This window comes from Enterobacter sp. HSTU-ASh6 (assembly GCF_026319105.1).
Lineage (GTDB): Bacteria > Pseudomonadota > Gammaproteobacteria > Enterobacterales > Enterobacteriaceae > Enterobacter > Enterobacter sichuanensis.
On the sequence record NZ_WSPD01000002.1, the window covers coordinates 1 to 56,161 of the forward strand.

Here is a 56,161-nt window from a genome sequence, read left to right on the forward strand (position 1 = left end):
TGCGATGGTGCGGGACAATAAAAAATGGGTGGCAGGTTAGTCGTCAGCCGTTGACTTTAAACACAGCTGCTCACCCCAACCCTCTCCCGTGGGAGAGGGTGCACACACTAAAAACGGCAACCGGGTTACCGTTTTGCATTTACCTTGCGTAGAAAAGCAAAAAGCCTGCTTTAAAAGCAGGCTTTTCAAATTTGGCTCCTCTGACTGGACTCGAACCAGTGACATACGGATTAACAGTCCGCCGTTCTACCGACTGAACTACAGAGGAATGGTGTGAACGAGGCGCATAGTAACGACCTCAGTACGCCTTGTCAAAGGGGGAAAACACCCTTTTTGATCGTTTGCCGACAATTTCAGCAAATCGCTGATTTTATAGCAAAATCGCGCTGAAATTACACAAGAAGTGCGCCGCCCGCAGGCAGGCGGCGCGATGACTTAGAACAGGACGGAGTAGTTCAGACCAAACGTACGCCCGCGGCCTTTATAGGTATACAGACCCGGTGCGCCATACGTTGGGCTGTACAGCCCCGGTGCACGTTGGCCCCAGGCGGTGGTGTAGTCCTTGTCCAGCAGGTTTTCCACGCTGAAGCTGACTTTACCCACCGGCAGGGCGTAGCTGCCAAGGAAGTCGACGGTGTTATAGCCGTCGATCTTCTTACCATCGGCATCAGAGACGTCAAAGGTCTGCGTACTCTGCACGCGCAGGGTCCAGTCGCCCGGTGCCCAGTTGACCCAGGCGCTGGCTTTCGACGGGCTGGCGCTGTCAACCGTCAGCTTCTCCCATTTGCCGTTTTCACGGGTTTCGGACTTAATGGCGTTGAAGTTTGCGCCCGTGCTCCAGTCGCTGTCGGTGAAGAAATAGTCCACCTGACCTTCCACCCCGTAGATACGACGCTTGTCGTCTTCGAGGTTAATCGTCATGTCCGTCTTGTTGATGGTGATGGTTTTATCCGAGAGCGAGTAATAGGCCGCGACCTGCGTGCGCAGGTTATCCCCGGTATAACGCCAGCCCAGCTCATACGCGTTGACCTTGATGCCATCCAGTTTCGAATCGTTCACGTTCACGCTGTTAACCAGACGATAGTGCCCGTCGACAAGCTGATAGGTGCCGGAACCGTAATATTTCGCCAGGTCAGGAATTTCGAAGCCCTGAGAGAAGTTAAACCACAGCTGCTGCTGTTCGGTCAGGCGGCCAAGGATCCCGGCGTTAAACAGGAAGTTGTTGTAATCCGTTTTCCCACCCGGTACCGCGTCTGCGGAGGTGGCTTTCCCGGTGGCGATGGCCTGCTGCTGGGCGTAACCAACAAAGTCGTCCACCTTGTTTTCGGTGTACTGGTAACGCACGCCGCCGCTCAGGGTAATGGCGTCAATGTCGTAGCTCGCCTGCAGGAACGGGGCGAGGTTGGTGATGCTGTAACCCGGATAACGGCCCACGTTGTAGGCGTTGTCCAGCTTCATGCCGCCGCTCGCCGCCGCTTTACTCAGGTCGAAGAACTGCTGGTTGGCATCAAAGGTTTCGTGATCGGCATCCACACCCCAGGTCAGCGTCAGGTCATCCACCGGTTTGCTGTTAAGCGTCAGCTTGCCGCCGTAAAAATCGGTTTTCTGCTGGGAGGCGCCAATGCTGGTCACCGCCCCTTTGCTCAGGGTCGGGAACGGGTAGTAGGTCAGGCTCTCGTCACGATAGTAGATCTGCGCAACCAGGTCCTGACCCCAGAAATCGGTATTGGAGTACTGCAGGTTAATCAGATGGCGCTCGGTACCAGGAATACGATCAGAGTCCAGGTTATTTTTGTTATACGCCGTGGCATCACCCGTTACCGCCGAGAAGTTTTTCCCGAGATAGAGGCCATGCTTGCCGTCGGATTCGCTCTTGTAGTACTGCGTGGTTAACTGCAACTGCTGGTGATCGTCAATGTTGATGGTGCCCGTGCCCATCACATCAATACGGTCGGAATACTGTAAGCCGGTCTGGGTGTTATCGATAATCACCTCGTCACCGTTGCCGTCATACCAGCCGCCGTAGCGCTGATAGGAGACCGACAGACGGCCGGACGCGTTATCATTCCCGCCGCTGACCGCCGCCGACACGTTCTCATCGTGATCGTTATGGCTGTTAAAGCCGCTTTTGGCACCGGTCTGGAACTCAACCTCAGTCTCCGGCTGGCCTTTTTTGGTGACGATGTTCACCAGACCCCCGGTACTGCCGCCGCCGTAGAGCGAGGTGGCGCCGGAGATCACTTCGATACGGTCGATGTTGAACGGATCGATCGAGTCAAGCTGACGGCTGTCGCTGCGGGACGAGTTCAGACGCACGCCGTCCACCATCACCATCATCGAACGACCGCGCAGGTTCATACCGTAGTTGGTACGCCCCTGGCTGCTGACGTCCATGCCCGGTATCAGCTGCGCCAGCACGTCTTTAATCTCTTTCCCCCCCTGAACCTGCTGCTCAATTTCAGCCCGCTCAATAACCCAGGTGGTCTGCGCCATCTCCGCCACGCTGCGGTGCGCGCGGCTGGCGGAGACAACGATATTTTCTTCCTTTTGTTCTTCTGCCCATGCAGAGGTAGAAAGCATTGCAAGCAAGCACGGATTTAAAACCCAAAGATGAGAACGTTTCATTGTTATGTTGATCCTGAATGTGTGTGTCAGTACTCAGTCGTTTTGGCTAACGATTTAAAAACCTGGCTGCTCTCCGGGCTGGCGGTGCTGCGCCAGTGGATCACGCCGGGGGTAGTGGCCAGCTCAAACGGCTCATCGCCGTGCGCGCGATTCAGAATTCGCGCTGCACGCCAGGCCATCAGGCTGAGCTGGGGTTCGGCAATGCCGAGACGGTGCATCCCGGCATTCACGGCAAACAGGCGATTGCTCTGCGGGCCGTCCCATTCAAGGGTGAAGTCGTTGTTGATACAGAAGGCGTCGTCCGTATCCAGATGGAGGCGGTGAGACAAAGGCGCGAGGAACGCCGGCTGTACGGCACGGTAGCCGGTGGCAAAAATCACTACGTCGCTCTCCAGCTGCTCGCTGCCGCCGTCGAGATGATGCTGTATGCTCAGGCGCTGCCCGTTTTGCAGCCGCGTCAGCGCGGTCACCGAGCGGGACGGCATCAGGTGCGCCCAGGGTTTTTCACGCAGCACTTCAAAGCGGTGGTACATGGCGCGGTAAATGGCCAGCAGGGACTCGGTGGTGATCCCGTCGGAGGTCATCTTCTGCTCGTGCAGCATCTGGCGACGGGCCTCTTCACCGAGCGTGGAGAAGCTGTCCACGTACTCCGGCGTGAAATACTCGTTGGCAAATGCGGCCTCATCCAGCGCGTTGTAATTGTTGCGGCGTGACACCCAGTTCAGGCTCAGCGGCTGTCCCCATTCCCCGCGGAAGATATTTAAAAACAGGTCGGCACCGCTCTGCCCGCCGCCGACGATAGTCACGCGCTTGCCCGCCAGATCCGGCGTGCGCAGCATCATCTCGCTGGCGTGGAAGCAGGTATCGTCCTGCACCGTGACGCAGTCGGGCAGATTGATCTGTTTGCCAATCCCTACGCAGACGTGGCGTGCCAGGAAGCGATCGCGCTGGGTTACCACCTCAAACAGGCCGCTGTTCTCATCAAAACTGACCTGCTGCACCTGCTGGCTGAAGGCGAGGTTGGTGAGGTTTTCCGCCGCCCAGCACAGGTAATCGGCAAACTCTTCGCGAGAGACGGTGCGCTGCTCGGTGGTCAGAAAGCGGTAGAACTTTTTACGCTGCACCAGGTAGTTGAGGAAGCTGTGGCGGTTGGTAGGCTCCACGGCGCTGACCAGATCCTTCAGGAAGCTGGTCTGCATGTGGCAGTCCGGCACCATCATTCCCGGGTGCCAGGAAAAATGCGGTTTACGCTCAAGGAACAGCGAGCTAAAGCCGTCCAGCCCCTCTGCGAGGGCGGCGATGCTGAGGTTAAACGGGCCAATACCAATGCCGATGAAATCATAGGTTTTCATTGCGCTGACTCCCGTGAGGCCAGAAAAAGGGGGTTATCGAGGTCGGAGACGTAGTTCGGCAGCATGCGGCTGCCGCCGTCGTGTTCGGAGAAGGTCAGTTTGACCGGGTTGAGGATCACGCGAATGATCTGCGGCCTGAAGAGATCGAATTTGGCAAAGCGCTCCGCCAGATCCGGGTGCGCAGCCATATAGCGCTGCAGCACGCCGGCGAGGATCTGGTAGAAACGCGTTTCGCTGACCCCGCTTTGCTGGGTAAGACGCGAGATAAACCGCAGCACCGTCACAAAGTTGCCGGTTTGCAGGTCGTGAATGATGTAATCCGCGCTCAGGCGCGCCGTGACGGTTTTCACCTGCTCCGGCAGGCTCTGCGCCTGCGGGAAATCCTCATCCACCAGGCGCATATCGCCCTGGAAATCCTTCAGCAGGATGCGCTGTGGGACGTAATCTTTCATCACCAGCGTCACGTTCTGCCCGTGGGCGATGAGCGCCACGCCGTAGCGACACAGCAGGTGATAGAACGGGATCACCGTCGCCTTAAACAGCTTTTCCAGCCACGCTTCGGCGCTTAACCCCGAGTGTGTGATCCACGCGTCAATCAGCGGACGCCCGGCGTTATCGGTCTCCATCAGCGCCGCCATCAGCACCGCCTGTTCACCGTCCTGCAGATAGCAGGAGGGGTTTTCCCGCCAGATCACGCCCAGCATCTCCTGGTAGCGATAGGGCGCTTTCGGCAATGCGGCATAACCCGGATGCGAGAGATACCCCGCCGCAGGTTCGCCAAGCACCTGCGCGCCAGAGCGGATAAGGGTGGCGTCACTGGTGAACTGCTGCTGTAACCAGCGCGACGCCAGCGGCCCGGCAGCAATGTACTTGCCCGGAATACCGCGATAGCAGGAGGTGTTGTAGATGGTCAGGGGCAGCTTGATATCATATTTCGTACGACGGCTGGCGTTGGTCAGCGTGCGCAGGGACTGCTGCGCCAGGTACTCATCGCCAAATTCGCCCAGCTCCACCATCTCACCGCGCGCCAGCTGGGCCAGGAAATGAATGGCGATCTTCTGCTGCCACTGCCACGGGTGCAGCGGCACCGGTAGCCAGCTGTCGTTGAGCCCCAGCGCCTGCCAGCAGGCGTCAAACCGGGTGCGCTCGGCGTTGTCCATCGCGCTGGCCAGCAGATTGTGAATGTCGCAATCGGCGTCGCTGCTCCAGACCAGTTGCTCGCGCTTAACGGCGACCCAGTGCAGGCGAAAACGCCCGCGGTATTCCGGCGCGTACTGGCGCAGCGCATCCAGCCCCCAGCCGCGGCGTCCCTTGTTAAAAATAAACTTCGGATGGCCGCTCATCAGACACTGCAGTTCGTCCGGGTCGAGGTGGATAAGCGCGTCGGCATCCAGCGCTTCACGCGCCTGCAGCAATTGAATATCGCCCCGCAGCGTGGCGTAGAGATCTTCCAGATGCTCAGCCGTTTGCGCATCGCTCATCTCCAGCACCGTGGCCAGCTGCAGCAGCGCGCTTTCGGCTTCAATGGCCGCGCCGCTCACGGCGGTCAGGCTGTTCGGGTCGATATGCAGCCAGCCCCAGATCCCGCGCGTGGCGTGAAACTGCCAGGTTTCGCTGCCCATGGTGATTTGCCAGCGGTCCGCGTCCAGGGACTCGGCGCGCAGGGTGCGTTCGTATTCCAGCTCGGCGAGGATCTTCGCCACCATCTCACGGTTCACTTTTTGCCAGAGTGCGTTCACAGGCCCACCTCGCTGAAGAAGCGGTGACGTTCGCTCATGATGAGGCGCGAACGCTTGTGCGGGAAATCGAACTCTTTGACGGTGTCGAAACCGGCGGTAGCCAGATGGCGGAACAGGCGCTGGTTGTCAAAACGTGGCTCGGCGACAATCCGCATGGTGCGCGGTTCATCCATAAACAGATAGTGGCTCAGGCCGCGCAGCCAGCTGCGGATATACTGCGCGCCGCGCCAGTTCTCTTCCCCGACCAGCATATGCAGCCCGCGGTCAAACGGCTGCCAGCGATAGTGTCGACCAATGCGATCTTCCGGCGCCCAGTAAAGCTCAAAATAGCCGAACGGCCGATCGTCAAAGCAGCCGATAACCGGATAGCAGTACGTCGAATCAAGCTGACGGCGCAGGTAGTTCTCCTGCTCGGCCTGCGGGCCGGCCATCTCCCAGAAGGCGTTGACGCGTGGATTGTTCATCCATTGGGTAAAACGTTCGCCGTCCAGCGCCACGTCCGCCACGCGGAAGCTCAGGGTGCGTTTAATCTGCGGATCGTAACGGCGATAGACTTCGCCCTGCGGACGGTGAGGGCGCAGCGGGAAGTAGAGCTGACGGCTCTCATCAAACTGCATGCCACCGCTGGCCTGCGGACGTTCGTCTTTAAGCCACAGCGGCAGCTGCCAGAAGGTCTCGCGGGCCAGATAATCCCCGTGAGCCTGGCGAAACAGCGCCTGCGCCTGGGGTTCATCCTGCCAGACCGCCCACGGCAGCGTGATGCCGGTCAGCGACGGTGCGGCGACGAACAGCTGATCCAGCGCCTCGACCAGCCAGCCGTCCGGGATGTCGTTCAGGCGCTCAAGTACCGCGCTGCCGTCGAGACCCAGGCTCAGCGGAAGAGATTTATCCGTTGTGGTGCAGCGAAAGCCGTAGCCGGAATGGACGATATTCGCGTTAGCCATCACGCCTTCTCCTTGTAAAACGGGTTGCTAAAGTCGAAATAGATCACCGCCGGGTCGGCAATGGTGTTTTCGTTGCGGTCGTGCAGGTAGCAGAAGAAATTGCCTTTGCAGTTCCAGGTCGGGCTGTCGAGCACGTAGTCAAGGCAGCGGGTCTGCTTCGCGGTCTGGCGCAGTCCGCCCAGCGCGTCACGCACCCGGGTCATCAGGCTCTCTTCGCTGTCGAAACCGGCAGCGGCGAGGGCGGCGGTGACGGCGAGTGTGGAGTTCAGCAGCAGGTAATAGGGGAAGTAGCGCAGCAGCTGGCTCTCGCCGAAGCGGTTTTCCACCTCGCTTTCGCCCGCCTCCTGCAGCCACGCGTCGGCCCCTTCGGTCCAGGCGCTGCCCTGGCAGTCACGGTAGATGAGCCCGACGGGGAAATCCTGCTGCATCTCAACGAGGATATTTTGCTGGTGTGCCAGCAGCACCAGACCGTAGTCCGCCTCGGCGCTGAACAGCGGGAGGAGCACGCGGTCGCAATAGGCGTCCAGCCAGCAGCGCGCGGCCTGGGCTAGCGGTAAATTCAGCCGCTGGCTAAGACGGCGCACCGCCGCAGCCAGCAGGCTATCACCGCCGTCCGGCGCGGCCTGCGTCAGGCTCACCAGCACGTTGGTTTGCGTAGCCGGGGTATCAAACAGCAGGTTGACGCGTAGCGCCATCAGGCTCTCTTCCTGAATGGTGCCGCTTTCGTCACGCAGACCCGCCCAGCCGTCTTCCTGCATGACGCGCATGGTGGGGTAGCGCGCCTGGAGTTCCTGCCAGCGCGCCGTCTTCGCCAGACGCGCCAGGCGCATCCCGCGTTTAACCTCTTTCACCGACAGCGTGCGCACCGAGTTGGTCAGGCGCACGCTGAGGGAAAACTTAATCATGTCGCTGTTGGTTTCGCTGTACAGCGAGCGGGAAGAGCTTGTCGGCAGCCATTGTGCGCCCGCTTCGCCCAGATCCTGCAGAGCACCCTTCGTCACCAGCCGCTGGCACCACGCCTGCTCCAGCAGATACTCCGCCTGCCACGGATGCATCGGCAGCAGCCAGCGGGTGTCGGTGAAGTGGCCGAGCAGCTCAGGCGCGCTCTGGGCGGCGAAGCGCAGCAGGCGTTCGCGCAGGGAGACGTTCAGGCTGTCGCCGGCAATCAGTTCGCTCTCAACGGCAAACCAGCGCAGCGGGAAGCGGGAGGCAAAATCGGGCAAATAGCGACGCGCTTCGGCTTCGTTAAACGGCTCGTGCGATTTCGGGGCCGGGTGAAACGCATGCCCCACCAGCAGCGCCTGTTCCGCCTCGGCGAACGTCAGCGGCGTGTCGCGCAGGGTTGCCCAGCGGTGACGCAGGTCGATCGCCTGCCAGGTGTGGGCATGGCTTTCAAGGACGCGCTGTTTAAAACGCGCCAGCGTATCGGCATCCAGTGAGCCTTTTACAGAGGGTTTTTCAAGAATTAAATCAACAAGTTGAGGGAAAGTGACGGCGTCACCATGGTCGCTGTCGCTCTGGATAAGCGTTGCCGGGAAACGGTACTGATGATGCTGGGTTGGGGAAAAATAGTGTACTGAAACCCGAATGGCCTGGGTTGGCGAGAGCGGGATATGGATCTGCGATAACGCATCCGCACAGGTCGCGGGGAGATAGCGCCAGTCCTTCGTTTCGCGCAACAGGGCGTTTAAAAAACATTGGGCCGCAACGTCTGTACCGGCAGAGCGGGGCAGAGTACGCATAGGTGTACCTCATTCCATGACTGATAATAATTCTCGTTATGATATTCATTCTGTTTACAGTCGCAACTATTTTTGCAATATTTGTTTTCATAAAGTTCATGATTTCCACACATTTATTGACACTATGTTCACAATTCTATGCGCTCACTTTCTGACACTCTGACGGACAATCTCACCCCGAAAGCGAACTGGCCCCTGGCATTGTGTGCAGGTTTATTAGGGATCGGACAAAACGGTTTGCTGGTGATGCTGCCGCAGCTGGTCACCCTGACCGGACTCTCGCTCTCCGTCTGGGCGGGTCTGTTGATGTTCGGATCGATGCTCTTTTTACCGGCTTCACCCTGGTGGGGACGCCAGAGCGAGCGGCACGGTTGTAAAAGCGTGATGCTGGCCGCGCTCAGCGGCTATCTGGCCAGTTTTGTCGTCATGGCGCTGGTGGTCTGGGCGATGGCCGACGGGAGGCTGGATACCGCCTGGGGGCTGGCGGGGCTGGTTCTCTCGCGAACGCTGTACGGCCTGACGGTCTCCGGGCTGGTGCCTGCGGCCCAGACGTGGGCGATTCAGCGTGCGGGGCTGGAGAAAAGAATGGCCGCGCTGGCGACAATCAGCTCCGGTCTCAGCTGCGGGCGTCTGCTCGGTCCGCCGCTGGCGGCGATGATGCTCAGCGTTAACCCGGTGGCGCCGCTGTGGCTGATGGCGATCGCGCCGTTAATCGCTCTGCTGCTGGTGCTGCGCGAAGTCGCCGATCCGCCGCTGCCGCCGGTGGCGCACCAGTCGACCCGGCTAACCGCAGCAATGCTGCCGTTCCTGCTGCTGGCGCTGCTGCTGGCGGCGCTGGTGAGTCTGATGCAGCTTGGCCTGTCACCGCATCTTAGCCCGTTGCTGAACGGTAACGCCCGGGAGATTAGTCATCATGTCGCGGTCCTGCTGAGCCTGGCCGCGCTGGCCACGCTCGCTGCGCAGTTTCTGGTGGTTCGCCCGCAGCATTTCAGCCCGGTCACCTTGCTCTGCCTGGCGGCGGGGCTGATGGTTGTCGGCCTTGGGGTGATGTGTATTGCGGGTGTCGCGCTGTTCTACGTGGGGATCGTCATCACCTCGCTGGGGGCGGCCATGGCGACGCCCGGCTATCAGCTGCTGCTGAACGACAGGTTGACGACAGGGAAAGGGGCGGGGGTGATTGCCACCAGCCATACGTTAGGCTACGGCGTCAGCGCGCTGCTGGTCCCGCTGGTAACGCGCGTATCCGGTGAGTCGTCGTTAATCGCGGCCGCCTGGGGAATGGCGCTGCTGTTTTTGGCCCTGAGCGTAGGGGTATGGTCAGCTGAGCGAACCCCGGCCGGCAGGCGCTAGTGGACCTGGCGGGCAGACGCGCCGCCAGACTCCTCATGCTGTCGCAGACGCTTAAGCGGATCCTGCTGATAAAAGTGGCAGAAACGCTGCCATAGCGCCGGGAAACGGGGCGCGAAGAGTTCGGGTGCGCTGAAGAAATACTCTGACAGCACCGCAAAACACTCGGCGGGATCGGTCGCCGCGTAGGCATCGATGCTGGCCGCGCTTTCCCCCACCAGGTCAATTTCGTCCTGGATGTTATCCATCGCCGCGTGCAGATCGTGCTCCCACCCCGCGACGTCGCGAAGTGGGATCAGCGGCACGCCGCTGGCGCGATCGCCGTTGCGGGTATCCAGCTTATGCGCCACCTCATGAATAATGAGATTAAAACCGGACGCGTCGAACGAGTCCTGAATATCGAGCCAGTTGAGGATAATCGGCCCTTGCTGCCAGCTTTGCCCGGACTGCACCACGCGCTGGTTATGCACCAGCCCGATATCATCTTCCCACTCGTCATCCACCACGAACGGCGCAGGGTAGATCAGCACCTCGTGGAAACCGTCCAGCCACTCAATACCGAGTTCAAGCACTGGCAGGCAGAACAGCAGGGCGATGCGCGCACTTTTATGGGCATCCAGCTCAAACCCCTGCAGCGGGACCAGCCGCTTTTGCTGCAAAAAGCGATCCGCCAGCTGAATCAGCTTTGACTGTTCATCCGGCTGGAGACTGGCCAGCACGGGGATCGCCAGCGCGTCATCCCACGGCAGCGCCGCATGTTGACCAGCATCATTTGATTTCCAGGGCCACTTAATCATCGCTTTGCTCGCAAACTCGTCACGTGAACAAAATTGAAAGGTCAGGTTAACATGCCAAAGAACCCGGCATGAAGGCAACTACAAAACGTTGAGATGTCGGAATGGCAGAAGAGGCCAGCCTCTCTGCCGTTATTCAACCACTTATCCCGTTTCCTTTCAGTGATAAAAATCCCACATGCGTGCAAAAGCAGATCAGGCAGAAGTCTTCATCACTTTGTTCAGAATCAGTCTGTCCAGGCGCTGCGATACCTGCGTACAGATCACCTCGACACTCTGATCCTGATGGTACAGGGCGTAGTGTAGCGCTTCAGGCGAAATATGCGCTGAGCTGGCTTGCGTGTCGGCTTTCGCTTTTATCGCCCTGGCGAGGGCATAACGTGCCGCGTTTGCCCGCTTCTTATCGTAGTGTTTAAGCGCATCAATTTTTTGATGACACGCTTTCAGTCTCTCCTCTGGTGAAACTGCGGTAACCGGGGTGACCTCTTCTGCAACCGGTGCTGGTGCTGCGGCGGCGGCTGGCGGTGCCACCTGAACCGGTAGCTCACGCTTTGTCTGGCACGCCGTCAGGCCCACTGCCGCAATCAACAAAATAACAGTTCTCATGATGACCCTTGTGAGTGTAATGGGGGCAATATTTTACGCGATGCCCCCCGGTTCCAAATGTGTAATAAACGAATAGAACTGCACAGGAAGATTATTTTTAGACAGCGGACAGACGACCAGTTTATTCGCGATAATTGCTGACAATAATCAGCGCTTATTGTCCGGTAGCCCGTATGGTTTGAAATAAAAAATGTTGCTACCGTTTAATTGTCAGCGCGGGAATATCTTGCTGACACGCTTATTTTTAAATGCATAACTCTGAATATCCAGTGTCTCACACACATTTATGGAGTGATTATGGTGTTAAAGAAATCCGCGTTTATTGCTATACCTCTGCTGTTTTCTGCCTCTGCCCTGGCCGATGTTGGCTCCAGATGCTGTCCTTTCAGCGATGAAAGCCTGAAAGAAGATATTCGTCCGCTCGAAGGCTCTCTGGACAAAATTCTCCAGCTGGAAGGGGTCTCTTATACCTGGAAAGAGAATAAAAGCCAGGATGTCGGCTTAATCGCGCAGAATGTGGAAAAGGTCTACCCGGAACTGGTCAAAACGCAAGACGGGAAAAAACAGGTCGACTATCAAAAGCTGGTGGCCCCGCTGATTGAAGCCGTACGCGAACAGCAGAATGAAATTAAGGCCTTAAAGGCTGATGTTGCACAATGTGCATTGAAAAATAAGTAATGAAACCCTGAGCCCGTCGACATCATGACGGGCTCAGGCAGATCGTTAGCGACGTTTAATCTTCCCGAGCGCGTCAATCAGTTGTGCCTTCTCCAGGTCAGAGAGCTGCTTATCGTCCAGCAACCGGGCCAGCGTGCGGTCCTGCTCTTCACCAAACCCACCCCCGCTCAGGATTTGACGGCTAATCAGATTCAGGATCGTATTATCCAGTTGCAGAATTTGTGCTCTGACTTCTTTCAGGGGACGGGGCTGCCACGCTTTTTCTGGCTGTAAACGCCAGCGGTCAAGGTAGCGATACTGGATATTTTTACTGACGGCCATCTGCGTCTGGACAAACGCGTCAATACTCTGCGGATCCAGCATGGCGTCACGGGCAGCGCTCTGCGCCTTCAGGAGCACATTTTTTTCTCGCGGGAGATCCTCAACGGGAAGATGGTTCGCCGCCTTATAGCCTGCCACATCCTTCATCACGTCGAACCGTGTATTTAAGGCCTCTGCCAGTTCAGGCAGGGTTGCGGCGTTTACGGACGTGGCCAGAGAAGAGCCACACATTACTATTGATGAAACCACGACAGCGAAATAGTGCACGGTTTTTCTCTCACAAATAATGGTTGGGGATCTATTATGGCAGCCTGTTTTTTACAGGCAATCCTTTATAACGTTAATAAGCGATGACAATTGTAAGCATTTCGGATGATAGGGGAATAAATAATTTATTCTATTCACTAAAGTTGTTAATAGTGGAAAGGTCTTTAAGGTTATTGCCAGATAAACAGATTGAACTTCCTGATAGCATAATAAAGAGCAATTTATACCACACGCAATGTGCGTTATCACGCACCACTCAATATGACTCTGGAAATAAAATGAAAACGAATATTATTATGCGCAGCCTGTTAATTGCAGGCTTTAGCGCAACAGTCCCGTTTGCCTCGGCATCTTATAACGGCTTTGATGCCCGCAGCACCGCTATGGGGGGCACTGGCGTGGCGTCGGCACACTTTGGCGTGGCGCCACTGGTGAACCCGGCCCTGCTGGCGACGTCGCGCTCGCAGGATAAAATCAGCCTGATTGCACCGTCCCTCGGCGCGCAGGTCAGCGATCCGGCCAACCTGATTGATGGTTTTGATGATGTCAAATCGGCCTGGGACAGGCTGGAAAGCGCCATTGGTACCGGCAATGAGGCGCAGGCCGCAGGCAAACTGGGGGAGATGGTTGCTGGTCTTTCCGGGGAAAATGCGTACGCGAATGTCGGGCTGGCGATGGTGCTGGCGGTGCCGGATGATTCACTGCCCATCGCGCTATCCATTAACAGCTGGGCGAAGGGCAATGCCCGTGCGCTGGTCAGTCAGAGCGACCTGGAGTACCTCGAAGGCGTTGCCAATGGCTCCATTATACCGGTGAAGGAAGATCTGGATAAGCTGACCTCCCGCGCCGAAGGGATGGCGGCACTGGTCACTGAATATGGCGTGTCGATTGCCCGTCCGTTTACCGTGGGGGATATCCCTGCAGGGGTTGGCATCACGCCGAAGATCCAGCGTATTGAAACGTGGAACTACAACGTTGCCATCAACAATTATGACAGCTCCGATCTGCGCGATGGCAACTGGCAGCACCAGACCATGAGCGCCAACATCGACGCCGGTCTCTTTGCCTCGCCGACGCCGGGCTGGATGGTGGCGCTTTCCGCGCAAAACCTGTTTGAAAACCGCGTGAAAACCCGAGAGGTGAACGGCTATCAGCCTGCTTTTGTGATCCGTCCACAACTTACCGCCGGTACCGCCTGGCAAACCGGGCCAGTCACGCTGGGGGCCGATATTGACCTGACGCCGGTCAGCAATTTCCAGTATATCGACAAAAATCAGTACGCGGCCTTTGGCGCGGAATGGCGCACCGCCGACTGGGTGCAGCTGCGGGCGGGCTATCGTCTGGATATGCGCGGCAACGACCGCCGCGTGGTGACGGGCGGTGTCGGGCTTTCCGCTGGTGACGCCATGCAGTTTGACGTAACCGCCATTGCCGGACGCGACCGCACAATTGGCGGTGTTGCGCAATTTACCTTCTATTTCTGACCGATCCCGGCCGGGTAAGCGCAGCGCACCCGGCAAACATGACGGCTACGTTGTTGAACCCGGGACCCGGGTTTGTAATACAGGAGACGCTATGGAGTGGCGGGTTACCGATGTTGTCGAGTTAGCGGCCGCGCAGCGCTACGCGCTTACCCTGTGTGCTGAGCAGTTAAAGCTGGTGGCGGTCATCACCTCTTCAGCACCTGTAACTGCGGGCGATAGGCTTTATCCCGTGCGGGATGCGAAATACCTGATTAATAAAGACGAACACAGGGTCGTTAAGGTAATCAGCGCCGCCGCATTTACCCCTTTGCGCTGGAAATCGTTACAGACACCATGCGGTTTAAAAAAGCAATAAATGGCACGTTTCATTGTAGGCCCGTGCAAGCGTAGCGCCGCCGGGCAAAACTCATTCACCTCAGGTTACGGTAACTCACCGTAACCTGATTACTCAGCACCGTTAACGGGGCGTCAAGACGCCCGCCTGCCGCGGAATAATACTCGAAACGAAACGGTCCGCCTGCCGGCATACCGGCAGGCAGAGGCTGCTCGCCGGAAAAACCGGACAGCGGCAGGCAGCGAGCCGCGCTGCACAGGCGAATGCGAAACCCTGGCGGGGTCAGCCCATGGGTCGCAATTTTCCAGTGTACGCGGGAGGCCACGGCCCCCGCGGGCAGGGGAGAGGGGCTTTGCACCGGTTTGCTCTTCAGCACCTGCTGGCCCCGCGTCATCGTGCCGCCAAAGCTGCTGCTGCTCCAGGAGCCGTCCGCTGCCATGACCAGCGGCGAGATCAGAAGCAGTCCAGGCACCCATCGCGTCATCCTTTACCCCCAATCAGATAGGTCATCCGCACGTTGCGCTGGGTATTAATCTCCTGGCTCGAAAGTACCGCCAGCTGCGGGAAGATGCGGCGCAGGTAGCGCGACAGCATCAGGCGCAGGGCCGGGTTCACCAGCAGCACCGGCGGCGCGCCTAAGCCTTCCTGATGCTGCAGCGCCTGTTCGGTCTGCTTCATCAGGTTTTCGGCAATGCCTGGCTCAATCGCGCTGCCGCTCTGGGTCGCCTGGACCAGCAACTGCTCCAGGGAGAGATCCAGACCAATCAGCTGAATATCGTCCTCACCCGGGAACCACTGCTGGGTGATCGCCCTGGAAAGACGCGCCCGCACGCGGGTGGTCAGCTCATCGGCATCGCTCTGGGCGGTAGCAAACTCCGCCAGCGTATCGATGATGGTGCGCATATCGCGGATCGGCACGCGCTCGGCCAGCAGGTTCTGCAGCACCTTGTGCAGCGTGGTCAGGCTGATGACCGCCGGAATGAGATCCTCCACCAGTTTCGGTGAATGTTTGGTGATCTGGTCGAGCAGTTGCTGCGCCTCCTGACGGCCAAACAGCTCCTCGGTATGGGTGGTAATCAGATGGTTGAGGTGCGTTGCCACCACCGAACTCGGGTCAACCACCGTGTAGCCCAGCGTCTGCGCCAGTTCGCGATGCACTTCGTCAATCCACAGGGCCGGCAGGCCAAAAGTCGGCTCGGTGCACGGGGTACCGGGAACTTCGCCCTCTGCGCAGCCAGGGTTGATCGCCATCCAGCGATCCGGCTGCACGTCGCCTGAACCAATGGTGACCCCTTTAAGCAGAATGCGGTAGTGCGTCGGAGCCAGATCCAGGTTGTCACGAATATGCACGGCAGGGGGGAGGAAGCCCATCTGTTGGGCGAACTTCTTGCGAATGCCGCGCACGCGGGTCAGCAGCTGGCCCTGCTGCTCGTGATCCACCATCGGGATCAGGCGATAGCCCACTTCCAGACCCAGGGTATCTTCCATTTGTACGTCAGACCATGTGGCTTCGTGCACCTGCGCCACCTCGGCTTCTGCCGCGTCGGCGTCAGCCTGCGCGCCAGCGGTTTTTTTCGCGTCGCCTTCACGGCCGCGCAGCCACCAGGCGACGCCCAGCAGCGTGGCGGTAAACAGCAGGAAGACGAAGTTCGGCATGCCAGGGATCAACCCCAGCAGACCAATCACGCCCGCCGCCAGCACAATCACGCGCGGAGAGGTGAACAGCTGGCCCACCATCTGCTCGCCCACATCCTGATCGTTGGCCACGCGGGTTACGACCACACCGGCCGCGGTGGAGATCACCAGGCCCGGGATCTGCGCCACCAGGCCATCACCGATGGTCAGCAGGGTGTAGGTTTCACCGGCCACGCTGGCGGACATGTCGTGCTGCATCACGCCGATCACCAGACCGCCAATAATGTTGATCGCCATAATCAGCAGCCCGGCGATGGCATCACCGCGCACAAACTTGCTCGCACCGTCCATCGAGCCGTAGAAGTCCGCCTCCTGCGTCACCTCTTTACGGCGGCGTTTGGCTTCCTCTTCGCCGATCAGGCCAGCATTCAGATCCGCGTCAATCGCCATCTGCTTGCCCGGCATCCCGTCGAGGGAGAAGCGTGCGCCCACTTCCGCAATACGTCCGGCACCCTTGGTGATCACCATAAAGTTAATGATGATCAGGATGATGAACACGATGATACCGATGGCGAAGTTGCCGCCCACCAGGAAGTGGCCGAACGCTTCCACCACCTGACCCGCCGCTTCAGAGCCGGTATGGCCATTCATCAGGATCACGCGCGTGGAGGCGACGTTAAGCGCCAGCCGCAGCAGGGTGGAGAACAGCAGCACCGTCGGGAACGCCGAAAACTCCAGCGTGTTCTGGGTAAACATGGCGACCAGCAGGATCATGATCGACAGCACGATGTTGAAGGTAAACAGCAGATCCAGCACGAAGGTCGGCAGCGGCAGGATCATCATCGCCAGGATGGTCATAATCAGTACCGGCCCGGCCAGCACCTGCCACTGGGTTTCCTTCATGTTGGGTAATCGTAATTTGGTGGCGATATTGGCCATCACTCTCTACTCTCTTGTGCAAAATCCATTCCCGCCGGAACGGGAAGATCTTTAGGTGTCAGCGGACGTAAGCCATAGCCCTTACGCCAGCGCTTCAGGCCATAAACCCAGGCCAGGACTTCCGCCACCGCGCTATAGAGCTCGGCGGGAACCGGTGTGCCGGGGTCACAATGGCGATACAGGGCACGCGCCAGCGGCGGCGCCTCAAGCATGGGAACCCGGTTCTCTTCGGCCAGTTCGCGGATGCGCAGGGCAATCAGCCCGCTACCGCTGGCCACCACCATCGGCGCCCCCATGGCGCCTTCCTGGTACTTCAGGGCCACCGAATAGTGGGTCGGGTTATTCACCACCACGTCGGCGGTGGGAACATCGGTCATCATTCGCTGCTGCGCCATCTGACGCTGCAGCTGGCGGATGCGACTTTTAATCAGCGGGTCGCCTTCCTGATTTTTGAATTCGTCTTTGATTTCCTTCAGGCTCATGCGCAGCTTCTTGAAGTTGCTCCAGAGCTGGTACACCACGTCGAACGCCACCATCGGGATCAGCGATAAGATAATGACCAGCATGCAGCCCATCAGCAGGGCGCTGATATCACCCAGCGCCAGGCGCAGTGGTTCATACATCAGGCTGATAAATTTCCCTTTGTTGAACCACAGGAACAGCCCGCCACCGATGCCCGCCAGCGTCACCTTGAGAAAGCTCTTGACCATTTCCGACACCATCTGCGCGGAAAACAGACGCTTGATGCCGCTGATCGGGTTAAGCTTTTTGACGTTGAATTTGAGGGCTTTGGCGCTCATATTCAGGCCGCCAATCAGCGACGGCGTGGCAACGGCGGTAAGAAACAGCCCGCCGACGAACGGCAGCAGGGCCAGAAACGCCATCCCCAGCAGCGATCCGGCGTGATGCAGCATCTGCTGCGGGTCGCTGACTAACAGCCGGTCAAACGTCAGACCGTTATGCAGCAGTTGCTGCAGCTGTTTTGCCAGCCAGCCGCCCGCCACCAGCAGTAACCCCCAGCCTGCCAGCAGCATCAGGAGGCTCGTCAGCTCGCGCGATCGGGGAACCTGTCCCTCCTCGCGCGCTTTTTGCTTTCGGTGGGGTGTGGGGTCTTCGGTTTTTTCGCTGTCGTTTTGTTCTGACATGACATTCGCCCGGCGGGATTAGAAGCCGAGTGACTCCAGCAGATCGTCCACCTGCTCCTGAGACGCCACTATGCCCTCGGCGCGGGTGTCGATCTGCGGACCGTTCTTCAGGTGCGCGTCACCGGTAGCGGCGCTGGCGTCGCGTTCACTCATGTTTTCCACCAGCACGCTGATCAGCTCCTTCTCCACGGTTTCGATAACGTGCATCAGGCTTTGCAGCACCTGGCCGGTGAGATCCTGGAAGTCCTGCGCCATCATGATTTCGGTCAGCTGGCGGTTGGTCTGCTGGGTCTTTTCCGGCACGTCGTGCAGGAAGGCGCGGGTGGCTTTGACCAGCTCGCGGGCATCGTCCAGCGGCTGCGGATTGGCAAACCACGCATCCCAGCGGGCGCTCAGCGCGGTGGCGCTATCGCTCAGCCCTTCCTGCAGCGGGCGCGCCACCTCGACGCTGGTCAGCGCCCGGTCGGCGGCCTGGGAGGTCTTACCCACCACATAATTCAGGCGGTCGCGGGTGTTCGGAAACGCGTCCGCGACTTCCATAATCGCCTGTTCCAGACCAAGGTTGGCCATGCTGTCGCGCAGCAGACGGGTCAACTGGCCGATGCGAACGAAAATCTCAGTGGCGTTATCCGCCTGCATGTTTAACGGGGAGTTCATAAGGGTTACCCGAGTTTTTCAAAGATTTTGCCGAGCTTCTCTTCCAGCGTGGCAGCGGTGAACGGTTTAACGATGTAACCATTGGCGCCCGCCTGAGCCGCGGCGATGATGTTCTCTTTCTTCGCTTCTGCGGTCACCATCAGGACCGGCAGTTTTGCCATCGCCGCATCGCTGCGGATGGTTTTCAGCAGTTCCAGTCCGTCGACATTCGGCATGTTCCAGTCGCTGACCACGAAATCGAAGTCGCTGGCGCGCAGCTTGTTGAGTGCGTCCTGGCCGTCTTCGGCCTCGTCAATGTGCTTGTAGCCCAGATCCTGCAGCAGGTTTCGTACGATGCGTCGCATGGTGGCGAAGTCGTCCACCACCAGAAAACGCAAATTTTTATCCGACATGGGGGGTATCTCCTGAACGTCGTGAGTCGGTATGGGATGATTTATGTTTATGGAAACTGTCCAGTAAGCACTGGCTGATATCGTCGAGGTCGACGACCTTTTTCGCCGCGCCCAGCGCAATCGCTTCCCGCGGCATGCCGAACACCACGCAGGTGGCTTCGCTCTGCGCGAGGGTAAAGGCGCCGGTCTGGCGCAGGTGCAGCAGGCCGCGCGCGCCGTCCGCGCCCATGCCGGTCAGCAGGGCGGCGCTGGCGTGTTTGCTGGCCTGACGCGCCACGGAGTCAAACAGCACATCCACCGACGGACGATGACGGTTCACCGGCGGGGCATCGCTGAGCCTGATCCGGTAGCCGTTGTCCTGGCAGATGACCTCCATATGACGATCGCCTGGGGCAATCAGGGCGGTACCTGGCCGCACCGGCTCGCCATCCTGCGCTTCACGCACGGCAATCTGGCACAGCGAGTCGAGTCGCTGGGCGAAAGAGTGGGTAAAACCGGCAGGCATATGCTGGGCAATCACAATCCCCGGCGTGCTGACCGGCAGCGGCATCAGCACCCGGCGCAGCGCCTCCGTGCCGCCCGTGGAGGCACCAATGGCGATAAGGCTCTGCTGACGTACGGGAATACCGGCGAGCACCGGCCTTGCCTCGGGGGCGTGCTGGGCCAGCTTCGCGCGGGCCGCGACGCGGATCTTCTCCACCACCAGCTGGCCCCAGCTGTCGATATTCTCTGCACCCCGGTGCTCGGGCTTGGGCAGAAAATCCACCGCGCCGCGCTCAAGCGCGGTCAGGGTGGCTGTCGACCCACGGGTGGTCAGGGAGGAGACCATAATCACCGGCATCGGGCGCAGGCGCATCAGGCGGGAGAGAAACTCCAGCCCGTCCATCCGCGGCATGTCGATATCCAGCGTCAGCACGTCCGGGTTGAGCTGTTTGATCAGCTCGCGGGCGATAAACGCGTCCGGTGCCGTACCGACCATTTCCATATCCGGCTGCTGATTGACCACCGCGCTGAGCATGTTTCGCATCAGCGCGGAATCATCGACCGCCAGCACACGAATCGCCTTCACCGTGTGGCCTCCGTCAGTTCATACACCGACTGCCCCCGCAGGCGCAGCGGAATATGTGCGTGGTTAAAGTGTTCCGAATGGCCGACAAACAGCAGGCCACCCGGCTTAAGCAGACGCGCAAAGCGCTGCAGCAGGCGCTGCTGCGTTGGCGCGTCGAAATAGATCATCACGTTGCGGCAGAAAATGGCGTCGAACGGCCCGGGAACGGGCCACTTTTCATCGAGTAAATTCAGCTGCTGATAGTGGATGGCCGACAGCAGTTCCCGTCTGGCTTTCACCCATTCGCTGTTATCGCCTGCGCCCCGCAGAAAGTAGTGGCGCTTCTGCGCCAGCGTCAGGGCGTCCAGATCGCTCAGTCGGTACACGCCCGCTTCCGCTTTTGCCAGCACCTCGGTGTCGATATCCGACGCCCAGATGCGCGGCCCGGCCACCGACGCGCCAAGCTGCTCATTCAGCGTCATGGCGATAGAGCAGGGCTCTTCCCCCGTTGAGGCGGCGGTACACCAGACGCGATAGCCATTCGCGCGCTGCCGGGCATGTTCCGCGAGGATCGGGAAGTGATAGGCCTCGCGGAAAAAGGAGGTCAGGTTGGTGGTCAGCGCGTTGATAAAGTTCTGCCATTCCGGGTGCTCTGCGTGCGACTCCAGAAGGGCGATATACTCGCTGAACGTGGCCAGTCCCAGCGTGCGCACGCGACGAGAGAGACGATTGAAAATCATCTCTCGCTTTTGCGCGTTGACGACAATGCCGGCGCGCTTATAGATTAATTTCCCGACACGCTGTAATTCGCTGTCAGTCAGAGAAAGCGTATTCAGGGATAAGCGTGCAGGCGTGCTGTTAATTTCACTCATAGAATGGGATCAGACCTTACACCGGGGTATTCATTATTTCCTGATACGCGCTGATCATCTTATTTCGCGCCTGCATACCGAAGCTGAATGAAATAGAGGATTTCTGCATCGCCAGCATCACGTCATTCAGGGCAATATCGCTACTGCCTGACATCCACTGCTCTGTTTTGCTCTTTGCCTCAACCTGCGTTTTATTTATTTCGTTAATGCTGTTAAATAAAACGTCAGAAAAAGAGGGCGCGTCGCCGCGCGAGGTCTGCAGCCGGTTAGAGGGGCCGCTGACCTGCTGCGCCTGGGTCTGAATTTGATCGAGTACGCCACGCATTAATGTCGCTGACATTTTTCAGTTCCTGATAAATGGGATAAAAACCACTGCTTATTGCACATCTTTTAAACGTCGACAGCTTAACACGCGTTTAAAAACCTCAGAAAATCCAATAAGCCGACAGAACTTTGAGCTTATTTATCCTTAAAAAAAACGCCTTTCAGACGATAATGCCCACCTGAAAAATTCTTATATTTTTGAAATCGTCGACATCACTCTCGCGAATTTCGTGAGCTGACGCGCATCGCTGATGCGTGCTATTTCATACAGGAATACGGCATGAGTGCCACACTAAATGAGTTAACCAACAATCCGGCAGAGCGAATTAAATCGATACTGTCCTCACTTCGCGGCAGCCCGAAGCTTTTGCTGGTGATATGCGGCGCTGCGGCGCTTTCCGTCATCATCGCGTTAATGTTCTGGGCAAAAGAGCCGGACTACCGGGTGTTGTTCAGCAATATCAGTGATGAAGAGGGGGGCGCGATTGTCGCCCAGCTGTCACAGCTCAATGTGCCTTACCGGATCGATACGCCGGGAGGCGTCATTATGGTGCCGGCATCCCAGGTGCATGAGGTGCGCATGAAGCTGGCCCAGCAGGGGCTGCCGAAGGGTGGCTCGGTGGGCTTTGAGCTGCTCGATCAGGAGAAGTTTGGCGTCAGCCAGTTCACCGAGCAGGTGAACTACCAGCGCGCACTCGAAGGCGAGCTGGCGCGCACCATCGAAAATCTCGGCCCGATCCAGAGCGCGCGCGTGCATCTGGCCACGCCGAAGCCGTCGATGTTTGTCCGCGAACAGAAAAAACCGACCGCTTCGGTCACCGTTAACCTGCTGCAGGGCCGGACCCTCGATGACAGCCAGGTGGTGGCGATCACCCATCTGATCTCCAGCGCGGTGACCGGGCTGGCCGCAGAGAGCGTGACCATTGTCGACCAGCGCGGCAATCTGCTGACCCAGAGCGGGCTGCGCGGCTTGCAGACGGCGCACCTGAAATACACCAATGAAATTGAGAGCGACTACCAGCAGCGCATTCAGCGCATTCTCGCCCCGCTGGTGGGGGATGAAAACATCCGCGCCCAGGTGACCGCGCAGATGGATTTCACCGAGCAGGAGCAGACCCTGGAGCAGTACCAGCCGAACAGCGACCCGGAAAAAATGGCGATCCGCAGCCGTCAGGCCAGCCTCTCGGAGCAGGGCAACCGCCGTGGCGCGAGCGGCGTACCCGGCGCGTTGAGCAACACGCCACCGGCACCGGCCACCGCGCCGCTGACCCAGCCGCTTAACACGCCGGCGGATGACAAAAAAGAGAAAACCACCGGCAGCAGCGCCAGCCGTGAAACGGCGCAGCCGTATAACAACCGCAGTGATGAGACCACCAACTTTGAGGTGGATCGCACCCTGACCCATACCAAATCCAATGCCGGACGCATTCAGCGTCTGTCGGTCGCGGTGGTGATTAACCACCTGCCGCAGGGGGAAGAGGGCAAGCCGGGCCCGATCGGCGAGGCGGAGCTGGCGCGCATTAACGCCCTCGTGAAAGAGGCCATCGGCTACAACGCCGCGCGCGGCGACAGCGTCAACATTCTGAATTCCGCCTTTAACGGCGTGGTGGAGACACCGGTACCGCCGTTCTGGAAGCAGGATCGCTTCTACGCGCTGCTGATGGCTATCGCCCGTTATCTGGTCATTGCCATTATCGCCTGGATCATGTGGCGCAAACTGGTGCAGCCGGCCTGGCTCCGCCACCAGGAGACCACGATCCGTCGCCTGGAGATGGAGAAAGAGGCCCGGGAAGAAGAGATTGCCGCGAAAAAACGCGCCGCCGAGAAGCACTCTCGCGAACGTGCGCAGCAGCGGGTGGATACGGAGCTTAACAGTCAGCAGCTGCGTGAGCTGGCAGAGCAGGAGCCGCGCGTTATCGCTCTGGTGATCCGCCAGTGGATGAGTAAGGAGCCAAAACAATGAATGCCTCAGAAAAAAGCGCCATCGTCATGCTGACGCTGGGAGATGTCCTGGCTGCCGAGGTGTTTAAACACCTCAATGCCCACGAGGTAAAGCAGATCAGTGGTTCGATGGTCAACATGGCGGGCTTTACCCACGATCAGATGGCGAGCGTACTGGAGGAGTTTAAGAAAGACTCCAGCGAATATGCGGCGCTCAGCCTCAACACCAACGATTATCTGCGTAGCGTGCTGGTCAAGGCGCTGGGCGAAGAGCGTGCCTCCTCGCTGCTGGAAGATCTGCTGGATACCCATCAGGGTACCAACGGTATCGAAACGCTCAACTTTATGGATCCGCAGGCGGTGTTCGATCTTATCCGCGAAGAGCACCCGCAGATCATCGCCACCATCCTGGTACACCTCAAGCGTAACCAGGCGGCGGACGTGCTGGGCAAATTCGACGATCGCGAACGTAACGACATTATGCTGCGTATCGCTACCTTTGGCGGCGTACAGCCTGCCGCGCTGCAGGAGCTGACGGAAGTGCTGAACAACCTGCTGCACGGTCAGAACCTCAAGCGCAGCAAGATGGGCGGCGTCCGTCCGGCGGCCGAGATCCTCAACCTGATGAAATCCCAGCAGGAGGAGGCGGCCATCGAGGCGGTGCGCGAGTTCGACGGCGAACTGGCGCAGAAGATCATCGACGAGATGTTCCTGTTCGAAAACCTGGTGGATGTGGAAGACAGAAGTATTCAGCGTCTGCTGCAGGAGATCGAGAGCGATACGCTGATTGTGGCACTGAAAGGGGCCGACGAGCCGCTGCGCATGAAGTTCTTCCGCAATATGTCGCGCCGTCAGGCCGAGCTGATGGCCGACGATCTGGCCTCCCGTGGCCCGGTGCGTCTGTCGCAGGTGGAAGCCGAACAGAAGACTATTCTCAACGTGGTGCGTCGCCTGGCCGAGTCTGGCGAGATCCTGATTGGAGGCAGCGACGATGCCTACATTTGATGAACACAACGCCACCGGGTGGCGGGCCTGGCAGCCTGAAAACCTGCTGGGCGAGCCGCTGGACACCCCGCTGCCAACGATGGACAACACCCAGTCTGAGGCGCAGCTGAAGGCCGAACTGGCGCGCCTGCGCAAGCAGGCGGAGCAGCAGGGATTTGCTCAGGGGCAGCAGCAGGGCCTGGAAGAGGGGCGCAAGCAGGGCTACGAGGCCGGGCTGAAAGAGGGCCACGACGCCGGGTTTGCCCAGGGCGTAGAGCAGGCCCGCGTGGAGCAGCAGGCGCTGCTGCGCGAGGCCGAAGTCTGGGTCAGCAACTTTAAGCTGGCGCTGGAGAACCTCGAAGGGCTGGTCCCCGCGCGTCTGGTGCAGCTGTCGCTCACCGCGGTCCAGCAGCTTTACGGCACTGCCCGCGTGACGGACAACCAGGCGCTGAACGCGCAGATCCGCAGCCTGATGCAGCAGGATGCCCTGCTGCACGGCACCATCCAGCTGTATGTCAGCCCGGACGCGTTTGCGCCAGTGCAGGCGGCACTGGGCGAAACGCTTACCGCGATGGGCTGGGAGTTGCACCGCGACGCCAGCCTGGCCGCCGGGGGCTGCCGGATTGTCTCCCCGGACGTTGAGGTGGACGCCAGCATGGAAACCCGCTGGCAGGCGCTCTGCCAGCTGGCACGCGAGGAGCTCTCGCAATGAGCCAGCAGCTAAAAAAGTGGCTCTCCGCCCTCGACCGGGTGGAGGAGAAACTCACGCAGGTGCCCGATTTTCGCCAGTACGGCAAGCTGACGCGCGCCACCGGGCTGGTGATGGAGGCCGTAGGGCTGAAGCTGCCCATCGGTGCCCTGTGCATCGTTGAGCGCCAGACGGAGCAGGGCATTATCCCCGTCGAGAGCGAGGTGGTGGGCTTTAACGGCCAGACGCTGTTTCTGATGCCGCTGGAGCATGTCGACGGCATTCTGCCGGGGGCGCGCATTTACGCACTGCAAAGCGACAGCCACGCCGGTAAACAGCTTCCCGTTGGCCCGCATCTGCTGGGGCGCGTGCTGGATGCCCAGGGTCGTCCGCTGGATGGCCGTCCCGCGCCGGGAAAACCGGCGGCCGGGCTTTTTACCCCGACGCTTAACCCGCTGCACCGCGACCCGATCAAAACCGTGCTTGACGTTGGCGTGCGTGCCATCAACGGCCTGCTGACGGTGGGCCGCGGACAGCGTATGGGCCTGTTCGCCGGTTCCGGCGTCGGGAAAAGCGTGCTGCTCGGCATGATGGCCCGCTTTACCAACGCTGACGTCATCGTGGTGGGGCTGATTGGCGAGCGTGGCCGCGAGGTAAAAGATTTTATTGAGAATATCCTCGGCGAGGAGGGGCTGGCCCGGGCGGTGGTTGTCGCCGCCCCGGCCGACGTCTCGCCGATTTTACGTATGCAGGGCGCCGTCTACGCCACCCGCATCGCGGAGGATTTCCGCGAGCGCGGCCTCAACGTGCTGCTGATCATGGACTCCCTGACCCGCTACGCCATGGCGCAGCGTGAGGTGGCGCTGGCGATTGGCGAACCGCCGGCCACCAAAGGCTATCCGCCGTCGGTCTTTGCCCGCCTGCCTGCCCTGGTTGAGCGCACCGGTAACGGCGTGAAAGGGGGCGGCTCGATCACCGCGTTTTATACGGTGCTGACGGAAGGGGACGACCAGCAGGATCCGATTGCTGACTCCGCGCGCGCGATCCTCGACGGCCACATTGTGCTGTCGCGTCGTCTGGCCGAGGCGGGGCACTACCCGGCTATCGATATCGAAGCCTCGATCAGCCGCGCCATGACCGAGCTGATCCCGCATGCCCAGTACCGCCGGGTGCAGCGTTTCAAACAGCTGCTCTCCGCGTACCAGCGTAACCGCGATCTGGTCAGCGTGGGGGCGTACGTCAAAGGGAGTGACGCGATGCTGGACCAGGCCATCGACAAATACCCGTCGCTGGAGGCGTTCCTCCACCAGGCGATTCATGAGCGCAGCGGCTATGACGACGCCGTTCGCGCCCTGTCCGGGCTCTTCCCGGACATCAAAGACTAATCCGGAGGCGCGATGAAGGTAAAAAACCCCATGACGCTGCTGCGCGATATGGCCGAAGAGACGCTGACGGAGACCACCCGCGCGCTGGGCGGCGCGCAGCAGCAGCTTCAGCAGGCGCTCACCCAGCACGAACAGCTGCAGCACTACGAGCAGGAGTACCAGCAGTCCCTGCGTCAGGGGATGATGGGTGGCGGCATGTCGGTGGCGGATCTGGTGAACCATCAGTCGTTTATTTTATCGCTGAAGCAGGTCGTCAAGCAGCAGGAAGGCCACGTTAACGCCTGTGAACAGGCGGTCGACAAGGTGAAGCAGAACTGGGTGCAAAACAAGCAGCGTCTGAACGCCTTTGAAACCCTGATTGCCCGCCGGGAGACGGCGCAGGCGCTGGTTCAAAGCCGACACGAACAGAAGCTGATGGATGAATTTGCCCAGCGTGCCGGACAAAAGAGAGAAAGGCTATGAACATTGATATTGCCACCCTGCTGTTGGGCAGCGGGGCACCGGGCAAACCGAAGGCCGGGCTGCTCGCTGACGAGAACTTCAGCCTGGCGCTGGATGACAAGCTGGCCGAGCTGGCGCAGCTTTTCCCGGGCCTTGACCCGCAGATGCTGGCCGCGCTGCCGGAGGCCGCCTTACCCGCCGGATTACTGCCGGGCAAGCTAGCTGACGACGCAGCTGTCCTTGATGACGAGGGGAGGCCGCTGACGGCGATGCCCGCGCTGGCAGAGGCGTTGCAGGGCATCGCGCTGACCGACGGTGAAGGGGACGAGAGCCCCCAGTGGCAGCTGCAGCAGCTGGTGACCCGCAGCGTCACCGGGGAGGTACCGGTGAAAGGCGTACCGGGCGAAAAAAACGCGACGCCGGAGGGCAAAACCGCAGCACCGTTGATGATGAGCGGGGATAAAACCCCACTGGCCGCTGCCGCCCCACTGGCCGCTGCCGCGCCGCTGGCGGCGACGTCGGCAACGCCCGCACCGGTTAGCAGCGAGGCGCTGGTCACCACCGAGATGCCCGCGACGCCAACGGTAAACGCCGTGGCGCTGCCTGCCGCCGTACGCACCAGCGTCGCCCATGCCCCGCAGCAGGTGGTCACCGTTAACCATCCGCCGGAAACGCCGGAGTGGAAACAGTCGGTCAGCCAGCATATCGCGGTCTTTAGCCGCAACGGGCTGCACAGCGCGGAGATCCGTCTGCACCCGGAAGAGCTGGGGTCGCTGCAGATCTCCCTGCGCGTGCAGCAGGATCAGGCGCAGATCCATATCGTCAGCGAGCATGCGCACATTCGCCACGTCATGGAGCAGGCAATGCCGCAGCTGCGCGCCGCGATGGCGGAATCCGGCATTCAGCTGGGTCAGTCCAGCGTCAGCGCGGAAGGGCAGTCGTTTGCCGCCGGTGAGCAGGGCGAACGCGCCGCAGGCGACGAGCATGCCGCGCAGGAGGCGGAAGAACACGCGCCGGAGGAGGAGAGTGTACCCACGTTATTAACCACCACTCCCGGAAATATCTACGGAATTAATACCTTTGCCTGAAGTGGCGAATTAGCTTCAGGAATGAAATTTTATCGCCTGATTATCAGGATGATTAAATGGACTACAATGTCCGCCATATTGACACGAGGGTAGCACGCTGCCCTCTCTTATTTATCAGGTGTACGTTCAATGAGTAATAAAAATAAAAAGGTCGCCAGTGGCGGAGGGTCTCGCTCGCTTCTGATGATGTTCATGTTTTTGACTGCCGTTGCGGCGTGCGGCGTTTCCGGCTACCTGTTCTGGGAGATGAAGTTTGCCAAACCGGCAACCGTTATCGCAGAAGGCGGCGTCGACATTGCGCCTGCGGTGGTTCCGGTTGAACCGCTTTACGCCTCAATGAATACCTTCACCGTCAGCCTGAAGCCGACGGCGAACGAATCGGATCGTGTGCTCTATCTGGGGCTTTCTATTCGTCTGGCCGATCAGCAGTCGCTCACCGTCCTGGAAAAATATTTGCCGGAATATCGCAGCCGCTTATTTATGTTGCTCACTCACCAGACCTATGAGGAATTATCGTCGGATGAGGGGAAACGTCGCCTGATGAGTAATATTCAGCGCGAGCTGACGAAACCGCTGGCATTTAACCAGTCCATTCGCGTCACTGACGTGCTTATTAACGAATTTATTCTGCGGTAATTATTATGGCTGACAGCTTTTTATCTCAGGATGAGATCGACCGTTTGCTCAATGCCGATGTGGAGAGCAACAGCGATCGTCAGAACAATGGGGCAGACCCGGGGGTTAAACCCTACGATCCGCATACCCAGCGCCGGGTGATCCGCGAACGTCTGCATTCGCTGGAGATCATTAACGAACGTTTTGCCCGTCAGTTCCGCATGGGGCTGTTTAACCTGCTGCGCCGTAGCCCGGATATTACGGCGGGGAACATTAAGATCCAGCCGTATCACGAGTTTGCCCGCAACCTGCCGGTGCCGACAAACCTGAACCTGCTGCACCTTAACCCGCTGCGCGGCACCTCGCTGATGGCCTTCTCGCCGGGGCTGGTGTTTATGGCCGTGGATAACCTGTTCGGCGGCGACGGGCGTTTCCCGACCAAAGCCGACGGCCGCGAGTTTACGCCCACCGAGCAGCGCGTGATCCACCGCATGCTGTCGATGGCGCGCGAGGCGTACGAGTTCGCCTGGAGTTCGATCTACAAAATCAAAACGGAGTACATCCGCTCCGAAATCCAGGTGAAGTTCACCAACATCACCTCGTCGCCGAACGACGTGGTGGTGACCACGCCGTTTTCGGTGGAGATCGGTTCGCACCGCGGGGAGTTCAACATCTGTATTCCCTTCAGCACCATCGAGCCGCTGCGCGAGCTGCTGAGTAACCCGCCAATGGACAACTCCCGTCATGAGGACTCCCACTGGCGCGGCCTGCTGGCAAGCCAGATGCGGGAAACCGAGCTGGAGCTCACGGCGCGTTTCGCCGATATCGGCACCCGTCTGTCCCGCGTGATGCAGATGAAAAAAGGCGACATCATCGCGCTGGATAAGCAGGAGTTTATCGAGGCCAGCGTCGGCGGCGTACCGGTCTTCACGGCCCGCTACGGTGCCGTTAACAATCAATATGCCCTGAAGGTCGAGCAGATGATTCAGCCTTCATTACTTTCATTAAACAAGGAGTAATTTCCCCATGAGCGATATGAACACCTCATCGGGTTCTGACGATCAGTCCATCGATAATCTTTGGGGTGAGGCAATGACCGAACAGCACGCGGCGGGAATGACCGACTCCATGGCGTCATCACCATTTTCTGACGAGATGAACCTGATCCTCGATATCCCGGTAAAAATGACCGTGGAGCTGGGACGCACCAAAATGACCATCAAGGAGCTGCTGCGCTTAAGCCAGGGCTCAGTGGTGGCGCTGGACGGTCTGGCGGGGGAGCCGCTGGATATCCTGATCAACGGTTACCTGATTGCGCAGGGGGAAGTGGTAGTAGTGTCCGATAAATTCGGTATCCGCATCACGGACATCATTACCCCGTCCGAGCGCATGCATCGTCTGAGCCGCTGATGAACGCCACCGATTCCCTTCCGGCTACCGGGTCCATACTGATGACGGTCAGCGGCGCGCTGGCGTTGATCCTCCTGCTGCTGGTGGTGCTGACCTGGGCCGCCCGCCGCAGCGGGCTGGCGCGTCGGCTCAACGACGCCCAGGGCAACATGACCCTGGTGGCGACCCAGTCGCTGGGGCCGCGCGAGCGCCTGGTGCTGGTTGACGTTGGCGACCAGCGTCTGGTGCTGGGGGTTACCGCCTCGCAGATTACCTGCCTCGCCACCCAGCCGCGTCCGGAAAACGCCCCGCAGGCCAGTGCGCCCGCGGCGACGTTCCCGCTGATGCTGGAGAAGCTGCGTCAGAAATACCGTCCGGGAGGTGAACAGTGAATCGCCTGCTGCTGGCATTCGCCCTGATGCTGCCTGCCGCCGGTGCGCTGGCGGCCAACGGGGATATCACCCTCGGCCAGCCCTCCGGAGAAGGGGGCTGGACGCTGCCGGTGCAAACCCTGCTGCTGCTGAGCGGCTTTACCTTTATTCCCGCGGTCCTGCTGATGATGACCGGGTTTACCCGCATCATCATTGTGCTGGGGCTGCTGCGTAACGCGCTGGGTACGCCCACCGCGCCACCCAACCAGGTGCTGGTGGGGCTGTCGCTGTTTTTGACCTTCTTTGTGATGTCGCCGGTGTTCAGCCAGATCTACGAAAAAGCCTGGCAGCCGCTGCAGGAAAACAAAATCACCATGGAAGTGGCCCTGACGGAAGGGGTGAAGCCGCTGCGCGCGTTCATGCTCGACCAGACCCGCGAAAGCGATCTGGCAATGTTTGCCCGTATCGCGAAAACGCCGGACGTTGCCACGCCGCAGGAGGTGCCGCTCAGCATTCTGATCCCGGCGTTTATCACCAGCGAGCTGAAAACCGCGTTCCAGATCGGCTTTACCATTTTTATCCCGTTCCTGATCATCGATCTGGTGGTGGCGAGCATTCTGATGGCGCTGGGGATGATGATGGTGCCGCCGACCACCATTGCCCTGCCGTTCAAGCTGATGCTGTTCGTGCTGGTGGATGGCTGGCAGCTGCTGGTGGGTTCGCTGGCCCAGAGCTTTTACAGTTAGGAGAGCCCCATGACCCCCGAAAGCGTAATGGTGATCGGCATGCAGGCCATCAAGGTCGGGCTGATGATCTCTGCCCCGCTGCTGGTGGCCGCCCTGGTCACCGGTCTGATTATCAGTATTTTGCAGGCCGCCACGCAGGTCAACGAAATGACCATGACCTTCATCCCGAAAATCCTGATGATTGTCGGCGTCGCGGTGGCGCTGGGCCCGTGGATGATGAAAATCTTTATTGAATATACCCGCGCGGTGTTCGCCAGCATCCCGTATGTGATCGGCTGATGGCCTTTGGACTTCCCCTCGACCAGCTCTACGGGCTGGTCAGCCACTACTTTTTCATTATGGTGCGTATTGCGGCGCTGCTGCACGTTGCGCCGGTCTTCAGCGAGAAGGCCGTCAGTGCCCGACTGCGCGCCGGTCTGGCGCTGCTGACGGCGATCCTCATCGGCGGAACGCTGCCCGACGCCGGGGTAGGGCTCTACTCCTGGGAAGGGATTTGGGTGCTGGCGAAACAGGTGATTATCGGTGCGGCGATGGGGCTGACGCTGCAGCTGCTGTTCGCCGCCGTGCGCATGTCCGGTGAAATCATCGGCATGCAGATGGGGCTGTCGTTTGCCACCTTCTTTGACCCCGGCGCCGGGAACAGCCCGGTGATCTCGCGTTTTCTCAACCTGCTGGTGATGCTGCTGTTTCTCGCTTTTAACGGCCATCTCTGGCTGCTGGCGCTGCTGGCTGACACCTTCCAGACCCTGCCGGTTGACGCCACGCCGCTGCATGCGGGCGGGTTTATCTATCTGGTCACCCACGCGGGGCTGATCTTCAGTCAGGGGCTGATGCTGGGGCTGCCGGTGATTGCCCTGCTGCTGTGCATCAACTTTATCCTCGGGCTGTTAAACCGTCTGACGCCGCAGCTCTCCATCTTCGTGATTGGCTTCCCGCTGACGCTGACCTTCGGCATGCTGGCGCTGTTCCTGATTGCCGAAACGCTGGCCCCGTTCTTTGAGCGCCTGATGGCCACCGGCTTTGACCTGCTGGCCGGGCTGATTCAGGCGCTGGTGTAGTCCCCTCAGTGCATGCAGGCGATGCGGGCGACGGTTTCCGAGCCGGAGGCCAGCACCTTGTCGTCCAGCAGGTAGATGGTGCTGGTCGCCACTTCACCCGGCTTAATTTGCGGGAAGATATAGTCGGTCACATCTTCATCCGTGGTCTGGCCGCCCAGCTTGCGGTGCTGGCTGGTCACGGTCAGATGGATCCGTTTGCCCGACAGCTCCACATCGTAGCGCACTTCCCGGTTAACAGCCTTCGGCAGCCCGTCACGCTTGCCGTCTTTAAAATGGGTGATGCTGCCGATATAGGTGGTATGCCCGCTGAACAGGCCATCGCGGTAGGAGCGGTAGATGCCCCGCGCCAGCGTCGCATTGTTGTCGTCCTCAATCACGTAGTAGGAGGTGGGGGCGACACACTGCGACGCGAACGTCGCGTTCCGCAGTCCGAACAGCGCCATGCCGCCCAGCCCGACGACCATCCCGCCCACAAACAGCAGGCTGAGCGGGGATTTAATAAAGGCGAAAATAGAACGATTCGCAGTCATTCCCTGAATCCTTAAAGGGTTGTTGGCAGGCAATAAGTCCCTGGAACTGGCTCATTTTTTCTGAGCCGGTGGTGACGTACAGCACCGCAGCCGGTTTCTCATTGGGGCGACGATCCAGCACGTGACGGGTATAGGTTTGCAGCGTGGATTCAATCAGGGCGCGCTGCGTCTGTTTATCCTGCTGCACCATCACCTGGGTGCCGGGCGGCACGCCGGGGCCATTCCAGCGCACAAAGTGGACCGGCTGGGGGCTAAAATCGACGATCCCGCGCAGCAGCAGGGCAATCACCAGCCCCACCAGCACGCCACTCAGGGTGACGCAGATCTTCTGCTTCAGGGCATAGCGGCGCGCAGGGGCGTGCGCCGCCACCGGCGGCACGTCAGGCGCGGCCGGTTCTTCCTGCGCGGGCAGGGGCGCGGTTTGCGGCTGAGGCGGCAGTTCACCGCTGGCCTCGCGCACGAGCAGACGATAGCCGCTGCGGGTCACGGCGATCAGGGTGATGGCTTCCTGCAGATCCAACTGGGCGAACGCGCGACGCAGCTTGGTGATCATCACCCGGACGCTGTTGTCGGTCACTTCCACGCCTGCGCTGCGCCAGCCGATCTCCATCAGCTGTTCCTGGGAAAGCACCTCCCCCTGGGCCTCCACCAGTGCGGCAAGGCACAGACACGCGCTTTGGGGAAGGGTGACCGTCTCCTGCGTATCCGTCCGGGCAAGTACGCGGGTCTGTAAATCCAGCGTTACTGACGTTCCAATCGCGATAGGGTTTAGCATAGTTATTTGATTCTTCTGGTGTATTAGGTATCGCTTCTGGCTATTGTAATTAATAGTAAGGAATACATGTTATGGCGAGCCGAAGGCCAGAGCGACATGCTTTTTATGTCTTACGTCATATTTTTGCAACCACTGCGTAATAACAGCCTTAACGGAATTAAGGTTATTAATCGGAGCGTTATTAACCACATTAAACGTGGTGCTTAATAACGTTTTACTTTAATCATATTAAAACCAATCGGTTACCTTTTTACTGCCGAAGGGGGCGTCTGTACGGCGTTGATAATGAGACGCTGTCATCATTCAGAATTAATCTTTTTTAATCTGTATATTTTTATTAATTGTGTCGGGAAGGGGGCGGGAGCGGTTGCGAACGAGAGCGGCGAATTTATACTGCGTAAACAGATGTTATTGAATTTATTACACAGTATTTATTTTCTTTACAAGGATGACCGATGTTCTCTCTGAAGCGTTTATTGCATACCACCGATATGCCGGCCATGTTTCCGGTGTTTCTCTGCCGTCTGGTGCTGGGGGTATTTTTCTTTACCGCAGGGTTTAATAAATTATTTGTTACCGAGAACCAGTTGCTGATGGTGGACACCATGTATGACGCGGGGATCCCTTTCCCGGACGTCATGGCCGTGGTGGTGGCGTTCCTCGAATGCAGCATGGGCCTGCTGTTAACCCTGGGGTTATTCAGCCGCGTGAGCGCGCTGGTACTGATGGTCATCAGCACTGTGGCGCTGATCACCATCGGTATCTACACCATTCCGCGTGGTCTGAACCTGATTGCCTGGCTCAGCTGGCTGTTTTATCTGCCCGAGACGCTGTATATGGTCCTTTGCCTGCTGCCGGTGACATGGGGGGGAACCTTCTGGAGCCTCGATGGCTGGCTGGTCAGACGCTGGGATAATGTCCGGCGGATTGTTTTTATTGAGCGATAACAGAAGTGCGCGGTTATCAGCGGTTTGAAGAGCATATTTCCAGCCCCCCGCATAATAAAATAGCCCTGTAGCGGCAGCATTGTGCTGCCAGAATAAACAACAGGCGCTGTCATGGTTTTTATTGTCATACTGGTCGTTATTTTTATTACCTTAATTATTCTGGTGCAGGCGGGCGTCATGCCGTGGTTTATCCGCACGGAGGGGCAGCGCCTGCGTTCGCAGGTGGATGCCCTGGCCATTCAGCTGCGTGAACAGCTCGACCGTGTAGAAGCGCAGCAGCGCTCGATGACCGAAAGCGTGGTCACCCTGAAAAGCTTTGCCCTCGACAAAGCGGCGCCGGGGGAGACCGATCTCCCGGAGGAGACCGGCAACAGCCGTCAGTTTTTCAATGCCCTGGTGAAAGAGACGGGAGAGCGGCTTGGCGGCCGGGCCTGGATTGTGGAAAACACCGGGCGCATCATTGCCGATGCCGCCGGTGCGCCCACGGTGCAATCGCTCAACGATGCCGATCTCCCCATGGCGGTCCCGCTGCGCGCCCTGCTGGCCCAGTCCGGGGAAGGGCTGCGCCACACCCGTTTTCGCAGCGCCAGCGGCGAGCACACCCTGATGGTGGTTCCCCTCGCCGACACGCCGTGGCTGCTGGCCATTGATGTTCCTACCCGCCGCATGGGCGAGCGCCCTGGCATTCTGCTGCACAAGCCATGGCCGCTGGCCGCGCTGCTGCTGGTCTCGACCCTGACGCTGCTCCGCAGCCTGAACCTGCACCTTTCCCGACTCAATGAAGAGCTACCCTCGCAGCTGCAAACCGGGCAGGGGGCGCATCTGCCGCCGCTGATGCATGAGGTGGGCGAGCAGGTGAATGCCATCGCCCGGGCGGCCACCGTCATTGCCCAGGAGAATGAACGGCTGCTGCAGGTCCCGGAGGCGAGCGCCAACCTGCTGGCGACGCTCGGCGACAGCGCTACCGGCGTGATTATGGCCATGAAGGCCTTGCATGATGCTGCCCTGCAGATTGCCGACAGCAGCGGGGCGCTGGTTCAGCTGGCAAGCCGCGCCTACAGCTACTCCCTGCATAATGAAGAGGGGATTTTTGCCGTGGAGTCGCGCAACCTGGCGAGCCGCTGCGCCCGCTCCTCGAAGGAGCTTCGGGCGCTGATTGACGATGCGATGATGCAGGGGCAGAGCGGCGCCGCGTCGGTCACGCAGAATAACAGCGTGCTGATTGAGGAGGTCTGTACCGTAGCCAACACCCTTATGCAGCGGGTTCGGAGCTAGCTTCCTTACCACGACGTTCACCCTCATTTTCGAGTTCATCATTATGTTTACATCAACCCAGAGCAGAATCATCCTGCTGGTTTCTGCTTTCTTTTTATTGCTGACGGGCATCACCGTGTGGGTGGTGCTGCAGCATGTGGCGCCGTCGTTGCTTAAAACCGAGTATCAGCGCGTCCATTCTCAGATTGGTGAGCAGGCGGCAGCCATCACCACGCAAATGTCACGCGTACAGGCGCAACAGCGCAGCCTGACCGAAACCGTCTCCCTGCTGGAGAGCGCACAGATAGACAACCTGCTGCCAGCCCTGATTAACCAGAACGGTGACAGTGCGCTTTTCGGCGGTGGCGTCTGGCCGCTTCCCGGCATGCGCGAGGCGGGTATTGACCGTCACAGCACCTTCTTTACCCGGGACCGGGAGAACCGGCTGCGCCTGAACAGCACCTGGAACGATGCCAACGCACCGGCCTACTGGGAGCAGTCGTGGTTTAAAGCCGGATCGCGCGCGGCAAAAGGCCAGTGCGCGTGGGCGGAGGCTTATATCGACGCGGCCAGCCCGCAGCCGCGGACCAACTGCGCAATGCCGGTTTATCGCCACGGCCAGCTGTGGGGCGTGGCAACCCTTGATCTGACGCTCGGTTTCTTTAACGCGCTGGCCCGCAAGATGGCGGAGCCCATTGAAGGCGGCGTGTTGATTGTGGAGGCCAATGGCAAAATTGTCGGCTACAGCCGCGCAACAGACGAGACGCCGCCGCTGAAAAATATCAGCGAACTGCCGGGCCATGAAATCGCCATCCTTCAGGCGATGCTGGCGCAGGCGAAAGAGACGCCGCTGGAGCGAACCTATCAGGCGCAGGATGGGGAACACACCATTTTTGTTTATCCCATCAAGGGCAGCCCGTGGTTTGTGGCGACAGATACCCGCAGCAGCCTGCTGAGCCAGCAGACCCGCGATATCCTGACGCGTCTGGGGATGGTGCAGATCCCGCTGTTACTGCTGCTGGGCGTGGTGCTGGTGCTGACCATCCGCGCGGTGATGCGTAACCTGCATACGGTGAGCGATCGCCTGGCCACCCTGTCCGCAGGCGGGGCGGATTTGACCCGTCGCCTGCCGGAGAGCAGCAGCCAGGAGCTGAACGCCATCGCCCGCAACGTTAACGCCTTTATGAGTTATCTGCAGGGACTGTTACAGCAGGTGGCAGCCAGCACCCGCACCATTGCCGCCGCTTCGCACCAGATTGCCGAAGGCAACGTGTCGCTGTCCTCGCGCACCGAAGAGCAGTCCGCCTCCCTGACCCAGACGGCGGCCTCGATGGAGGAGATTGCGGGCACGGTGGCGAATAACGCCGATAACGCGGAACACGCTGACCGGCTGGCGACCGACGCCGCAGCGGTAGCGCAGCGCGGCGCCGGGCTGATGACCTCGGCAGTGGAGAAAATGCGCCATATTGAATCTTCATCCCTCCGGGTGGCGGATATCGTGGGGGTGATTGACGGCATTGCCTACCAGACCAACATTCTGGCGCTGAACGCGGCGGTGGAAGCGGCGCGTGCGGGCGAGCAGGGGCGCGGGTTCGCCGTGGTGGCGACGGAAGTGCGTAATCTGGCGCTGCGGGCCTCCAGCTCTGCCCGGGAGATCCGCGAGCTGATTAACGACGCGGTCGCGGGCGTGCAGGAGGGCAGTAGCCTGGTGCAGGAGGCGGGGGAGACCATGAACGCGCTGGTGACCTCCGTGAGCGAGGTATCAGCCCTGATGGAGGAGGTGAAAACCGCCAGCCGCGAGCAGAGCGTGGGTATCGCCCAGGTGAACGTGGCGGTGTGCCAGCTGGAAGGCGCGACCCAGCAGAATGCGGCGCTGGTGGCGGAAGTCTCGTCGGCGGCGAAGGCGATGGAGGAGCAGGCGCAACAGCTGGAAAGTGTGGTGAATCGGTTTAAGGTTTAATTTCACTCATAAATATGCCTGCATGGACGGCTCCCTCTCCCTTTGGGAGAGGGTTGGGGTGAGGGGGAACATACGGCTGTGGAGGTTATTCCGTTCACTTTATAAGGGAAAGGAGGAAAAGCAGACCTGTGCCTGTAATAAAGACCGCACCGAACGGTCCCCTCGCCCCTTTGGGGAGAGGGTTAGGGTGAGGGGACGCTCCCCCCGGCGCAAATCTGGGAGGCGCCTCGCAATCCCACAAGTAACCTTATGTAATCCGTGATTTACCCTGTTGTTTCTTTTCATCACATCGTAAAGTGCCTGCGTTGCGGCAACCACCGCAGCCGGGCGTGAGAACCTGAAGATACAAGGTGATACCGGAGCGGCCTGCGGGTTGGCTCCCTTGTGACTCATTTCTCATCTCCCCGGAGGCTTTCATATGACTCTTCTGTCCACTCTCACTGATGCATCCCACGTTAGCTTTACCGAACAACTCATCGCCTTACACCTTCCGGCCTCTACCGATCTGTTTGACGTCGCCGATCTCTGCGCCGCGTTTGCCAGCGCGCTGGTCGAAACGCAGAGCGTGAGCGAACGCCAAGCCCTCTGCGGGCGTCTGTTGCATGCCCTGGAGGCGCTGGAGCGCCTGTGTGACGACGAGCTGCCGCCGCATCTGATTGAACAACTGATTGCCGGTGACGCCGCCCCGTCGTGCATGCCGCACTGCTGGCAGGAGACAATCACCCCGGTTACCTATGCCCGTGCGCTGGCGAAGGGGATTCTGGGGAATACGCTGCCGCAGGAGGTGAATGAGGTGCTGACCGGATTGCTGCACGACATGGTGTTTCTGCTGGCGGAGTTTGTGAAGGAACCTTATCTGCGTGCTTAAAACCAAGCCGGGTGGCGGCTTCGCCTGACCCGGCCTACGTTTTCGTTGATCCTTGTAGGCCCGTGCAAGCGCAGCGCCGCCGGGCAATGTTGACTGCGCACAAAACAAAAAAGCCCTCCGGGGAGGAGGGCAAACCGCGCGTGAGGCACGCGCGTAATGACAATGTAAGGTGGTTTTGTCCAGATTAACGCAGCAGGGACAGCACGTTCTGCGGAACCTGGTTGGCCTGGGCCAGTACGGAGACACCTGCCTGCTGCAGGATGTTTGCGCGGCTCATGGCAGACACTTCCACGGAGAAGTCAGCGTCCTGAATACGGGAGCGCGCTTCGGTGGTGTTGATGATGTTGGTGTTCAGGTTCGCAATAATGGAGCTGAAGCGGTTCTGAACGGCACCCAGGTCGGCACGGAAGTCTGCAACGGTGGTCAGGGCATCATCCAGTCGCTCCAGCAGATCTTCCGAAGCAATACGGCTGGATTCTTTTGCAATTTGATCAGCGTCAGCATTTCGAGCATCGGCAACACTGCCAGCAGTCACTGACCCATCAGCTTCCAGTTCGAATACTTTCACTTCGCCTGCTTTGTTGATGGCATAGAAAGTATTTGGATCAGCGCCTTCAACTGAGAACATGCGCATACCAGAGGTTGCAATGTCTTCACCAAACACGTCGTTTGAAATGGCTTCCAGCATGTCCTTATCAAGAGTAATGTCGGAGCCATTGGAATTAATGGTATCACCGGCTTTAACGCGCGTGGCGGTGCCCAGCTTCGTCGGACCGTTCAGCAGCATGTCGGTATCAGCATCATTCAGCACGTCACCTGCAGTAATAGTATCTTTTTCAATTGAATAGACTGGGGGAGTAGCGCCATCGTCCACAACTGTGAATGAAATATTGACTTCCTGCGCCTCGCCGGTCTTGTCGTTTGCCACAAAGAAACGTGTTAAACCCGTATCTTTGTCTTCATATGAGAGAACCTTTTTATCACCGGCATTGCCGGTAACGCCTGTCGCGGCAGTAATCATTTCATCACGGTCGGCGGCAATCAATTTATAGCTTTTACCCGCAACATTTGGATCATTAACGCCAATTTTTTCGGCAGCAAATAAAGTATCAGCCGGTGCGTCGGTTCCCTTACCTTCAAACTGGCTCGCTGCTGTAATACCAGCGCCACTCACCGTAATACCAATGCCTGCGAAGTCAGCCATGAACTCGTCCAGACCCAGGGTTTCCATATCCAGCTTGCTCAGGTTGATATCGATGGTGTCTGCGTCTTTATCACCGATCTGAATGGTGATTTTCTCTTTTGATCCGTCAAAGACTTTTACGCCGTTGAAGTTGGTGGTTTCAGCTACACGGCCAATCTCTTCCAGACGGGTGCCGATCTCTTTTTTGATGGAGTCGAGGTCGCTGGCGGAGTTGGTGCCGTTTTTCGCCTGTACGGTCAGCTCGCGGATACGCTGCATGTTTTCGGTGACTTCTTCCAGCGCGCCTTCGGTGGTCTGCGCGAGGGAGATACCGTCGTTGGCGTTACGTGCCGCCTGGGTCATGCCGCGGATAGAAGAAGTAAAGCGGTTAGAAATCGCCAGGCCTGCCGCATCGTCTTTTGCGCTGTTGATACGCATACCGGAAGAGAGGCGCTGAATCGCGGTACCCAGAGAGGTCTGGGATTTGTTCAGGTTGTTCTGCGCCATCAGGCTCAGTGCGTTGGTATTAATGACCTGTGCCATTGTTATATCCTTCTAAGTAATAACGAAATGTGAGATATGCGTTAATTGCGTCGCATACTGAATTCATCGGGGGGAATGAAAATCACTAAATTATTTTTTTCGATTTTTTTGTCATTGGTAAAAATGACTTCAAATATGAGGTCAATTGCCCGGATAGCAAAAAACAATTAACCAATAAACGCACATCTCTGTTATCCATGTCCCTGCGCGTTGTTCACGCATATATGAAAAATTAAACTTCCTTCTTTATTCCCCGATAGAAACGTAACAGGTCATCCCTTTACAACAGGAAGCATCATTATGGTATCAACCAATTTTTTAGGCGTGGGCTCGGGTTTACCGTTTGACGAATGGCTGGCGAAAGAGCGCGAGGCCAGTTCACAAAAGTTGAATCCCTATCTGCAAAAACAGAAAACCTATAACGGACAAATTTCCGCATGGGGCTCTATTTCCAGCGCGCTGAGCACCCTGAAAGACAATCTTGGCAAGCTTGAGGATGAGGGTTTTAACGGCGTCAGCGTTAGCGATAACAAAACCTTTAAGGCCACGGCGGGGAAAGGGGCAATCCCGAACAGTTACTCCATGGCCGTGGAGCAGCTGGCGAAAGCGCATCAGCTGGGGGTGACCCAGAATTCGCGGGATAAGGATATTGGTAAGAGCGCCGCCACCGTCACCATCGAGATGGAAGGCAGTGACAAACCGCTGGTGGTGGAACTCAAGCCAGACGAGACATCCCTTGATGATATTGCCCAAAAAATTAATGCGCAGAAAGGTGATGTTGCTGCTGAAGTCGTGACGGTGAAAGAGGGGGAGCACAAGCTTGTCCTGACCTCGAAAAAAACCGGTGAAGACGGTCAGATGAAGATAACGGTAACGGGGGATTCCGAGGTCCAGAATGCGTTTAAAGCGGCCACTGACGTCACTAAACCCCAGAATGCGGTTGTCTGGCTCAACGGCGACAGGGTTGAGCGCAGCTCTAACACCATTAAAGATCTGATCACCAGCGTCACGCTTGAGCTTCGCGAAGTGTCGGAGAAAGATCCTGATGCGGATCCAGCCAATCCGCCTCCTTACAAAACCGAATCCCTCACCATCACCGAAGACACCTCAAAGGTGAAATCTCTTATCGAGGAGTTCGTTAAAAACTACAACAGCTACCTCAGCACCGCTGCCAGCGCCACCAAATACACGCCCCCCGATCGCGACAAGCTCGGGGAGGGCGAAATCCCGCTGCCCGACACCAACAACGGCGCGCTGTTCAGCGACGGCAACCTGCGCCGCCTGACCAGCCAACTGAAGGCGACCGTAAGTGGCGAGTACCGTGATGCCGGGGATGTGATCACCTCCCTTGGCCGTCTCGGCATCACCGTCACCTTCGATGGCAAAACCGGTGATGATCGCAGCGGTACGCTCGGCACCCTGACTATCGACAGCAAAAAGCTCGATGCCGCCCTGAAGGACAACCCGAAAGAGGTCGAGGCGCTGTTCCTCGGCAAAGGGGGCCAGGAGGGGATTAAAGACCGCATGGAGGGCATCTTTAACACCTATCTTGGCGATAAGGACGCCGTGGCGAAAAAGGACGGCGTGATTGAAACCACGCTGGAGTCCCTGCGCGAGCAGGAAAAACGCGTTGGCAAGCAAATCACAGCGGTGCAAAAACGCATCGACGAAGCCATGCTGCGTAAAGAGAAAGAGTTCCAGCGTCTGGATAAGGCGATGAGCGATATGACCAGCATGAGCAACCGGCTGCAGCAGTCGCTGGCAGGGTTAATTTAATTTTTACCACTCCGGGCAGGCTGCTGCCCGGCAGGATTTGACGATGTACACCAAAACGGGCAACAGTGCCTACACCGCTGTCTCACTCGACAGCCAGATTAGCGGCGCGACGCCGCACCAGCTGATCGTCCTGCTGTACGACGGGGCGATTAACGCCATGAAGCGGGCGGACATCTACTTCCAGTCCGGCAATATCGCCCGTCGCGGGGAGATGATCTCCCGCGCCATCAACATTATCGACAACGGCCTGCGCGCCGGTCTTGACCACGAGAAGGGCGGGAAAATCGCCGAGGAGCTGGAGAGCCTGTACGAATATATTTCGCGCACGCTGCTGGAGGCCAATCTCACTAAATCCGGCGAGAAACTGCCGCACCTCATCGCCCTGATGACGGGGATGCTGGAAACCTGGCAGGCCATCGCCCCACAGCAGAAGCAGGTGAAGCATGGATAACGATGTGATTGAGCTGATTGAACAGCTGCTGATTAGCAACAAAAAGCTGCGCCAGCAGGCCGATGCCGGCGAATGGGATGTGTTTCTTGACGAGTCCGTGGCCTATACCATGGGGATGAGAACGCTGTGTGACATCGATTTAACCCAGCTGGCGCAGCACAACAAGCCGCAGGTCAGTACCCAACTGGCAACCCTGCTTGAGCACGATGCCCTTCTCACGCGCGCCATTCAGGGGCGTCTCACCGCCATCAGCACCGAACTCTCCGGCATGCGTAAAAGCCGTACGATGGCGAAAGCCTACACCTCTGTTTAATTTCCTTTCTGATTGCCGGGTGGCGCTGCGCTTATCCGGCCTACCCGGCCCCCCTCACCCTAACCCTCTCCCCAGAGGGGCGAGGGGACTGTTGGGTGCGGTTTGTGATGGCAGCGCAGGTCTGCTTTTTACCCTCTCCCCTTTGGGGCGAGGGGGCTGTTGGGTACGGTTTGTGATGACAGCGCAGGTCTGCTTTTTACCCTCTCCCCTTTGGGGAGAGGGCCAGGGTGAGGGGTGGGGGCAAAAAAAAGCCCACCAGAGGCGGGCAAAAGAGGACAACGCAGACAGATAAGATCAGATGCTGATGTTGTATTTACGGCCCGAAGGCAACTGGCTGGATTCACCCGCCGGGCCGTAAAGCGTACTGGCGTGCCCGACGTGGTCGATTGCTTTCTGAATATGCTGGTTTTTCTTCATATGGCTTTGCAGCAGGGATTCCACCTGCTGATTCAGCGCTTTGGTGCTGCGCACCTTTTCATGCACCTGCTGCCAGCTGGCGAACAGCTTGCCAAGCCCCGGGTAGGGGGCTTCGGTGCCGGAGGTTTGCTCCTGCTGACGGCGCATGTCGTCGTAATACTGCAGGGTCGTCAGCAGCTGATTTTTATTATCCGCCAGCACCTGCAGCGACACCGGGTTGATCTGGGCGCGGTTGAGCTGATTCACCTCTTCAATCATGATCGCCTCCAGCTCATCCAGAGAGGTCTTCATTTGTGTGAGTATCGGGTAAAGCTTGTCCATAAGGGGCCTGTAAAGGGTTAAAACGAAAACATGTCCTGCACCATCGCCTGAGCAATCTTCTCCGGCTCAATGCGCAGGGTACCGGCCGACAGCGCGGCGCGCAGTTCGGCGACGCGGGCGTGGTCCACGTCGCGGCTGTCGTCGGTCTGGATCTTTTTGGTCAGCTCGCTCAGGGTGACGTTAGTGTTGTCACGCTTTTCGCTGCGCGTGGCCGCCACCTCGTTCTCCTGCGGCTGCGTACGGGTGCGCAGATCCTGTGTCGGGGCGATCTTCGCGATCGGCGCGGTGGTCTGGCTGCTGTTGATGCTCATGGTGGTCCTCGCAATCGAATTTAAGTGCTCAATACTTCTTTCTTCGGTGATTCTCAGAAAAGCTAAAATTTATTATTGAGAAATAATCATCACCTGACCGTCGGCCGCCACTTTCCCGCTGACGGTGCGCCCGCCAGCGGTTTTCACCTTCAGCACGTCATCCACTGCGGCGTTGTTCAGCGCTTTACCCTGGCTGCGGATCCGAAAGCCCGACCCGGCGGTGACCAGATCCACCGTCTGCCCGGCACGCAGCCGCCACTGCTGGCGCAGCTGGTTTTCCAGCAGCGGTTTACCGGCGTCGATGGCGCGGGTCAGGCGCTGACCGATGATCTGGTCCGCGTTAAAGATCAAGCCACCGGGCTGGTTATCGAGGCTGCCGGTAACCGGTTCGATATCGCTGCGCTGCACAATGGCCCCGCCGGGCAGGCTCTGGGTGGCTACCCACCAGGTGCCCTGGGCGCTGATGCGCACCGGCAGGAAATGACGACGCGCGCCGCACTGGGCCAGCACGGTACGCTTGCCGGTGAGACGGCTGTCGCGCCCCACCAGGCTCAGCTCCGGGTTCTCACACACGGCGGCCAGCTGAGCAGGCGTGGCGAGCAGGGCCACGGTGCGCACCACCTCGCCGTTGCTCTCCGGCTGTTGGATCAGGGCATCCAGCTTGAGCAGCAGGCGCTGCTTCGCCGTCTGGTCAGACGGAACGCTGGCACCAGCAGAAGCAGAGCAGAGCAAAACGGCCATCGCCGCGCTGAATAATCGGAGCTTCATCTTATTGCCTTAATACGGTATTTAATTTATAAAACGTGGCGAAATTATATACGCAGTGGCAAGGCTTTTATTGCCTTAAATAATGACACTTCTGACGGCATTTATCTTCTTCATTTTTTTATCGCTCTTTTCATTATTTCGATTTCCCTAAATAGGCTTATTTCTGTCGGGTCTTCGCAGTGTGATATTTCACCTGCGCTGTCTACACTATCGCAGTTTAAATAACGCGAGACAGGAGTCCTGTTGTCATGAATAAACTTGATGACGCCTTTCGCTTTCAACAGCAGGCGTTAGGTTTGCTGTCGCGCCGTCAGGATATTTTGGCTTCGAATATTGCGAATGCCGACACCCCTGGCTACCAGGCGCGGGATATTGATTTTCCTCAACAGCTAAAAGCGGCCATGGAAAATAACACCCTGGCGAAATCACCCGTATCGCTGGCGTTAACGTCAAACCGACATATTAAAGGCAAAGCGATGCCGTTTGACGAGGCTCAGCTGTTGTATCGCATTCCGGATCAGCCGAGTGCCGATGGCAATACGGTGGATATGGATCGTGAGCGCGTCAATTTTGCGGATAACGCCGTGAAATATCAGTCGGGACTGACGTTCCTTGGCGCGGATATTAAGAAAATGATGACTGTGCTCAGTCAGGGGTAATTAGCGATGTCGCTCTTTAGCGTATTTGATATTTCAGGTTCGGCGATGGCGGCCCAGTCCCGCCGTCTTAACGTCAGCGCCAGCAATATGGCCAACGCCGACAGCGTGGCGGGGCCGGACGGTCAGCCGTACCGCGCCCGTCAGGTGGTGTTCGAGGTCGACAACGCCGTCGGCCAGGATATTGGCGGCGTGCAGGTCAGCGACGTGGTGGAAAGCAGCGCCCCGGATCGCCTGGTCTATGAACCGGGCAATCCGCTGGCGGATGAGCAGGGCTATGTGCGTATGCCCAACGTCAACGTGATGAACGAGATGGTCAACACCATCTCCGCCTCCCGCAGCTACCAGGCCAACGTGGAGGTGATGAACTCCGCCAAAAGCCTGATGCTGAAAACATTAACTCTTGGTCAGTAAGGACGCATATGGCGGTCTCTTCGATTAACAACAACAGCGGCACGGGCGGCACCGGTACGGGCAACAGCGCGGCGGATCTGTCGAACCAGTTTATGACCCTGCTGGTGGCGCAGATGAAAAACCAGGACCCCACCAACCCGATGGATAACAACCAGCTCACCTCGCAGCTGGCGCAGTTCAACATGGCCGCAGGCGTGGAGAAGCTCAACAGCTCCGTGGCGGGCGTCCAGGCGATGATGATCCAGCTCGGCAGCATGAGCGCCTCCGCCTGGGTCGGGCGCAGCGTGCTGATTGAAGGCGAGGCAAAGGTTTCATTTGGCGAACCGGGGATCGGCATCATGCAGGAGGGCGTGGAGATCCCAGGCAATTCGGACGACTTCCACTTCGCGCTGTCGGACGACGCCGAAACGGTCACCGTCACCCTCCACGACGGCGACAAGGCCTACACCGCCGAGCTGAAGAACGTCAAGAAGGGGATGAATACCTTCAACCTCGACGACCTGGAAAACTTCAAGCCGGAGCCGGGGCCGCCGCGCGATCGCGAATACACCCTCTCCTTTGAGGCCAGCAACCCTGAAGGGGAGAACCCGGAGGTGTTTGGCCTGGTTCAGGACCAGGTGCAGGGCGTCACCATGGATCCGAGCGGCCCGATTCTGCATCTGCTGAATCACGATCCGATCGGCATGGGCAAAGTGTTTGTCATTCAAAAATAATCATTACTTCTGGAACTAAATTATGGGTTTTTCACAAGGTCTTAGCGGTCTGAGCGCCGCGGCAAAAGCGCTGGACGTGGTGGGTAACAACATCGCCAACTCCCAGACGATAGGTTTTAAAGCAGGTTCGGTCTCCTTCGCCGATATCTTTGCCGGTTCGACGGGGATGGGGGTGCAGGTGGCCAGTGTCGATCAGAACTTTGGCCAGGGAGGGCCAGCGACGGGCGGTTCTGCCCTGGATATGATGATCAATGGCCGTGGCTTTTTCCGCATGGTGGATGATGCAGGCAGCGTGTTCTACGGGCGTAACGGCCAGTTTGAGCAGGACGAAAATGGCTACATCACGAACAAAACCAACGGATTGTTTTTAACCGGCTACCAGGCGACGAACGGGGTGATTAACCCCGGCGCGCAGGTCGGGCCAATCCGTATTCCGACGGAGGACATACCGCCGTCAGCAACGACCAAAGCTTCACTGACGGGTAACCTGAAGTCGGATTCTGAAGTTCTCGACTCAGGGAAATTCGATGCCACCAAACCTGAAACTTACAACTACGTTAACGAGGTGGAAGCTTACGACAGCCTTGGTAACAGGCACGCTATTAAAGTCTATTTCGTCAATGACGGCGACGGTAAATGGAAGGCGTTCGCCCAGGATTCGACTTCGCCAGAAGGTGGGGATGAGACTAAATTTACTCCGATTGATCTTGAATTTGATAAACACGGTAAGCTCCTTAACCCCGCCACTGGCACCGTTAAAGGGGATGCTTATGGCGGGGCTGCTGCTCTGTCATTCACGCTGGATCTGGGCGCTCTGACACAGTTTTCAACCGACACTCAGGTCATGAAGGGTGAAATCGATGGTCAGCCGCCAGGCAAATTTAACGCCTACGAAGTCAGTGACGCCGGGGAAGTGATCGCCATCTACAGCAACGGCAAACGTCAGACCGTCGCGCAGGTGGTGCTCGCGGACTTTGCCAACGTCGGTGGCCTGGCACAGCAGGGCAACAACCTGTGGGCGGAGACCGGACAGTCCGGCCAGCCGTTCCTCGGTACCTCCGGCAGCGGCAGCTTCGGCACCATCAACGGCGGCATGCTGGAGACCTCCAACGTGGATCTGGGCGGAGAGATGGTCAACATGATCGTCTATCAGCGTAACTACCAGTCCAACTCGCAAACCATCAAAACCCAGTCTGAAGTGCTGCAGACGCTGGTTAACCTGCGTTAAGGCTGAACGATGGATCGCGCTATCTATACCGCCATGAGTGCCGCCAACGCGGCGCTCAACCGCCAGGCGGTCACCTCAAACAATCTGGCGAACAGTTCTACCGCGGGCTTTCGCGCCCAGCTGGCGGCGTTTCGCTCGGTCCCCATCGAAGGGGAAACCCTGCGCACCCGTGCGCTGGTAGCGGAGTCGACGCCGTTTCACGATACCACCATGGGGCCGATCACCCATACCGGCCGCAGTCTCGACGTGGCGCTGCCGCAGAACGGCTGGCTGGCGGTGGCGCTGGACGACGGCAGCGAAGGCTATACCCGTAACGGCGCTATCGAGGTGGATCAGGACGGGGCGCTCAGCGTCAACGGCCGTCCGCTGATGGGCGACGGCGGGCCGCTGGAGGTACCGCCGCAGTCCCACATCACCATCGGCAGCGACGGCATCGTGTCGGCGCTCGGCATGGGCGATGACCCGACGGCACTGGTGCCGGTGGGCCGTCTCAAGCTGGTCAATGCCGACATGAACGAGATGGTGCACGGCGACGACGGGCTGTTCCGCACCGCGGGCGGCAACCCGCTGGCGCAGGACGAAACCCTGCGCCTGACCCCGGAAGCCATCGAGGGCAGCAACGTCAGCCCGGTGCAGGCCATGACGCAAATGATCGCCAACTCGCGCGGCTTCGACATGAACATGAAGGTGATCCGCACCGCCGACGAAAACGCCCAGAAGGCCAACCAGCTATTAAGCGTGAGCTAAGGCCGCGCAAGGAGTCACTATGATTCGTTCCTTATGGATCGCAAAAACCGGGCTGGAAGCACAGCAGCTCAATATGGACGTCATCTCCAACAACCTGGCGAACGTCAACACCAACGGCTTCAAGCGTCAGCGCGCCGTGTTTCAGGATCTGCTCTACCAGAACATGCGCCAGCCTGGCGCCCAGGCGAGCGAGCAGAACACCCTGCCGAGCGGCCTGCAGCTGGGGACCGGCGTGCGTCCGGTCTCCACCCAGCGGGTGCACACTCAGGGCGGAATGAACCAGACCGGCGACGAGTACGATGTGGCGATCGAAGGGGAAGGCTTCTTCCAGGTGCAGATGCCGGATGGCAGCACCGCCTACACCCGCGACGGTCATTTCTCGAAAAACGCGGACGGCCAGCTGGTGAATGCCGAAGGCTACCCGATCCAGCCGGGGATCGTCATCCCGCAGGATGCCACGAAGCTCAACATCGGCAGTGACGGGATCGTCAGCGTCAAGGTGCCGGGGCAGGCGGAAGAGCAGCAGATTGGCCAGCTGACGCTGACCACCTTCGTCAACAATTCGGGGCTCGAAAGCATCGGCGGTAATCTCTACAAAGAGACCCAGTCCTCCGGCGCGCCGAACGAGCTCAACCCGGGGATGGAGAGCGCGGGCACCCTGAAGCAGAGCTACGTGGAGATCTCCAACGTCAACGTGGCGGAAGAGCTGGTGACCATGATTCAGGTGCAGCGCGCCTACGAAATCAACAGTAAAGCGGTCTCAGCATCCGACCAGATGCTGCAGCGGCTTTCCCAGCTGTAATCCTCTCTCTGGCCGCGCGCGCGGCCAGACATTTTATCGACACTGAAATGAATAAACTTTCTCAACACATCCCGGCGGCGGCGCTGCTGGCAGGCACGCTGCTGCTCGGCGGCTGCGCGCACATCATGCAAAAGCCTCTCGTCGAGGGGCCGACGACGGCAACACCATTACCGATGGCACCGGCGGCCACCGGCGGCTCACTGTTTCAGGCCGGGCAGGCCATGAACTACGGCTATCAGCCGATGTTCGAAGACCGTCGCCCGCGTAACGTGGGTGACACGCTGACCATCCTGCTGCAGGAGAACGTGAGCGCCAGCAAGAGCTCCTCCGCCAGTGCCAACCGTAATGGATCGGCCGGTATGGAGCTGCTTGCCGTGCCGACCGCCGCCGGCAGCTGGCTTGGCGACGGCAAAGCGGATTTCAAAGCCGAAGGGTCAAATGATTTTTCCGGTAAAGGCGGCGCCGCGGCGCGCAACACCTTTACCGGCACCATCACCGTGACCGTTAACGAGCTGTTGCCTAACGGCAACCTGCGGGTCGTGGGTGAAAAGCAGATCGCCATTAACCAGGGCACTGAATTTATCCGCTTCTCCGGCGTGGTGAACCCGCGCTTTATCAGCGGCAGCAACACGGTGCCTTCCACCCAGGTGGCAGACGCCCGCATCGAGTACGTCGGCAACGGCTACATCAACGAAGCGCAGAACATGGGCTGGCTGCAGCGCCTGTTCCTGAACCTTTCTCCATTCTGATATGACCATGAAAAAAGAATCTATTCTGTTTTTTCTCAGCATTCTGCTCTACGGCATGATGCTGGGCGTGCCGAAGCTGGCGAACGCTGAGCGTATCCGCGATCTGGCGACGGTGCAGGGCGTGCGGTCCAACTCCCTGATGGGCTACGGGCTTATTGTCGGCCTTGACGGGACCGGTGACCAGACCATGCAGGCCCCGTTCACCGGCCAGAGCCTGAATAACATGCTCTCGCAGCTCGGGATCACCGTTCCGGCGGGGACCAATATGCAGCTGAAAAACATCGCCGCGGTGATGGTCACCGCCGAGCTGCCGCCGTTTGCCCGTCCCGGTGACAAGCTGGACATTGTGGTCTCCTCGGTGGGGAACGCCAAAAGCCTGCGCGGCGGTACGCTGCTGATGACCCCGCTGAAAGGGGCGGATAACCAGATCTACGCTATCGCTCAGGGCAATATCCTGATCTCCGGCGCAGGCGCGCAGGCGGGCGGCAGCCGCGTGCAGGTGAACCAGCTTAACGGCGGGCGCATCAGCGGCGGGGCCACCGTGGAGCGCGAGGTGCCGAACGACTTTGCTACCCAGAACATCGTGCGCCTGCAGCTCAACGAGAGCGATTTCTCGCTGGCGCAGCAGATCAGCGACGCCATTAACCAGCGCTACAGCGGCGGGGCGGCGATCCCGGAAGATGCCCGCACCGTACGCCTCTTCGCGCCGCCGGACGGCCCGTCCCGCGTGCGCTTTCTCGCCAACATTCAGGACATCCCGCTGCGGGTGAACGTCCAGGATGCGAAGGTGATTGTTAACTCACGCACCGGCTCGGTGGTGATGAACCGCCACGTGTCGCTGGATTCCTGCGCGGTGGCCCACGGGTCGCTGACGGTGGAGGTGATGCAGAACAACATCATCAGCCAGCCCGATACGCCGTTTGGCGGCGGCGAGACGGTGGTGGTGCCGCAGACCGATATCTCCGTGCGCGACAGCGGCGGTTCGCTGCAGCACGTGCGCAGCAGTACCGATCTGAACGCGGTGATCCGCGCCCTCAACAGCCTGGGCGCGACGCCAAACGAGCTGATGTCGGTTCTGCAGGCGATGAAAAACGCCGGCTGTCTGCGGGCGAAGCTGGAGGTGAACTGATGAACACCTTTGACAAGCTCGATCAACCCGCCTTTGACGTCCGCTCGCTGGACACGCTGAAACGGGAGGCCGGGCGGCAGTCGCCCGGCGCGCTGAAGGCGGCGGCGAAGCAGATGGAAGGGATCTTCGTGCAGATGATGATGAAGAGCATGCGCGATGCCACCTTCAAGGATGACCTGCTCAACAGCCAGTCCGCCGAGATGTACACCGCCATGCACGATCAGCAGGTCGCGCAGAATATTGCCGGGAGTGGTCAGCTCGGCTTTGCCGATCTTATCGTCCGCCAGCTGGGCGGAGAGAGCGATGAGCCGGTGGTGAGCAGGCCGGGGCGCGATCTCCTGCGGCCTGGGCTTTCCGCCACGCCCGCAACCGGCCCACTGCGCCTGCCTGCGCCGGTGTCGTTCGCCAAACCGGCGGACGGGGCGCATCCGTTTATCGCCCGTCTGCTGCGCCCGGCCCAGGCGGCCGCGCAGCAGAGCGGGCTGCACCCGCACCTGATCCTCGCCCAGGCGGCGCTGGAATCCGGCTGGGGCAAACGCGAAATTCCGGCCGCCGACGGCCGCCCGAGTCATAACCTGTTCGGGATCAAAGCGACGGGCGACTGGCAGGGTAAAACCACCGAAATCACCACCACCGAATACATCAACGGCGTGAAGCAGAAGGTGAAAGCCGCCTTCCGCGTCTACGACTCCTACGAACATGCGCTGGCGGACTACGCGAAGCTGCTGACCCACAACCCGCGCTATCGCGGCGTGGTGCAATCCGGCTCGCCGGAGCAGGGGGCGAAAGCGCTGCAGGCGGGCGGCTACGCCACCGATCCGGCCTATGCCAAAAAGCTGATCACCATTATTCAGAAGGTGAAAGGGGATATTCAGCAGGGGGTGAATGCCTATAAGCACGACCTCGATAAAATTTTTTAGAAAATTTTGTCATCACCGATGAAATAAGCAGAGCCATGAACATCTGGCCCGGAAATCAATGCCGGGCCCGCAATCAGGGATTATCCAGAGCGTATGAACAACCTTTACAACTTAGCCAGAAATGGCATCAGCGTGGCGCAGGCCGCCATCCGGGTGACCGGCGATAACCTGACCAACGGGATGTCGGGCACCTACAGCCGCCGCAGCCTGCTTATCGGGGAGCTGGGTGGCATGTCAACCCCACAGGGCTTTTATGGCTTCGGGGCGCGCATCGGCGGGGTGGAGCGTGCTTACGACGCTTTCGCCAATACTCAGCTGCGGGATTCACTCTCCCAGTATGCGTCCCTGACTGGACGGATGGAGCAGCTGGCGGATATCGATAACATGCTGGGCGACGAGGCGGATAACGTGGACGTCTCGCTGAATAAGCTGTTTAAGGATATGGCGACGCTGAGCGGTGCCCCGGAAGACGGTCCGGCACGTGCGGCGGTGTTTACCTCACTTGAGGTGTTGGCCAACCGCTATAACGCCAGCGCCAAACGCCTGACCGGGCTGGAAAAGAGCACCAATACCCAGATCGAGCGCAGCGCCAACGAGATTAACAGCTTTACCGAGCAGCTGGCGCAGCTGAATAAGCAGCTGGAGCGCCTGCAGGGGAATGGTGCGCCGCCTGCCGATCTGCTGGACCAGCGCGACGCGCTGCTGGAGGGGCTGAGCGAGCAGATTGGCATCACGGTGACCGAAGATCAGACCTCCGGACGCGTCACGGTCACGCTGTCAGACGGACGTCCGCTGGTCTCCGGCGATACCGCATATAAACTGCAAACCTCACCGTCGGATGCCGACCCGAATAAAACCATCGTTTCCTATGTGGATGCTAACGGTAAGGCGTCGCCGCTGGATGAGAACAGCATCACCAAAGGCCGACTGGCCGGGCTGTTCAAATTCCGTAATGAAGACCTCACGATGGCGCGCCAGGACCTGGATCAGATCGCCTTTATGATGGCGCACCGGATGAACGAGCAGAACCGCGACGGGTTTACGCCAGACGGCGACCCGGGCGATGACCTGTTCTCACTGCCGGATATCAAGGCTATTGCCAATGCGAAGAACGCAGGTACTGGTTCGCTGGATCCGATCGCGGTTGTGAATTTCAAAGAGGTGAAATCCGAAAATTATGACATCCGTTTTGAAGGGGGAAACTGGGTTGTTAAAGGCGCAGATGGTCGTACCGTGCCGACCGTTATCGCTGGCGACAAGCTTAGATTCGACGGTGTCGAAATTACCCTTCCTGCGCCACCGGCCGTTATGGACGGGGATACATTCACCCTGAATCCAATGGCCGGTGCCGCCGAAGGTATCAGCCGAAAAATCACCAGCGCACAGGAATTCGCCGCTGCTGATGCAAAGGGTGGGTCGGGGAATAACAAAAACCTCGAAGAGATGTTGAAGATCCAGAAAGAGGCGCTGATCGGGAATGATACGCTCAGTGCGGCCTATGCCAGCCTGGCGGGGAAAATTGGTGAAAGCGCCCGCGAGGTCAAAGCCTACGCGACCAGCGCGGAAACCGATTTGCGTACCAAATACGACGCCAAACAGGAGCTTTCCGGGGTGAATATGGACGAGGAGCGCATCAATCTGGATATGTTTGGGCAATATTACCGGGCGAGTGCGCAGCTGCTGCAAACCGCCAACGATATGTTTGATGCCCTGCTGGCCATCCGCTAAGGAAAAGAAAATGCGAGTAAGCACGCTTTATATGTATAAGCAGAGCGCGGAGTCGATGACAAAGCGCATGGGTCAAAGTAACGAGATTTATCTGCGGATGTCGGCGGGAAAAACCCTGTTAAAGGCCTCCGATAACCCGACGGCCGCCACCGACGCGGTGAAGCATCAGGACGCGCTGGCGCAGCTGGAGATGTACAGCGGCGTGCGCGCCCGCGTGCGCAGTGCGCTGGAATATCAGGACAATATTCTCAATGGCGTCGGCAACCTGATGACCACCACCCTGAAGGAAAAAATGGTTGCCGCGGGATCTGACGCCTACTCTGACGAGGATCGCCGGGCGCTGGGCAAAGAGATTGAGGGGATACGCGCCAATTTGCTGGATCTCGCCAACAGTCGCGATTCCGCCGGTCGCTATATCTTCAGTGGTTTTAATACCGATACGCCAGCCTTTGATGAGAACGGTGATTATCAGGGGGGAGATGAAGCGCGTCAGCAGACGGTGGCAGATGGTACCACGATGCAAACCGGCCATCTGGGTGATGAAATTTTCGGTGATATTTTTGGTCTTCTCGACCGTGCCGTGGAGCAGCTAACCAAAGATCCGATCGACTACGACGCGATGCGTGCCGCCCTCGAAGATGCCAGCAAAGGTATCGATACCGGTATTGACCTTCTGGGTAAGGCGCAGGCTGAACTGGGTACCAACCTGCAGCAGCTTGATGCCCTGGATTTGACCGGCAACGTGCTGATCAACGACACCATTGTGAAAATACAGGACGCCATCGGCGCCGATACCAGCGTACTGGTGTCGCTGGTATCGGAATCGCAGATGTCGGAACTGGCCTTTAATGCATCGATGTTCGTTTACAAAAATATGCAGAAGATGAATCTGTTTAATATGTAATTCGAACGACCTCTTTATTCATTTCAGACGCTACCGCGTACGGCATGCCCGTGCGCGGAGGGTGGAAAATTATGTTAGCTAAACTCAAAATTTACAGCACCGTCACGCTGATTATCGGCCTGTTCGCGGTAATGCTTTTCGGCGTGACGGCCTATGCCGTGTTTAATGCCGTCTCCAGTAATCAGAATTTCAAACGTATTGTCGTGGCCTCTGAGAATAACGACCAGATGCGCGACGCGGCCTACAACATCAGCGCGGTCATGGCGAACACCAACGGCCTGATGCTGCAGGCGGCGCTGGGCAACCCGGTCTCGCAGAATGTTGCCAGCCATACGCTCAACGTGGTGAAAACCGCCCGCCGTAATATGGATGACTTTATGGCCTCACCGTTTAACACGGAGGAGGAGCGTCGTCTGGCGGCGGAAGTGAATGCGGCATTTGATGCGGTCTATAAAGTGGCGGAAGTGAAGCTCGGCTATGTGCAAAACCCGGCGGGGTATAGCGGCTCTCTGGAGCATGATATGGAGCTTCGCACCCAGCTGCGTAACAAGGTAGAGCAGTACACGGATGCCAGCGCGCGCGTCAGTGAAGAGATTACTCAGGCGTCAGCGCGCGACTACCAGATTATGCTGGGCGTCGGTCTGGTGGTGGTGCTGCTGGCGGTGGCGCTGCTGTTTGTGATCCGCTTCTGGCTGCGTCAGACCCTGGTTCAGCGTATGGCGATGACCGTCGATGTGCTTAAGCGTATCGCCGACGGCGATCTGAGCAAGGAGATTGAGGCTGGCAGCGAGAATGAAATCGGCAATATGCTCCGTGAGCTTGAGCAGATGCGCACCTCGCTGGCCACAACCGTCTCCGGTATTCGTGAAAGCGTGCAGCGTATTCACAACAACGCGCAGGAAATTGCCCACGGCAACAACGATCTCTCGTCCCGCACTGAAGAGCAGGCGGCGGCGCTGCAGGAGACGGCGGCCAGCATGGAGCAGATCAAAACCACCGTACGCCAGAATGCTGACAACGCCCACGCGGCGCGTGAACTGGCGGAAAGCGCCAGCACCAATGCCCATAACGGTGGCGAAGTGATGCAGAACCTGGAGCAGATCATGGCCCAGATCACCACCAGCTCGCGTCAGATTGCCGATATCAACGGCGTCATCGACAGCATTGCCAACCAGACCAACATCCTCGCCCTGAACGCGGCGGTGGAAGCGGCGCGCGCCGGTGAGCAGGGTCGCGGGTTTGCGGTGGTGGCCGAAGAGGTGCGTAACCTGGCCAAACGCAGCGCCGATGCGGCGAAAGAGATCAATCAGCTGATTAACACCAGCGTGAACAATATTGATATCGGTTCGCGTCAGGTAGGGCAGGCCAGCCAGGTGATGCAGGAGATTGTGACCTCCGTCGGGCAGGTGACCCAGATCATGGGCGAAATCACCTCCGCCTCGGACGAGCAGAGCGCGGGCATCAACCAGATCTCGCAGGCGGTGAACGAGATGGATCTGGTTACCCAGCAGAACGCGGCGATGGTGGAAGAGGCCGCGCTGGCGGCAAGCGAACTGGAAGCGCAGTCTGACGCGCTGGAGAAACTGGTGGCGCAATTTCGTCTTAACCAGGAAAGCCGTCAGGTAAACGTCACGCCCGCGCCTGAAAAAATGCCGCGTGCGAAAGAACTCGATCTGGCCCAGTGGGAAACCTTTTAATTCTGTGAATTACCGTCATTAATAACGACATATTTCCACGATGCGTGAAAATTCACGCGAAGTAACAGAATGCGCATTTTTATAAAGGCTTATCGCACTATTTGAA

At 58.9% G+C, this 56,161-nt stretch carries 58 protein-coding genes and 1 tRNA gene; 36 read left to right on the plus strand and 23 right to left on the minus strand.

What is annotated here, in order from left to right:
* Window positions 1–192: 192 nt before the first annotated feature.
* The 6 genes from GM298_RS02205 to GM298_RS02230 form a co-directional block, all read right to left on the minus strand.
* A tRNA-Asn gene (locus GM298_RS02205) sits at window positions 193–268 on the minus strand.
* 167 nt (window positions 269–435) lie between these two features.
* On the minus strand, window positions 436–2,625 hold the full coding sequence (locus tag GM298_RS02210; protein WP_095441710.1) for a TonB-dependent siderophore receptor: 2,190 nt from the start codon (window positions 2,623–2,625) through the stop codon (window positions 436–438).
* Window positions 2,626–2,651: 26 nt separating this feature from the next.
* A complete protein-coding gene (locus tag GM298_RS02215) occupies window positions 2,652–3,977 on the minus strand; it encodes a lysine N(6)-hydroxylase/L-ornithine N(5)-oxygenase family protein (RefSeq protein WP_059385169.1) in 1,326 nt (441 codons plus the stop codon).
* Window positions 3,974–5,716, minus strand: a complete 1,743-nt coding sequence (gene iucC, locus GM298_RS02220) for an aerobactin synthase IucC (RefSeq protein WP_323138405.1) — start codon at window positions 5,714–5,716, stop codon at window positions 3,974–3,976. The genes GM298_RS02215 and iucC overlap by 4 nt, the downstream gene beginning before the upstream one ends.
* Window positions 5,713–6,660: a GNAT family N-acetyltransferase gene (locus tag GM298_RS02225; protein WP_266153499.1), complete on the minus strand. Its 948-nt coding sequence runs from the start codon at window positions 6,658–6,660 to the stop codon at window positions 5,713–5,715. Before GM298_RS02225 ends, iucC begins: the two co-directional genes overlap by 4 nt.
* Window positions 6,660–8,402 carry an IucA/IucC family protein gene (locus GM298_RS02230; protein WP_266153500.1) on the minus strand — a complete coding sequence of 581 codons (1,743 nt, stop codon included), beginning with the start codon at window positions 8,400–8,402 and terminating at the stop codon, window positions 6,660–6,662. Before GM298_RS02230 ends, GM298_RS02225 begins: the two co-directional genes overlap by 1 nt.
* Window positions 8,403–8,540: 138 nt before the next feature.
* On the opposite strand from GM298_RS02230, the gene GM298_RS02235 reads away from it, so the two are divergent.
* A complete protein-coding gene (locus GM298_RS02235) occupies window positions 8,541–9,752 on the plus strand; it encodes an MFS transporter (protein ID WP_266153502.1) in 1,212 nt (403 codons plus the stop codon).
* On the opposite strand, the gene mtfA is transcribed toward GM298_RS02235, so the two are convergent.
* Window positions 9,749–10,546, minus strand: a complete 798-nt coding sequence (gene mtfA / locus GM298_RS02240) for a DgsA anti-repressor MtfA (RefSeq protein ID WP_025758678.1) — start codon at window positions 10,544–10,546, stop codon at window positions 9,749–9,751. The genes GM298_RS02235 and mtfA overlap by 4 nt on opposite strands.
* A gap of 192 nt (window positions 10,547–10,738) precedes the next feature.
* Window positions 10,739–11,149, minus strand: a complete 411-nt coding sequence (locus tag GM298_RS02245) for a hypothetical protein (protein ID WP_262746213.1) — start codon at window positions 11,147–11,149, stop codon at window positions 10,739–10,741.
* Between the two features lie 297 nt (window positions 11,150–11,446).
* Between GM298_RS02245 and GM298_RS02250 the strand changes: the two genes are divergently transcribed.
* Complete coding sequence (locus tag GM298_RS02250; protein ID WP_025758675.1) at window positions 11,447–11,827, plus strand: tail fiber domain-containing protein; 381 nt, start codon at window positions 11,447–11,449, stop codon at window positions 11,825–11,827.
* A 45-nt stretch (window positions 11,828–11,872) separates the two neighbouring features.
* Here the strand turns inward: GM298_RS02250 and GM298_RS02255 are convergent, their stop codons facing one another.
* Entirely contained in the window at window positions 11,873–12,415 is a 543-nt protein-coding gene (locus GM298_RS02255) for a chorismate mutase (RefSeq protein WP_266153503.1), read from the minus strand.
* A gap of 278 nt (window positions 12,416–12,693) precedes the next feature.
* Between GM298_RS02255 and traF the strand changes: the two genes are divergently transcribed.
* Window positions 12,694–13,899, plus strand: a complete 1,206-nt coding sequence (gene traF / locus GM298_RS02260) for a conjugal transfer protein TraF (RefSeq protein ID WP_266153504.1) — start codon at window positions 12,694–12,696, stop codon at window positions 13,897–13,899.
* A 91-nt stretch (window positions 13,900–13,990) separates the two neighbouring features.
* A complete protein-coding gene (locus GM298_RS02265) occupies window positions 13,991–14,254 on the plus strand; it encodes a polymyxin B resistance protein pmrD (protein WP_266153505.1) in 264 nt (87 codons plus the stop codon).
* 55 nt (window positions 14,255–14,309) lie between these two features.
* Here the strand turns inward: GM298_RS02265 and GM298_RS02270 are convergent, their stop codons facing one another.
* Genes GM298_RS02270 through fliE form a run of 8 tightly spaced genes read right to left on the minus strand, consistent with a single transcriptional unit; the run spans window position 14,310 to window position 21,261 of the window.
* Window positions 14,310–14,705, minus strand: a complete 396-nt coding sequence (locus tag GM298_RS02270; RefSeq protein ID WP_323138407.1) for a flagellar protein FlhE — start codon at window positions 14,703–14,705, stop codon at window positions 14,310–14,312.
* Window positions 14,706–14,713: 8 nt separating this feature from the next.
* Window positions 14,714–16,807, minus strand: coding sequence for a flagellar biosynthesis protein FlhA (gene flhA, locus GM298_RS02275; RefSeq protein ID WP_262746223.1), 2,094 nt, complete (start codon window positions 16,805–16,807; stop codon window positions 14,714–14,716).
* A complete protein-coding gene (flhB, locus tag GM298_RS02280) occupies window positions 16,807–17,952 on the minus strand; it encodes a flagellar biosynthesis protein FlhB (RefSeq protein WP_266153507.1) in 1,146 nt (381 codons plus the stop codon). Before flhB ends, flhA begins: the two co-directional genes overlap by 1 nt.
* An 18-nt stretch (window positions 17,953–17,970) precedes the next feature.
* Window positions 17,971–18,609, minus strand: coding sequence for a protein phosphatase CheZ (gene cheZ, locus GM298_RS02285; RefSeq protein ID WP_025758664.1), 639 nt, complete (start codon window positions 18,607–18,609; stop codon window positions 17,971–17,973).
* Between the two features lie 5 nt (window positions 18,610–18,614).
* Complete coding sequence (cheY, locus tag GM298_RS02290; RefSeq protein WP_059385156.1) at window positions 18,615–19,001, minus strand: chemotaxis response regulator CheY; 387 nt, start codon at window positions 18,999–19,001, stop codon at window positions 18,615–18,617.
* The gene (locus GM298_RS02295) at window positions 18,991–20,070 is read right to left on the minus strand and encodes a protein-glutamate methylesterase/protein-glutamine glutaminase (RefSeq protein ID WP_088244278.1); all 1,080 of its coding nucleotides are present in this window, start codon (window positions 20,068–20,070) and stop codon (window positions 18,991–18,993) included. The genes cheY and GM298_RS02295 overlap by 11 nt, the downstream gene beginning before the upstream one ends.
* The gene (locus tag GM298_RS02300; RefSeq protein ID WP_266153508.1) at window positions 20,067–20,921 is read right to left on the minus strand and encodes a CheR family methyltransferase; all 855 of its coding nucleotides are present in this window, start codon (window positions 20,919–20,921) and stop codon (window positions 20,067–20,069) included. The genes GM298_RS02295 and GM298_RS02300 overlap by 4 nt, the downstream gene beginning before the upstream one ends.
* A 16-nt stretch (window positions 20,922–20,937) precedes the next feature.
* Window positions 20,938–21,261 carry a flagellar hook-basal body complex protein FliE gene (gene fliE / locus GM298_RS02305; RefSeq protein ID WP_025758657.1) on the minus strand — a complete coding sequence of 108 codons (324 nt, stop codon included), beginning with the start codon at window positions 21,259–21,261 and terminating at the stop codon, window positions 20,938–20,940.
* Window positions 21,262–21,525: 264 nt separating this feature from the next.
* On the opposite strand from fliE, the gene fliF reads away from it, so the two are divergent.
* From fliF to fliR, 13 genes are all read left to right on the plus strand, one after another.
* Complete coding sequence (fliF, locus tag GM298_RS02310) at window positions 21,526–23,208, plus strand: flagellar basal-body MS-ring/collar protein FliF (protein WP_259566620.1); 1,683 nt, start codon at window positions 21,526–21,528, stop codon at window positions 23,206–23,208.
* Complete coding sequence (gene fliG / locus GM298_RS02315) at window positions 23,205–24,191, plus strand: flagellar motor switch protein FliG (RefSeq protein WP_025758655.1); 987 nt, start codon at window positions 23,205–23,207, stop codon at window positions 24,189–24,191. Before fliF ends, fliG begins: the two co-directional genes overlap by 4 nt.
* Entirely contained in the window at window positions 24,178–24,882 is a 705-nt protein-coding gene (locus GM298_RS02320; protein WP_088244276.1) for a flagellar assembly protein FliH, read from the plus strand. The genes fliG and GM298_RS02320 overlap by 14 nt, the downstream gene beginning before the upstream one ends.
* Window positions 24,879–26,243 (plus strand): flagellar protein export ATPase FliI, encoded by a 1,365-nt coding sequence (fliI, locus tag GM298_RS02325; RefSeq protein ID WP_025758653.1) that lies wholly within the window; start codon window positions 24,879–24,881, stop codon window positions 26,241–26,243. Before GM298_RS02320 ends, fliI begins: the two co-directional genes overlap by 4 nt.
* A gap of 12 nt (window positions 26,244–26,255) precedes the next feature.
* Window positions 26,256–26,705 carry a flagellar export protein FliJ gene (gene fliJ / locus GM298_RS02330; protein WP_032672560.1) on the plus strand — a complete coding sequence of 150 codons (450 nt, stop codon included), beginning with the start codon at window positions 26,256–26,258 and terminating at the stop codon, window positions 26,703–26,705.
* Window positions 26,702–27,772, plus strand: a complete 1,071-nt coding sequence (locus GM298_RS02335) for a flagellar hook-length control protein FliK (protein ID WP_266153509.1) — start codon at window positions 26,702–26,704, stop codon at window positions 27,770–27,772. The genes fliJ and GM298_RS02335 overlap by 4 nt, the downstream gene beginning before the upstream one ends.
* Before the next feature lie 129 nt (window positions 27,773–27,901).
* Window positions 27,902–28,408, plus strand: coding sequence for a flagellar basal body-associated FliL family protein (locus GM298_RS02340; protein ID WP_025758649.1), 507 nt, complete (start codon window positions 27,902–27,904; stop codon window positions 28,406–28,408).
* A gap of 5 nt (window positions 28,409–28,413) precedes the next feature.
* Window positions 28,414–29,406, plus strand: coding sequence for a flagellar motor switch protein FliM (fliM, locus tag GM298_RS02345; protein ID WP_025758648.1), 993 nt, complete (start codon window positions 28,414–28,416; stop codon window positions 29,404–29,406).
* A gap of 7 nt (window positions 29,407–29,413) precedes the next feature.
* A complete protein-coding gene (gene fliN, locus GM298_RS02350) occupies window positions 29,414–29,797 on the plus strand; it encodes a flagellar motor switch protein FliN (protein WP_025758647.1) in 384 nt (127 codons plus the stop codon).
* A complete protein-coding gene (gene fliO / locus GM298_RS02355) occupies window positions 29,797–30,168 on the plus strand; it encodes a flagellar biosynthetic protein FliO (RefSeq protein WP_266153510.1) in 372 nt (123 codons plus the stop codon). The genes fliN and fliO overlap by 1 nt, the downstream gene beginning before the upstream one ends.
* 26 nt (window positions 30,169–30,194) lie before the next feature.
* Entirely contained in the window at window positions 30,195–30,893 is a 699-nt protein-coding gene (gene fliP / locus GM298_RS02360) for a flagellar type III secretion system pore protein FliP (RefSeq protein WP_050597151.1), read from the plus strand.
* A gap of 9 nt (window positions 30,894–30,902) precedes the next feature.
* On the plus strand, window positions 30,903–31,172 hold the full coding sequence (gene fliQ, locus GM298_RS02365) for a flagellar biosynthesis protein FliQ (protein ID WP_025758644.1): 270 nt from the start codon (window positions 30,903–30,905) through the stop codon (window positions 31,170–31,172).
* Complete coding sequence (fliR, locus tag GM298_RS02370) at window positions 31,172–31,951, plus strand: flagellar biosynthetic protein FliR (RefSeq protein WP_266153512.1); 780 nt, start codon at window positions 31,172–31,174, stop codon at window positions 31,949–31,951. The genes fliQ and fliR overlap by 1 nt, the downstream gene beginning before the upstream one ends.
* Window positions 31,952–31,956: 5 nt before the next feature.
* Here fliR and GM298_RS02375 read toward each other — a convergent pair whose 3' ends face one another.
* Window positions 31,957–32,481, minus strand: coding sequence for a hypothetical protein (locus tag GM298_RS02375; RefSeq protein WP_025758642.1), 525 nt, complete (start codon window positions 32,479–32,481; stop codon window positions 31,957–31,959).
* On the minus strand, window positions 32,447–33,256 hold the full coding sequence (locus GM298_RS02380; RefSeq protein ID WP_252086664.1) for a winged helix-turn-helix domain-containing protein: 810 nt from the start codon (window positions 33,254–33,256) through the stop codon (window positions 32,447–32,449). Before GM298_RS02380 ends, GM298_RS02375 begins: the two co-directional genes overlap by 35 nt.
* 455 nt (window positions 33,257–33,711) lie before the next feature.
* On the opposite strand from GM298_RS02380, the gene GM298_RS02385 reads away from it, so the two are divergent.
* The 4 genes from GM298_RS02385 to GM298_RS02400 all read left to right on the plus strand — a co-directional run bounded on the left by GM298_RS02385 (window position 33,712) and on the right by GM298_RS02400 (window position 38,285).
* Window positions 33,712–34,203 (plus strand): DoxX family protein, encoded by a 492-nt coding sequence (locus tag GM298_RS02385; RefSeq protein WP_259566633.1) that lies wholly within the window; start codon window positions 33,712–33,714, stop codon window positions 34,201–34,203.
* A 111-nt stretch (window positions 34,204–34,314) separates the two neighbouring features.
* Entirely contained in the window at window positions 34,315–35,478 is a 1,164-nt protein-coding gene (locus GM298_RS02390; protein WP_025758639.1) for a methyl-accepting chemotaxis protein, read from the plus strand.
* A gap of 43 nt (window positions 35,479–35,521) precedes the next feature.
* Window positions 35,522–37,417, plus strand: coding sequence for a methyl-accepting chemotaxis protein (locus GM298_RS02395; protein WP_266153513.1), 1,896 nt, complete (start codon window positions 35,522–35,524; stop codon window positions 37,415–37,417).
* A gap of 418 nt (window positions 37,418–37,835) precedes the next feature.
* Window positions 37,836–38,285 (plus strand): hypothetical protein, encoded by a 450-nt coding sequence (locus GM298_RS02400; protein WP_266153514.1) that lies wholly within the window; start codon window positions 37,836–37,838, stop codon window positions 38,283–38,285.
* Between the two features lie 184 nt (window positions 38,286–38,469).
* On the opposite strand, the gene GM298_RS02405 is transcribed toward GM298_RS02400, so the two are convergent.
* Entirely contained in the window at window positions 38,470–40,011 is a 1,542-nt protein-coding gene (locus GM298_RS02405) for a flagellin (RefSeq protein ID WP_266153515.1), read from the minus strand.
* 300 nt (window positions 40,012–40,311) lie between these two features.
* Here GM298_RS02405 and fliD point away from each other — a divergent pair, with 300 nt between their 5' ends.
* The 3 genes from fliD to fliT are packed head-to-tail and all read left to right on the plus strand — an operon-like array spanning window position 40,312 to window position 42,551.
* Window positions 40,312–41,787, plus strand: coding sequence for a flagellar filament capping protein FliD (gene fliD / locus GM298_RS02410; RefSeq protein ID WP_266153516.1), 1,476 nt, complete (start codon window positions 40,312–40,314; stop codon window positions 41,785–41,787).
* Window positions 41,788–41,830: 43 nt separating this feature from the next.
* Complete coding sequence (gene fliS / locus GM298_RS02415) at window positions 41,831–42,238, plus strand: flagellar export chaperone FliS (protein WP_025758634.1); 408 nt, start codon at window positions 41,831–41,833, stop codon at window positions 42,236–42,238.
* Window positions 42,231–42,551, plus strand: coding sequence for a flagellar protein FliT (gene fliT, locus GM298_RS02420; RefSeq protein ID WP_266153517.1), 321 nt, complete (start codon window positions 42,231–42,233; stop codon window positions 42,549–42,551). The genes fliS and fliT overlap by 8 nt, the downstream gene beginning before the upstream one ends.
* A gap of 294 nt (window positions 42,552–42,845) precedes the next feature.
* Here fliT and GM298_RS02425 read toward each other — a convergent pair whose 3' ends face one another.
* The 3 genes from GM298_RS02425 to flgA all read right to left on the minus strand — a co-directional run bounded on the left by GM298_RS02425 (window position 42,846) and on the right by flgA (window position 44,368).
* A complete protein-coding gene (locus GM298_RS02425) occupies window positions 42,846–43,289 on the minus strand; it encodes a flagella synthesis protein FlgN (RefSeq protein WP_266153518.1) in 444 nt (147 codons plus the stop codon).
* Window positions 43,290–43,306: 17 nt separating this feature from the next.
* Window positions 43,307–43,600 (minus strand): flagellar biosynthesis anti-sigma factor FlgM, encoded by a 294-nt coding sequence (flgM, locus tag GM298_RS02430; protein ID WP_262783439.1) that lies wholly within the window; start codon window positions 43,598–43,600, stop codon window positions 43,307–43,309.
* A gap of 72 nt (window positions 43,601–43,672) precedes the next feature.
* Entirely contained in the window at window positions 43,673–44,368 is a 696-nt protein-coding gene (flgA, locus tag GM298_RS02435) for a flagellar basal body P-ring formation chaperone FlgA (RefSeq protein ID WP_025759767.1), read from the minus strand.
* Window positions 44,369–44,616: 248 nt separating this feature from the next.
* Between flgA and flgB the strand changes: the two genes are divergently transcribed.
* The 12 genes from flgB to GM298_RS02495 all read left to right on the plus strand — a co-directional run bounded on the left by flgB (window position 44,617) and on the right by GM298_RS02495 (window position 56,055).
* Window positions 44,617–45,027 carry a flagellar basal body rod protein FlgB gene (gene flgB, locus GM298_RS02440; protein WP_266153519.1) on the plus strand — a complete coding sequence of 137 codons (411 nt, stop codon included), beginning with the start codon at window positions 44,617–44,619 and terminating at the stop codon, window positions 45,025–45,027.
* Window positions 45,028–45,033: 6 nt separating this feature from the next.
* Complete coding sequence (flgC, locus tag GM298_RS02445) at window positions 45,034–45,438, plus strand: flagellar basal body rod protein FlgC (protein WP_025759765.1); 405 nt, start codon at window positions 45,034–45,036, stop codon at window positions 45,436–45,438.
* 8 nt (window positions 45,439–45,446) lie between these two features.
* The gene (locus GM298_RS02450; RefSeq protein WP_025759764.1) at window positions 45,447–46,151 is read left to right on the plus strand and encodes a flagellar hook assembly protein FlgD; all 705 of its coding nucleotides are present in this window, start codon (window positions 45,447–45,449) and stop codon (window positions 46,149–46,151) included.
* 22 nt (window positions 46,152–46,173) lie between these two features.
* A complete protein-coding gene (gene flgE / locus GM298_RS02455; RefSeq protein ID WP_025759763.1) occupies window positions 46,174–47,379 on the plus strand; it encodes a flagellar hook protein FlgE in 1,206 nt (401 codons plus the stop codon).
* Between the two features lie 9 nt (window positions 47,380–47,388).
* Entirely contained in the window at window positions 47,389–48,126 is a 738-nt protein-coding gene (locus tag GM298_RS02460) for a flagellar basal body rod protein FlgF (protein ID WP_025759762.1), read from the plus strand.
* A gap of 19 nt (window positions 48,127–48,145) precedes the next feature.
* On the plus strand, window positions 48,146–48,928 hold the full coding sequence (gene flgG, locus GM298_RS02465; protein ID WP_025759761.1) for a flagellar basal-body rod protein FlgG: 783 nt from the start codon (window positions 48,146–48,148) through the stop codon (window positions 48,926–48,928).
* Window positions 48,929–48,975: 47 nt separating this feature from the next.
* Window positions 48,976–49,677 carry a flagellar basal body L-ring protein FlgH gene (locus GM298_RS02470; protein WP_259566655.1) on the plus strand — a complete coding sequence of 234 codons (702 nt, stop codon included), beginning with the start codon at window positions 48,976–48,978 and terminating at the stop codon, window positions 49,675–49,677.
* 1 nt (window position 49,678) lies between these two features.
* Entirely contained in the window at window positions 49,679–50,806 is a 1,128-nt protein-coding gene (locus GM298_RS02475) for a flagellar basal body P-ring protein FlgI (RefSeq protein WP_025759758.1), read from the plus strand.
* The gene (gene flgJ / locus GM298_RS02480) at window positions 50,806–51,726 is read left to right on the plus strand and encodes a flagellar assembly peptidoglycan hydrolase FlgJ (protein WP_266153520.1); all 921 of its coding nucleotides are present in this window, start codon (window positions 50,806–50,808) and stop codon (window positions 51,724–51,726) included. Before GM298_RS02475 ends, flgJ begins: the two co-directional genes overlap by 1 nt.
* A 93-nt stretch (window positions 51,727–51,819) precedes the next feature.
* Window positions 51,820–53,454 (plus strand): flagellar hook-associated protein FlgK, encoded by a 1,635-nt coding sequence (gene flgK / locus GM298_RS02485; RefSeq protein WP_266153521.1) that lies wholly within the window; start codon window positions 51,820–51,822, stop codon window positions 53,452–53,454.
* A gap of 10 nt (window positions 53,455–53,464) precedes the next feature.
* The gene (gene flgL, locus GM298_RS02490) at window positions 53,465–54,358 is read left to right on the plus strand and encodes a flagellar hook-associated protein FlgL (protein ID WP_025759754.1); all 894 of its coding nucleotides are present in this window, start codon (window positions 53,465–53,467) and stop codon (window positions 54,356–54,358) included.
* A 71-nt stretch (window positions 54,359–54,429) separates the two neighbouring features.
* Window positions 54,430–56,055 (plus strand): methyl-accepting chemotaxis protein, encoded by a 1,626-nt coding sequence (locus GM298_RS02495; protein ID WP_266153522.1) that lies wholly within the window; start codon window positions 54,430–54,432, stop codon window positions 56,053–56,055.
* The last annotated feature ends 106 nt before the right edge of the window (window positions 56,056–56,161 follow it).

Bases quoted from the DNA above. Each gene is read 5' to 3' on its own strand.
- GM298_RS02210 (WP_095441710.1), bottom strand. From the start codon at position 2,625: ATGAAACGTTCTCATCTTTGGGTTTTAAATCCGTGCTTGCTTGCAATG.
- GM298_RS02215 (WP_059385169.1), bottom strand. From the start codon at position 3,977: ATGAAAACCTATGATTTCATCGGCATTGGTATTGGCCCGTTTAACCTC.
- GM298_RS02225 (WP_266153499.1), bottom strand. From the start codon at position 6,660: ATGGCTAACGCGAATATCGTCCATTCCGGCTACGGCTTTCGCTGCACC.
- GM298_RS02230 (WP_266153500.1), bottom strand. From the start codon at position 8,402: ATGCGTACTCTGCCCCGCTCTGCCGGTACAGACGTTGCGGCCCAATGT.
- GM298_RS02235 (WP_266153502.1), top strand. From the start codon at position 8,541: ATGCGCTCACTTTCTGACACTCTGACGGACAATCTCACCCCGAAAGCG.
- mtfA (WP_025758678.1), bottom strand. From the start codon at position 10,546: ATGATTAAGTGGCCCTGGAAATCAAATGATGCTGGTCAACATGCGGCG.
- GM298_RS02245 (WP_262746213.1), bottom strand. From the start codon at position 11,149: ATGAGAACTGTTATTTTGTTGATTGCGGCAGTGGGCCTGACGGCGTGC.
- GM298_RS02250 (WP_025758675.1), top strand. From the start codon at position 11,447: ATGGTGTTAAAGAAATCCGCGTTTATTGCTATACCTCTGCTGTTTTCT.
- traF (WP_266153504.1), top strand. From the start codon at position 12,694: ATGAAAACGAATATTATTATGCGCAGCCTGTTAATTGCAGGCTTTAGC.
- GM298_RS02265 (WP_266153505.1), top strand. From the start codon at position 13,991: ATGGAGTGGCGGGTTACCGATGTTGTCGAGTTAGCGGCCGCGCAGCGC.
- flhA (WP_262746223.1), bottom strand. From the start codon at position 16,807: ATGGCCAATATCGCCACCAAATTACGATTACCCAACATGAAGGAAACC.
- flhB (WP_266153507.1), bottom strand. From the start codon at position 17,952: ATGTCAGAACAAAACGACAGCGAAAAAACCGAAGACCCCACACCCCAC.
- cheZ (WP_025758664.1), bottom strand. From the start codon at position 18,609: ATGAACTCCCCGTTAAACATGCAGGCGGATAACGCCACTGAGATTTTC.
- cheY (WP_059385156.1), bottom strand. From the start codon at position 19,001: ATGTCGGATAAAAATTTGCGTTTTCTGGTGGTGGACGACTTCGCCACC.
- GM298_RS02300 (WP_266153508.1), bottom strand. From the start codon at position 20,921: ATGAGTGAAATTAACAGCACGCCTGCACGCTTATCCCTGAATACGCTT.
- fliE (WP_025758657.1), bottom strand. From the start codon at position 21,261: ATGTCAGCGACATTAATGCGTGGCGTACTCGATCAAATTCAGACCCAG.
- fliF (WP_259566620.1), top strand. From the start codon at position 21,526: ATGAGTGCCACACTAAATGAGTTAACCAACAATCCGGCAGAGCGAATT.
- fliG (WP_025758655.1), top strand. From the start codon at position 23,205: ATGAATGCCTCAGAAAAAAGCGCCATCGTCATGCTGACGCTGGGAGAT.
- GM298_RS02320 (WP_088244276.1), top strand. From the start codon at position 24,178: ATGCCTACATTTGATGAACACAACGCCACCGGGTGGCGGGCCTGGCAG.
- fliI (WP_025758653.1), top strand. From the start codon at position 24,879: ATGAGCCAGCAGCTAAAAAAGTGGCTCTCCGCCCTCGACCGGGTGGAG.
- fliJ (WP_032672560.1), top strand. From the start codon at position 26,256: ATGAAGGTAAAAAACCCCATGACGCTGCTGCGCGATATGGCCGAAGAG.
- GM298_RS02335 (WP_266153509.1), top strand. From the start codon at position 26,702: ATGAACATTGATATTGCCACCCTGCTGTTGGGCAGCGGGGCACCGGGC.
- GM298_RS02340 (WP_025758649.1), top strand. From the start codon at position 27,902: ATGAGTAATAAAAATAAAAAGGTCGCCAGTGGCGGAGGGTCTCGCTCG.
- fliM (WP_025758648.1), top strand. From the start codon at position 28,414: ATGGCTGACAGCTTTTTATCTCAGGATGAGATCGACCGTTTGCTCAAT.
- fliN (WP_025758647.1), top strand. From the start codon at position 29,414: ATGAGCGATATGAACACCTCATCGGGTTCTGACGATCAGTCCATCGAT.
- fliO (WP_266153510.1), top strand. From the start codon at position 29,797: ATGAACGCCACCGATTCCCTTCCGGCTACCGGGTCCATACTGATGACG.
- fliP (WP_050597151.1), top strand. From the start codon at position 30,195: ATGCTGCCTGCCGCCGGTGCGCTGGCGGCCAACGGGGATATCACCCTC.
- fliQ (WP_025758644.1), top strand. From the start codon at position 30,903: ATGACCCCCGAAAGCGTAATGGTGATCGGCATGCAGGCCATCAAGGTC.
- fliR (WP_266153512.1), top strand. From the start codon at position 31,172: ATGGCCTTTGGACTTCCCCTCGACCAGCTCTACGGGCTGGTCAGCCAC.
- GM298_RS02375 (WP_025758642.1), bottom strand. From the start codon at position 32,481: ATGACTGCGAATCGTTCTATTTTCGCCTTTATTAAATCCCCGCTCAGC.
- GM298_RS02380 (WP_252086664.1), bottom strand. From the start codon at position 33,256: ATGCTAAACCCTATCGCGATTGGAACGTCAGTAACGCTGGATTTACAG.
- GM298_RS02385 (WP_259566633.1), top strand. From the start codon at position 33,712: ATGTTCTCTCTGAAGCGTTTATTGCATACCACCGATATGCCGGCCATG.
- GM298_RS02390 (WP_025758639.1), top strand. From the start codon at position 34,315: ATGGTTTTTATTGTCATACTGGTCGTTATTTTTATTACCTTAATTATT.
- GM298_RS02395 (WP_266153513.1), top strand. From the start codon at position 35,522: ATGTTTACATCAACCCAGAGCAGAATCATCCTGCTGGTTTCTGCTTTC.
- GM298_RS02400 (WP_266153514.1), top strand. From the start codon at position 37,836: ATGACTCTTCTGTCCACTCTCACTGATGCATCCCACGTTAGCTTTACC.
- GM298_RS02405 (WP_266153515.1), bottom strand. From the start codon at position 40,011: ATGGCACAGGTCATTAATACCAACGCACTGAGCCTGATGGCGCAGAAC.
- fliD (WP_266153516.1), top strand. From the start codon at position 40,312: ATGGTATCAACCAATTTTTTAGGCGTGGGCTCGGGTTTACCGTTTGAC.
- fliS (WP_025758634.1), top strand. From the start codon at position 41,831: ATGTACACCAAAACGGGCAACAGTGCCTACACCGCTGTCTCACTCGAC.
- fliT (WP_266153517.1), top strand. From the start codon at position 42,231: ATGGATAACGATGTGATTGAGCTGATTGAACAGCTGCTGATTAGCAAC.
- GM298_RS02425 (WP_266153518.1), bottom strand. From the start codon at position 43,289: ATGGACAAGCTTTACCCGATACTCACACAAATGAAGACCTCTCTGGAT.
- flgM (WP_262783439.1), bottom strand. From the start codon at position 43,600: ATGAGCATCAACAGCAGCCAGACCACCGCGCCGATCGCGAAGATCGCC.
- flgA (WP_025759767.1), bottom strand. From the start codon at position 44,368: ATGAAGCTCCGATTATTCAGCGCGGCGATGGCCGTTTTGCTCTGCTCT.
- flgB (WP_266153519.1), top strand. From the start codon at position 44,617: ATGAATAAACTTGATGACGCCTTTCGCTTTCAACAGCAGGCGTTAGGT.
- flgC (WP_025759765.1), top strand. From the start codon at position 45,034: ATGTCGCTCTTTAGCGTATTTGATATTTCAGGTTCGGCGATGGCGGCC.
- GM298_RS02450 (WP_025759764.1), top strand. From the start codon at position 45,447: ATGGCGGTCTCTTCGATTAACAACAACAGCGGCACGGGCGGCACCGGT.
- flgE (WP_025759763.1), top strand. From the start codon at position 46,174: ATGGGTTTTTCACAAGGTCTTAGCGGTCTGAGCGCCGCGGCAAAAGCG.
- GM298_RS02460 (WP_025759762.1), top strand. From the start codon at position 47,389: ATGGATCGCGCTATCTATACCGCCATGAGTGCCGCCAACGCGGCGCTC.
- flgG (WP_025759761.1), top strand. From the start codon at position 48,146: ATGATTCGTTCCTTATGGATCGCAAAAACCGGGCTGGAAGCACAGCAG.
- GM298_RS02470 (WP_259566655.1), top strand. From the start codon at position 48,976: ATGAATAAACTTTCTCAACACATCCCGGCGGCGGCGCTGCTGGCAGGC.
- GM298_RS02475 (WP_025759758.1), top strand. From the start codon at position 49,679: ATGACCATGAAAAAAGAATCTATTCTGTTTTTTCTCAGCATTCTGCTC.
- flgJ (WP_266153520.1), top strand. From the start codon at position 50,806: ATGAACACCTTTGACAAGCTCGATCAACCCGCCTTTGACGTCCGCTCG.
- flgK (WP_266153521.1), top strand. From the start codon at position 51,820: ATGAACAACCTTTACAACTTAGCCAGAAATGGCATCAGCGTGGCGCAG.
- flgL (WP_025759754.1), top strand. From the start codon at position 53,465: ATGCGAGTAAGCACGCTTTATATGTATAAGCAGAGCGCGGAGTCGATG.
- GM298_RS02495 (WP_266153522.1), top strand. From the start codon at position 54,430: ATGTTAGCTAAACTCAAAATTTACAGCACCGTCACGCTGATTATCGGC.